53 protein-coding genes (1 of these 53 cut by a window edge) are annotated in these 55,693 nt (G+C 68.8%); 36 read left to right on the forward strand and 17 right to left on the reverse strand.

Translation table 11 applies throughout. The annotated features are described in order from the left end of the window. From AC3WXD_RS32955 to AC3WXD_RS32965, 3 genes are all read left to right on the forward strand, one after another. On the forward strand, window positions 1-120 hold a 120-nt coding region (locus AC3WXD_RS32955; RefSeq protein WP_492325528.1), incomplete at its 5' end, for a phosphate acyltransferase. Window positions 121-549: 429 nt separating this feature from the next. Continuing rightward, entirely contained in the window at window positions 550-936 is a 387-nt protein-coding gene (locus tag AC3WXD_RS32960) for a guanyl-specific ribonuclease (protein WP_369796944.1), read from the forward strand. Further along, window positions 933-1,532 (forward strand): barstar family protein, encoded by a 600-nt coding sequence (locus AC3WXD_RS32965; RefSeq protein ID WP_029044427.1) that lies wholly within the window; start codon window positions 933-935, stop codon window positions 1,530-1,532. The genes AC3WXD_RS32960 and AC3WXD_RS32965 overlap by 4 nt, the downstream gene beginning before the upstream one ends. Window positions 1,533-1,686: 154 nt before the next feature. On the opposite strand, the gene AC3WXD_RS32970 is transcribed toward AC3WXD_RS32965, so the two are convergent. The 3 genes from AC3WXD_RS32970 to AC3WXD_RS32980 are packed head-to-tail and all read right to left on the reverse strand — an operon-like array spanning window position 1,687 to window position 3,527. Next, window positions 1,687-2,295: a YidB family protein gene (locus tag AC3WXD_RS32970; protein ID WP_029044426.1), complete on the reverse strand. Its 609-nt coding sequence runs from the start codon at window positions 2,293-2,295 to the stop codon at window positions 1,687-1,689. A 51-nt stretch (window positions 2,296-2,346) separates the two neighbouring features. After that, window positions 2,347-3,102, reverse strand: coding sequence for a 16S rRNA (uracil(1498)-N(3))-methyltransferase (locus tag AC3WXD_RS32975; protein ID WP_492325515.1), 756 nt, complete (start codon window positions 3,100-3,102; stop codon window positions 2,347-2,349). Then, the gene (locus AC3WXD_RS32980; protein WP_454732212.1) at window positions 3,102-3,527 is read right to left on the reverse strand and encodes a VOC family protein; all 426 of its coding nucleotides are present in this window, start codon (window positions 3,525-3,527) and stop codon (window positions 3,102-3,104) included. Before AC3WXD_RS32980 ends, AC3WXD_RS32975 begins: the two co-directional genes overlap by 1 nt. 196 nt (window positions 3,528-3,723) lie before the next feature. Between AC3WXD_RS32980 and tkt the strand changes: the two genes are divergently transcribed. The 3 genes from tkt to AC3WXD_RS32995 all read left to right on the forward strand — a co-directional run bounded on the left by tkt (window position 3,724) and on the right by AC3WXD_RS32995 (window position 8,081). After that, complete coding sequence (gene tkt, locus AC3WXD_RS32985) at window positions 3,724-5,760, forward strand: transketolase (RefSeq protein WP_492325516.1); 2,037 nt, start codon at window positions 3,724-3,726, stop codon at window positions 5,758-5,760. A gap of 94 nt (window positions 5,761-5,854) precedes the next feature. Continuing rightward, window positions 5,855-6,853 carry a type I glyceraldehyde-3-phosphate dehydrogenase gene (gap, locus tag AC3WXD_RS32990; protein WP_020206871.1) on the forward strand — a complete coding sequence of 333 codons (999 nt, stop codon included), beginning with the start codon at window positions 5,855-5,857 and terminating at the stop codon, window positions 6,851-6,853. A gap of 238 nt (window positions 6,854-7,091) precedes the next feature. Further along, window positions 7,092-8,081: a LysR family transcriptional regulator gene (locus AC3WXD_RS32995; RefSeq protein WP_020206870.1), complete on the forward strand. Its 990-nt coding sequence runs from the start codon at window positions 7,092-7,094 to the stop codon at window positions 8,079-8,081. A gap of 101 nt (window positions 8,082-8,182) precedes the next feature. On the opposite strand, the gene fur is transcribed toward AC3WXD_RS32995, so the two are convergent. After that, a complete protein-coding gene (gene fur / locus AC3WXD_RS33000) occupies window positions 8,183-8,614 on the reverse strand; it encodes a ferric iron uptake transcriptional regulator (RefSeq protein ID WP_020206869.1) in 432 nt (143 codons plus the stop codon). Window positions 8,615-8,812: 198 nt separating this feature from the next. Here fur and AC3WXD_RS33005 point away from each other — a divergent pair, with 198 nt between their 5' ends. The 9 genes from AC3WXD_RS33005 (at window position 8,813) to AC3WXD_RS33045 (ending at window position 18,837) form a co-directional block, all read left to right on the forward strand. After that, window positions 8,813-9,505 (forward strand): outer membrane protein assembly factor BamE, encoded by a 693-nt coding sequence (locus AC3WXD_RS33005; protein ID WP_492325517.1) that lies wholly within the window; start codon window positions 8,813-8,815, stop codon window positions 9,503-9,505. A 75-nt stretch (window positions 9,506-9,580) separates the two neighbouring features. Beyond that, entirely contained in the window at window positions 9,581-10,378 is a 798-nt protein-coding gene (gene dapB / locus AC3WXD_RS33010) for a 4-hydroxy-tetrahydrodipicolinate reductase (RefSeq protein WP_029044384.1), read from the forward strand. 142 nt (window positions 10,379-10,520) lie between these two features. After that, entirely contained in the window at window positions 10,521-13,145 is a 2,625-nt protein-coding gene (gene leuS / locus AC3WXD_RS33015) for a leucine--tRNA ligase (protein ID WP_492325518.1), read from the forward strand. Window positions 13,146-13,208: 63 nt separating this feature from the next. Beyond that, on the forward strand, window positions 13,209-13,754 hold the full coding sequence (locus tag AC3WXD_RS33020) for an LPS-assembly lipoprotein LptE (RefSeq protein ID WP_052166044.1): 546 nt from the start codon (window positions 13,209-13,211) through the stop codon (window positions 13,752-13,754). An 11-nt stretch (window positions 13,755-13,765) separates the two neighbouring features. After that, window positions 13,766-14,806, forward strand: coding sequence for a DNA polymerase III subunit delta (gene holA / locus AC3WXD_RS33025; protein ID WP_020206659.1), 1,041 nt, complete (start codon window positions 13,766-13,768; stop codon window positions 14,804-14,806). 116 nt (window positions 14,807-14,922) lie between these two features. Continuing rightward, complete coding sequence (locus tag AC3WXD_RS33030; RefSeq protein WP_020206660.1) at window positions 14,923-16,203, forward strand: glutamate-5-semialdehyde dehydrogenase; 1,281 nt, start codon at window positions 14,923-14,925, stop codon at window positions 16,201-16,203. Between the two features lie 80 nt (window positions 16,204-16,283). Beyond that, entirely contained in the window at window positions 16,284-16,706 is a 423-nt protein-coding gene (locus AC3WXD_RS33035) for a CopD family protein (RefSeq protein WP_020206661.1), read from the forward strand. A gap of 133 nt (window positions 16,707-16,839) precedes the next feature. Further along, window positions 16,840-17,445, forward strand: coding sequence for a 2-hydroxychromene-2-carboxylate isomerase (locus AC3WXD_RS33040; RefSeq protein ID WP_454732493.1), 606 nt, complete (start codon window positions 16,840-16,842; stop codon window positions 17,443-17,445). A gap of 81 nt (window positions 17,446-17,526) precedes the next feature. Then, window positions 17,527-18,837: a THUMP domain-containing class I SAM-dependent RNA methyltransferase gene (locus AC3WXD_RS33045; RefSeq protein WP_020206663.1), complete on the forward strand. Its 1,311-nt coding sequence runs from the start codon at window positions 17,527-17,529 to the stop codon at window positions 18,835-18,837. A gap of 70 nt (window positions 18,838-18,907) precedes the next feature. Here the strand turns inward: AC3WXD_RS33045 and AC3WXD_RS33050 are convergent, their stop codons facing one another. The 5 genes from AC3WXD_RS33050 to AC3WXD_RS33070 all read right to left on the reverse strand — a co-directional run bounded on the left by AC3WXD_RS33050 (window position 18,908) and on the right by AC3WXD_RS33070 (window position 23,853). Beyond that, window positions 18,908-19,945, reverse strand: coding sequence for a response regulator (locus tag AC3WXD_RS33050; protein ID WP_020206664.1), 1,038 nt, complete (start codon window positions 19,943-19,945; stop codon window positions 18,908-18,910). A 315-nt stretch (window positions 19,946-20,260) separates the two neighbouring features. Then, on the reverse strand, window positions 20,261-21,721 hold the full coding sequence (locus AC3WXD_RS33055) for an NAD(P)(+) transhydrogenase (Re/Si-specific) subunit beta (RefSeq protein WP_020206665.1): 1,461 nt from the start codon (window positions 21,719-21,721) through the stop codon (window positions 20,261-20,263). Further along, window positions 21,718-22,062, reverse strand: coding sequence for an NAD(P) transhydrogenase subunit alpha part 2 (locus AC3WXD_RS33060; protein ID WP_020206666.1), 345 nt, complete (start codon window positions 22,060-22,062; stop codon window positions 21,718-21,720). The genes AC3WXD_RS33055 and AC3WXD_RS33060 overlap by 4 nt, the downstream gene beginning before the upstream one ends. 120 nt (window positions 22,063-22,182) lie before the next feature. Next, complete coding sequence (gene panD, locus AC3WXD_RS33065) at window positions 22,183-22,545, reverse strand: aspartate 1-decarboxylase (protein WP_020206667.1); 363 nt, start codon at window positions 22,543-22,545, stop codon at window positions 22,183-22,185. 186 nt (window positions 22,546-22,731) lie between these two features. Next, complete coding sequence (locus tag AC3WXD_RS33070) at window positions 22,732-23,853, reverse strand: Re/Si-specific NAD(P)(+) transhydrogenase subunit alpha (RefSeq protein WP_492325519.1); 1,122 nt, start codon at window positions 23,851-23,853, stop codon at window positions 22,732-22,734. A gap of 494 nt (window positions 23,854-24,347) precedes the next feature. Between AC3WXD_RS33070 and AC3WXD_RS33075 the strand changes: the two genes are divergently transcribed. From AC3WXD_RS33075 to mnmA, 5 genes are all read left to right on the forward strand, one after another. Next, the gene (locus AC3WXD_RS33075; RefSeq protein ID WP_492325529.1) at window positions 24,348-25,160 is read left to right on the forward strand and encodes a TorF family putative porin; all 813 of its coding nucleotides are present in this window, start codon (window positions 24,348-24,350) and stop codon (window positions 25,158-25,160) included. 122 nt (window positions 25,161-25,282) lie between these two features. After that, window positions 25,283-25,696 (forward strand): hypothetical protein, encoded by a 414-nt coding sequence (locus AC3WXD_RS33080; RefSeq protein WP_492325520.1) that lies wholly within the window; start codon window positions 25,283-25,285, stop codon window positions 25,694-25,696. Then, window positions 25,683-26,621, forward strand: a complete 939-nt coding sequence (locus AC3WXD_RS33085) for a 4-hydroxy-tetrahydrodipicolinate synthase family protein (protein WP_454732203.1) — start codon at window positions 25,683-25,685, stop codon at window positions 26,619-26,621. The genes AC3WXD_RS33080 and AC3WXD_RS33085 overlap by 14 nt, the downstream gene beginning before the upstream one ends. 90 nt (window positions 26,622-26,711) lie before the next feature. Continuing rightward, on the forward strand, window positions 26,712-27,215 hold the full coding sequence (locus AC3WXD_RS33090; protein WP_052165935.1) for an NUDIX hydrolase: 504 nt from the start codon (window positions 26,712-26,714) through the stop codon (window positions 27,213-27,215). Beyond that, window positions 27,212-28,303 carry a tRNA 2-thiouridine(34) synthase MnmA gene (mnmA, locus tag AC3WXD_RS33095; RefSeq protein WP_059413519.1) on the forward strand — a complete coding sequence of 364 codons (1,092 nt, stop codon included), beginning with the start codon at window positions 27,212-27,214 and terminating at the stop codon, window positions 28,301-28,303. Before AC3WXD_RS33090 ends, mnmA begins: the two co-directional genes overlap by 4 nt. 48 nt (window positions 28,304-28,351) lie before the next feature. On the opposite strand, the gene AC3WXD_RS33100 is transcribed toward mnmA, so the two are convergent. Next, complete coding sequence (locus AC3WXD_RS33100) at window positions 28,352-28,966, reverse strand: glutathione S-transferase family protein (RefSeq protein ID WP_492325521.1); 615 nt, start codon at window positions 28,964-28,966, stop codon at window positions 28,352-28,354. 380 nt (window positions 28,967-29,346) lie between these two features. Here AC3WXD_RS33100 and purB point away from each other — a divergent pair, with 380 nt between their 5' ends. The 8 genes from purB (at window position 29,347) to AC3WXD_RS33140 (ending at window position 38,209) form a co-directional block, all read left to right on the forward strand. Beyond that, on the forward strand, window positions 29,347-30,732 hold the full coding sequence (gene purB, locus AC3WXD_RS33105; RefSeq protein ID WP_020204132.1) for an adenylosuccinate lyase: 1,386 nt from the start codon (window positions 29,347-29,349) through the stop codon (window positions 30,730-30,732). A gap of 228 nt (window positions 30,733-30,960) precedes the next feature. Further along, entirely contained in the window at window positions 30,961-31,551 is a 591-nt protein-coding gene (locus AC3WXD_RS33110; protein WP_492325522.1) for a cytochrome b, read from the forward strand. A 71-nt stretch (window positions 31,552-31,622) separates the two neighbouring features. Continuing rightward, window positions 31,623-32,195 carry a YceI family protein gene (locus AC3WXD_RS33115; RefSeq protein WP_020204134.1) on the forward strand — a complete coding sequence of 191 codons (573 nt, stop codon included), beginning with the start codon at window positions 31,623-31,625 and terminating at the stop codon, window positions 32,193-32,195. Window positions 32,196-32,260: 65 nt separating this feature from the next. Then, entirely contained in the window at window positions 32,261-32,851 is a 591-nt protein-coding gene (locus AC3WXD_RS33120; RefSeq protein ID WP_020204135.1) for a YceI family protein, read from the forward strand. Window positions 32,852-33,288: 437 nt separating this feature from the next. Beyond that, a complete protein-coding gene (locus AC3WXD_RS33125) occupies window positions 33,289-34,686 on the forward strand; it encodes a class I SAM-dependent methyltransferase (protein WP_029043845.1) in 1,398 nt (465 codons plus the stop codon). Window positions 34,687-34,732: 46 nt separating this feature from the next. Further along, a complete protein-coding gene (locus AC3WXD_RS33130; protein ID WP_020204137.1) occupies window positions 34,733-36,064 on the forward strand; it encodes a sensor histidine kinase in 1,332 nt (443 codons plus the stop codon). A gap of 7 nt (window positions 36,065-36,071) precedes the next feature. After that, window positions 36,072-37,205, forward strand: coding sequence for a hybrid sensor histidine kinase/response regulator (locus tag AC3WXD_RS33135; protein WP_020204138.1), 1,134 nt, complete (start codon window positions 36,072-36,074; stop codon window positions 37,203-37,205). Continuing rightward, a complete protein-coding gene (locus AC3WXD_RS33140) occupies window positions 37,202-38,209 on the forward strand; it encodes a response regulator (RefSeq protein ID WP_020204139.1) in 1,008 nt (335 codons plus the stop codon). The genes AC3WXD_RS33135 and AC3WXD_RS33140 overlap by 4 nt, the downstream gene beginning before the upstream one ends. 196 nt (window positions 38,210-38,405) lie before the next feature. On the opposite strand, the gene secF is transcribed toward AC3WXD_RS33140, so the two are convergent. The 5 genes from secF to queA form a co-directional block, all read right to left on the reverse strand. Then, the gene (secF, locus tag AC3WXD_RS33145) at window positions 38,406-39,377 is read right to left on the reverse strand and encodes a protein translocase subunit SecF (protein WP_020204140.1); all 972 of its coding nucleotides are present in this window, start codon (window positions 39,375-39,377) and stop codon (window positions 38,406-38,408) included. A 92-nt stretch (window positions 39,378-39,469) separates the two neighbouring features. Continuing rightward, a complete protein-coding gene (gene secD / locus AC3WXD_RS33150) occupies window positions 39,470-41,341 on the reverse strand; it encodes a protein translocase subunit SecD (RefSeq protein ID WP_029043846.1) in 1,872 nt (623 codons plus the stop codon). Window positions 41,342-41,614: 273 nt separating this feature from the next. Continuing rightward, complete coding sequence (gene yajC / locus AC3WXD_RS33155) at window positions 41,615-41,944, reverse strand: preprotein translocase subunit YajC (RefSeq protein ID WP_020204142.1); 330 nt, start codon at window positions 41,942-41,944, stop codon at window positions 41,615-41,617. Between the two features lie 219 nt (window positions 41,945-42,163). Beyond that, window positions 42,164-43,294 (reverse strand): tRNA guanosine(34) transglycosylase Tgt, encoded by a 1,131-nt coding sequence (tgt, locus tag AC3WXD_RS33160; protein WP_492325523.1) that lies wholly within the window; start codon window positions 43,292-43,294, stop codon window positions 42,164-42,166. A 41-nt stretch (window positions 43,295-43,335) separates the two neighbouring features. Beyond that, window positions 43,336-44,385 (reverse strand): tRNA preQ1(34) S-adenosylmethionine ribosyltransferase-isomerase QueA, encoded by a 1,050-nt coding sequence (gene queA / locus AC3WXD_RS33165; RefSeq protein ID WP_454732199.1) that lies wholly within the window; start codon window positions 44,383-44,385, stop codon window positions 43,336-43,338. 226 nt (window positions 44,386-44,611) lie between these two features. Between queA and recG the strand changes: the two genes are divergently transcribed. The 6 genes from recG to ubiA all read left to right on the forward strand — a co-directional run bounded on the left by recG (window position 44,612) and on the right by ubiA (window position 51,708). Continuing rightward, the gene (gene recG / locus AC3WXD_RS33170) at window positions 44,612-46,801 is read left to right on the forward strand and encodes an ATP-dependent DNA helicase RecG (RefSeq protein ID WP_492325524.1); all 2,190 of its coding nucleotides are present in this window, start codon (window positions 44,612-44,614) and stop codon (window positions 46,799-46,801) included. A gap of 161 nt (window positions 46,802-46,962) precedes the next feature. Next, complete coding sequence (locus AC3WXD_RS33175) at window positions 46,963-47,916, forward strand: LysR substrate-binding domain-containing protein (RefSeq protein WP_020204146.1); 954 nt, start codon at window positions 46,963-46,965, stop codon at window positions 47,914-47,916. A 401-nt stretch (window positions 47,917-48,317) separates the two neighbouring features. Beyond that, window positions 48,318-49,766 (forward strand): catalase, encoded by a 1,449-nt coding sequence (locus AC3WXD_RS33180; protein ID WP_020204147.1) that lies wholly within the window; start codon window positions 48,318-48,320, stop codon window positions 49,764-49,766. 71 nt (window positions 49,767-49,837) lie between these two features. Further along, window positions 49,838-50,044 (forward strand): hypothetical protein, encoded by a 207-nt coding sequence (locus AC3WXD_RS33185; RefSeq protein ID WP_020204148.1) that lies wholly within the window; start codon window positions 49,838-49,840, stop codon window positions 50,042-50,044. Window positions 50,045-50,124: 80 nt separating this feature from the next. Continuing rightward, window positions 50,125-50,610: a Dps family protein gene (locus tag AC3WXD_RS33190; RefSeq protein WP_029043847.1), complete on the forward strand. Its 486-nt coding sequence runs from the start codon at window positions 50,125-50,127 to the stop codon at window positions 50,608-50,610. 240 nt (window positions 50,611-50,850) lie between these two features. Further along, a complete protein-coding gene (gene ubiA, locus AC3WXD_RS33195; RefSeq protein WP_020204150.1) occupies window positions 50,851-51,708 on the forward strand; it encodes a 4-hydroxybenzoate octaprenyltransferase in 858 nt (285 codons plus the stop codon). Between the two features lie 120 nt (window positions 51,709-51,828). Here the strand turns inward: ubiA and proC are convergent, their stop codons facing one another. Continuing rightward, complete coding sequence (gene proC, locus AC3WXD_RS33200; RefSeq protein WP_492325525.1) at window positions 51,829-52,653, reverse strand: pyrroline-5-carboxylate reductase; 825 nt, start codon at window positions 52,651-52,653, stop codon at window positions 51,829-51,831. A 58-nt stretch (window positions 52,654-52,711) separates the two neighbouring features. After that, entirely contained in the window at window positions 52,712-53,437 is a 726-nt protein-coding gene (locus tag AC3WXD_RS33205; RefSeq protein WP_492325526.1) for a YggS family pyridoxal phosphate-dependent enzyme, read from the reverse strand. 62 nt (window positions 53,438-53,499) lie between these two features. Between AC3WXD_RS33205 and AC3WXD_RS33210 the strand changes: the two genes are divergently transcribed. Then, the gene (locus AC3WXD_RS33210) at window positions 53,500-54,543 is read left to right on the forward strand and encodes a type IV pilus twitching motility protein PilT (RefSeq protein WP_020204153.1); all 1,044 of its coding nucleotides are present in this window, start codon (window positions 53,500-53,502) and stop codon (window positions 54,541-54,543) included. Window positions 54,544-54,601: 58 nt separating this feature from the next. Further along, a protein-coding gene (locus tag AC3WXD_RS33215; protein WP_059413529.1) for a PilT/PilU family type 4a pilus ATPase crosses the window boundary here: on the forward strand, window positions 54,602-55,693 show its 5' portion. 48 nt of this gene lie beyond the right edge of the window; only the first 1,092 of its 1,140 coding nucleotides appear in the window; its start codon is at window positions 54,602-54,604; its stop codon lies beyond the right edge, outside the window.

Here is a 55,693-nt window from a genome sequence, read left to right on the forward strand (position 1 = left end):
ATCGGGCCGATCCTGCTGGGGGTCAAGGCGCCGGTGCACATCCTCACGCCGTCGGCCACGGTGCGCCGCATCGTCAATATGACGGCGCTGGTGGTGGTCGATGCCGCGGCCAAGCGCTAAGCTGGCTGCCGCACGGAAAAGCCGGGCTTGCCCGGCTTTTTTTATGCCCGGCGCGCGCGCCGCGGCGCGGAGCAAAGCGCAGGGTAAGTGCGCGCACACATGTTAATAACACCTTGAAACAATTGGAGTTTTCCGCTGTTAGCAGGCGCAGGGGATTGATTATTTGGCGGCATGCGCGTAACCTTATGCCCTTAAAGCGCGCGTTGGGTACACCTGCGCGACGATGCCACCGTTTTTGATGCCACCGTTTTTCGCGCACGCTGTCCGGGGCGCAGGCAGGAAGGCAGCCGCGGGGCGGCGCGGGAATCGCGCTGCCGCGCCGGAATCTTCCTGTGGGCGCCTCCAAACAAGACTAGCAACGTGGGTTCCCAGATTCCTTTGACGCAGCGCGCATCGCAATGGATTTCAGCCGCAGGTTCCGCCGCGGGACTGGCACGGGCCGCAGGCCGGGTGCTGGCGGGCGTGGCGGTGTCGTGCGCATTGCTGCAGCCGGTGCAGGCGCGCGAGGCGCCCGCGGCCGGCATGGCGGATGCGGGAACCATCCCGCTGCAGCAGTTGCCCAACGAAGCGCAATTGACGATGGAGCGCATCGAGGCGGGCGGCCCGTTTCCGTATGCGAAGGACGGCTCGAGATTCGGCAACTACGAGCGTGCCCTGCCGCGGAAGCCGCGCGACTATTACCGCGAATATACGGTGAAAACAAACAGCCGGAACCGGGGAGCCAGACGGATCGTATGTGGCGGTGATCGACGCGCCACCAACGACTGCTATTACACGGACGACCACTACAACAGTTTCAAACGGATAGCCAAATGATGACTGACATTTTCGGACTGGGCGACGCCCTTGCCGCCCGCGAAGAGCGCGGCGCCGGAGATGGCTGGCAGCGGGCGCAGACCCAGGCCCGGAATCTTTACGACAATGTGTTGATGATGCCTCGCAACGAGCTCTCGCACCAACCGCCGCTCGCACCTGTTCCCGCAGCCGGCACCGACGGTAGCAAAGAGGGAGCCATGAACCTGTTCAAGACGGTGCGTCCGAACATCGTCCAGTCGATCCGCGCGTTCCGCGTGCCTGAGCTTGCCCAGGCAGCGGCCGAGCTGGGTCAGCATTTCCTGTACGCCAACTGCGCGCATTGCCAGAGCAAGGCCGAGGTGCTGGACACCATCGCCACCAGCTTCCTGTTCCCGAAGCATTTCGGCAAGAACTTCGACGCGCTGGCCGACTGCCTCACCGACCTGATCCACAAGGCCGGCGCGCAGCCCGGTTTCGTGATCGTGCTCGAAGGCCTGCCGATCGCGCAGAAGTTCGACAAGGAAGGGCGCGAGGTCCTGCTCGACGTATTCCGCGACGCCGCCGAGTTCTGGGCCGAGCGCAAGGTGCAGTTCCGCGTGTTCTACTCGTTTGCGTGAATCTCGCGTGAATCATCCCGCGTGAATCGCGCGCAAGTGCCCGCCTGAGGCCGCGCCGGCCGGAAGCCGGGATGCCATGACAAAGGCCCGCCTGAGCGGGCCTTTTGCTTTTGCCTTGGCCGGCCGGTCTGCCGGCCGGCGGTGCGGCCGCCGCCTATGCCGCCGGCGGTACCTGGCCTCCCGGGGTGAGCTTGTCGATCAGTTCCGGCAGGCCCTCGCTCAGGTGCGCGGCCACGTCGTCGGCCGACAGGCCGGTGGAGCTGGCCAGCGATTCGAGCGCGCCGGTGCCGCCGAGCGCGCCGGCCAGTTGCGACGGCGAGACCGGCTGGTTGTCGCCGGTGCCGATCCACGAGCTGACCTGCTCGCCCAGGCCGGCCTGCGCCAGCACTTCCTGCAGGGCGCCGATGCCGCCGGCCGCGGCGCCGAGCGCGGGCGCGCCGCCCTGCTGGCCCTGGCCGCCGAGCAGCCCGCCCAGCAGGCCGCCGAGGTCGATCCCGCCGGACGGGGCGCCGGCGGCAGCGCCACCGCCGCCGAGCAGCCCGCCGAGGAGTCCGCCCAGCCCGCCCAATCCGCCGAGCCCGCCGGCGGCCGCGGGGTCCTGCGGCGCGGCCGCGTCGGCCTCGCCGCCCTTGTGGCGCATCGCCAGCATGGCCAGCAGGCCGAGCGCCATCATCATCTTCGGACTCAGCCCGCCGCCCGCGCCCGCTTCGCCGCTGCCGCGCTGCCCGAGCACACCGCCCAGCACGCTATCGAGTAGTCCCATGATCGACTCCTTCGGTGAAATGCGGCGCGGGGCCCGGATGGCCCGTTGCCGTCAGAATCCGCCCAGCACCGCGTTGAGCGCGGCCAGGCAGGCAAGCCCCGCGGTTTCGGTACGCAAGATGCGCGGCCCGAGTGACACCGCTGTGAAACCGGCGCGCAGCGCCGCCGCCTCTTCCTCCGGCGACAGCCCGCCCTCGGGCCCGATCAGCAGCGTCACGCCGCCGTCCAGCAGGCCCTGCCGGTGCTCCGTGGCAAACGATACCAGCGACTGGCCGGCGCGTGGCGAGACCAGCAGGCGCGCGCCTGGCGCCGCCTCCGGCCCGGCCTGCGCCGCCAGCCAGGCGTCCGGTGTGGCCACCGGCGCCACCGCGGGCAGCCGGTTGCGCCCGCATTGCTCGCAGGCCGCCTCCACCAGCGCCTGCCAGTGCGCCTGGCGCTTGTGCGCGCGCTCGCCCACCAGGCGCACCACCGAGCGGGCCGCCTGCAGCGGCTGGATCGCGCTCACGCCGAGCTCCACCGCCTTCTCGATCAGCCAGTCCATCTTGTCGCCGCCGGCCAGGCCCTGCGCCAGCGTGACGCGGAACGGCAGTTCGGCCTCGGCCGGGTCGTGGCCGCCGATGCGCGCCAGCGCATGGCGCTTGCCGAGTTCCAGCAGCGTGGCGGCGTGGCTGCCGCCGCGGCCGTCGAACAGCGTGATGTCGTCGCCGGGGTTCAGGCGCAGCACCTGCGCGTGGCGCACTACCGCTTCCGGCAGCGCCATCTCGGTCTGCGCGGCCAGCGCCGCGTCGATGAAGAAACGAGGCGGCATCAGGCGGTTCCGTCCTTCTTTTCCAGCGGCTTGCCGAAGCCCCAGCGGTAGCCGTCGGGGTCCTCCACCATGCAATAGCGGTCGCCCCAGAACTGGTCGGCGGGCGCCATCAGGCTGACCGCGCCGGCGGCCACGGCGCGCGCGTGCATGGCGTCCACGTCGTCGCAATAGACATAGAAGGTCTGCGGGCACTCGACGCCGAGCGAGCGCGGCGTGCGCGCCGTGCTGCCCCAGGCGCCCTCGGGCGCGAACATCACGACCAGCTCGCCGCGGTAGTGCATTTCGGCGTGCGTCGGCACGCCGTTCTCGTCGACCACGTTGCCGGCGCTGAAGCCGAACGCGCGGTGGTAGAAGTCGAGCGCGCCGCGCCCGCTGGCCACCGTCAGGTAGGGGGTGAGCCAGGGCGTGTTGGCCGGTCTCGTCATGATCGTCTCCTGTCGTTTCCTGGTTGCGGGAAACCGCGCTGCGCCGGCCTCGGCGGCGCGGCGCGCGGTGCGAACGAGCATCTTACGCGGGTGCGCCGGCGCTGTCGAAAAGCGCCCGCGCGCGGGGGCGGGGCGGGCGGACTCCCCGTTTCGTTCTGGTAAAATTGCGCTTTTCCCGCCGCCAGGTCCCCGCCGCATGTCTCACCTCGCTCATCCCGCCGCCAGTCCGCACGCTTCGCAGCCCGTCCAACTCATGGCCAACGCCATCCGCGTCCTGGCGATGGACGCCGTCCAGCAGGCCAATTCAGGCCATCCCGGCATGCCGATGGGCATGGCGGACATCGCGGTGGCGCTGTGGGGCCGTCATCTGAAGCATAATCCGGCCAACCCCAAGTGGGCCGACCGCGATCGCTTCGTGCTGTCCAACGGCCACGGCTCGATGCTGCTCTACGCGCTGCTGCACCTGACCGGCTACGACCTGCCGATCAGCGAGCTGAAGAACTTCCGCCAGCTGCACAGCAAGACCGCGGGCCATCCCGAATACGGCATCACGCCGGGCGTGGAAACCACCACCGGCCCGCTGGGCCAGGGCCTGACCAACGCGGTCGGCATGGCGCTGGCCGAGCGCCTGCTGGGCGAGGAATTCAACCGCCCCGGCTTCGACATCGTCAACCACCACACCTACGTGTTCCTCGGCGACGGCTGCCTGATGGAAGGCGTCAGCCACGAGGCCTGCTCGCTGGCCGGCACGCTGCGCCTGAACAAGCTGGTGGCGCTGTGGGACGACAACGGCATTTCCATCGACGGCGACGTCGAGCACTGGTTCGCCGACGACACGCCCATGCGCTTCGAAGCCTACGGCTGGAACGTGATCCGCGCGGTGGACGGCCATGACGCCGCCGCCGTCGACGCCGCCATCGCCGAGGCCAAGTCCAGTGACCGCCCGACCCTGATCTGCTGCCGCACGCTGATCGGCAAGGGCGCGCCGAACAAGGAAGGCGGCCACGATGTGCACGGCGCGCCGCTCGGCGGCGCCGAGATCCTGGCCACGCGCGAAGCGCTGGGCTGGACCCATTCCCCGTTCGAGGTGCCCGCCGAAGTCTATGCGGCGTGGGATGCCAAGGCCCGCGGCGGCTCGCTGGAGAAGGCCTGGACCGCGCTGTTCGAGGCTTATGCCGAGCGTTTCCCGTATGAAGCCGGCGAATTCCAGCGCCGCATGCGCGGCGAGCTGCCCGGCGCGTTCGACGCCGCCGTCGACGCCTTCCTCGCCAAGTGCGAGGAAAAGGCCGAGACCATCGCCACGCGCAAGGCCAGCCAGAACACCATCGAGGCGTTCGGCCCGGTGCTGCCCGAGTTCCTCGGCGGCTCGGCCGACCTGACCGGCTCCAACCTGACCAACTGGTCGGGCAGCAAGGCCGTGCGCGTGGATGCCTGGGGCAACCACATCAACTACGGCGTGCGCGAGTTCGGCATGAGCGCGGTGATGAACGGCATCACGCTGCACGGCGGCTACATCCCCTACGGCGGCACCTTCCTGACCTTCTCGGACTACAGCCGCAACGCGCTGCGCATGGCCGCGCTGATGAAGATCCGCACGCTGTTCGTGTTCACCCACGACTCCATCGGCCTGGGCGAGGACGGTCCGACCCACCAGTCGATCGAGCACGTCGCCAGCCTGCGCCTGATCCCCAACATGGACGTCTGGCGCACCGCCGACACCACCGAGACCGCGGTCGCCTGGGCCCAGGCTGTGCGCCGCGAGAACGGCCCGAGCTGCCTGATCTTCAGCCGCCAGAACCTGCCGTTCCAGAAGCGCAGCGACGCCACCCGCGCCAACATCGCGCGCGGCGGCTACGTGCTGCGCGAAGGCAACAATCCCAAGACCGGCCTGCCCGACGCCGTGATCGTCGCCACCGGCTCGGAAGTCGGCCTGGCCGTGGGCGCGGCCGAGCAGCTGGCCGTCGACGGCGTGCACGTGCGCGTGGTCTCGGTGCCGGCGACCACCGTGTTCGACAAGCAGGACGCCGCCTACAAGGCCTCGGTGCTGCCGGCGGGCGTGCCGCGCGTGGCGGTCGAGGCGGGCGTCACCGATTTCTGGTGGAAGTACCAGGTCCAGGCCGTGGTCGGCATCGACACCTTCGGCGAGTCGGCGCCGGCCGGCGTATTGTTCAAGCATTTCGGCTTCACGGTGGAGAACGTCGTGCGCACGGTGCGCGACACGCTGGCACAGTGATCCGCCCGCCGGACCCGCGCGGCCGGCATGGCCGCCCCGGTCCGGCAAACGCTTTCTTGCATTCATCGATCGTCAGGCTACCCAGGAGATAAACATGACCATCAAGATCGGCATCAACGGCTTCGGCCGCATCGGGCGCATGGTGTTCCGCGCCGCCATCGCCAACTTCAAGGACCTCGAAGTGGTCGCCATCAACGACCTGCTCGAGCCCGACTACCTGGCGTACATGCTGAAGTACGACTCGGTGCACGGCCGCTTCGACGGTGAAGTGTCGGTCGACGGCAACACGCTGGTGGTCAACGGCAAGAAGATCCGCCTGACCGCCGTCAAGGACCCTGCCGAGCTCAAGTGGGGCGAGGTCGGCGCCGACGTGGTGGTCGAGTCCACCGGCATCTTCCTGACCAAGGAAGGCGCGCAGAAGCACATCGACGCGGGCGCGAAGAAGGTCATCATGTCGGCCCCGTCCAAGGACGACACCCCGATGTTCGTGTACGGCGTGAACCACGAGACGTACAAGGGCGAGGCGATCATCTCCAACGCCAGCTGCACCACCAACTGCCTGGCCCCGGTGGCCAAGGTGCTCAACGACAAGTGGGGCATCAAGCGCGGCCTGATGACCACCGTGCACGCCGCCACCGCCACGCAGAAGACCGTCGACGGCCCGTCCAACAAGGACTGGCGCGGCGGTCGCGGCATCCTGGAAAACATCATCCCGTCGTCGACCGGCGCCGCCAAGGCCGTGGGCGTGGTGATCCCCGAGCTGAACAAGAAGCTGACCGGCATGTCGTTCCGCGTGCCGACCTCCGACGTGTCGGTGGTCGACCTGACCGTCGAGCTGGACAAGCCCGCCAGCTACGCCGAGATCTGCGCCGAGATGAAGGCGCAAAGCCAGGGCGCGCTCAAGGGCGTGCTGGGCTACACCGAGGACAAGGTCGTCGCCACGGACTTCCGCGGCGATGCGCGCACCTCGATCTTCGACGCCGAAGCCGGCATCGCGCTGGACTCGACCTTCATCAAGGTCGTGAGCTGGTACGACAACGAATGGGGCTATTCCAACAAGGTGCTGGAAATGGCGCGCGTGGTGGCCAGGTAAGGCCGTCCAGGCTGCCCGCGCCGGCCGGGGCGCGCCGGGGGTCCCGTTGGCGGGATCTCGCGCCATCCCGCCGGCAATTCCAGCGATCGGCCGCCTGCGGGCGGGGCCGGGCCCGTGGAAATCCTGTTCCACGCCCGGCTTTGCTCTTACACTGATAAAGTGCTGGAAATACTGATGTGCAGCCTATGCAAGTGACGCCAATGTCATTCGCAACCTCCAATCTAACCTGGGCGAGATCATGGTGAACGTGGATACCAAGCTTCTCGTGATTTTTACCGAGTTGCTTAGCAAGCGGAACGCGACCTACGTCGCGGAAAAGATGCACATGACCGCGCCCGCGGTATCGCATTCGCTGGGCCGCCTGCGCGAGATCTTCGACGACCCGCTCTTCATCCGCGTGCCGCACGGCCTCACGCCGACGCCGCGAGCCCTGGAACTGGGCCCCAAGATCCGCGACATGCTCGACCTGTGGTCCTCGATCAACGAGGGCGACGCCGACAATTTCGATCCCGCCACCGCCACCGGCACGCTCAACATCGGTTTCGCCGCCGAACTCGGCGATACGGTGTTCAACCGCTTCATCCTGCGCATCAAGCAGCTGGCGCCGGAGCTGCACATCAAGCTGGTCGAGTCGCACTCGTGGGAGTCCGACGTGGCCGCGATGCGCGGCAACGAGCTGGACCTGGCGTTCTCGCCGTTCCCGACCCGGCACCCCGAGATCGTGGAGGAGATGGTCACTTCGCTGAACCTCTGGGTGTGCGCGCGCAAGAACCATCCGGTGCTCAAGGGCACCTGCACGCTCGAGCAGTATCTCGACTGCGGCCACATCTTCATGGCGCACTCGGGCGGCACCAGCCGCCCGGCGCCGTCGCTGATCCCGCTGGACTACGCGCTGCAGCAGCGCGGGCTCAAGCGCAACGCCACGCTGACCGTGCATTCGTGGCGCGCGCAGTCCGAGCTGGCGGCGCAGACCGACCTGATCTTCACGGTCAACGCGCTGACCAAGGACATGGCCTGCGAGACCTACGGCCTCAACGCGTTCCCGCTGCCGGCCGAGATCAACACCACGCTGGGCCTGAACATGTTCTGGCACCGCAGCCGCAACACCCACCCGATGCTGGTGTGGGCGCGCGGGCTGTTCCGCCAGGTGGTGGGCGAATTCGTCGGCGTGCCGGCCGCCGCGCGCGGCCTGCACATCGTCGCCGAGCAGGACGAGCGGCAGTCCTGAGCGCCGCCGCGGCGCGGCTCGCCCAGAAGAAGAAACCGGCGCATCGCGCCGGTTTTTTTTCGTGGTCGCCGAGAGGATCCCGCCTGCCGCGGGCGGGGCGGTCAGCGCTTGGGGCGGAACTGGCAGTCCTGCTTGATGCAGTTGCCGTACAGCGACAGCGCATGCTCCTGCAGCGCGAAGCCGCGTTCGCTGGCGATGCTCTGCTGGCGCCGCTCGATCTCGGAATCGTAGAATTCCTCGACGCGGCCGCAGTCGATGCAGACCAGGTGGTCGTGGTGCCTGCCTTCGTTGAGCTCGAAGATGGCCTTGCCGGATTCGAAGTTGTTGCGCGAGAGCAGGCCCGCCTGCTCGAACTGGGTCAGCACGCGATAGACGGTTGCAAGGCCGATGTCCATCTGTTCGTTGAGCAGGATGCGATAAACGTCCTCCGCGCTCAGGTGGCGCTGCTCGCTGGTCTGGAAGATCTCGAGGATCTTCAGACGGGGTACGGTCGCTTTGAGACCGATATTTTTGAGGTCCGCCGGACTCGGCATGGGCGTGACTCCCTAGAGTACAATGTCTGGATTATTGAATCATAAGGGTTTTGGCGGCAAAAGTCGCCTCGGCGGTTGCCTGGGCGCCGCCGGCTGCCCCAGGCTGCGCCCGCGATGATGCATCGCCCCAGCCGTCCCGTGGCAATGGCCGCGGGGGCCGGAACCGGCACTTTCCTCTCCCTTCTAGAAGCGAGATACATGCGTTCATTTCGTTCGTCCGCCATGCGTCCGACGCTGGTTACTTCTGTGCTGGCCGCTGCCGTGCTGATGGCAGCGTGCTCCACTTATGACAATACGTCGCGCAAGCTCGCCAACGCGATCACGCCGTACCGTATCAACATCGTGCAAGGCAACTTCGTCTCGCGCGAGGCCGCGTCCCAGCTGCGCGAAGGGATGACGCGCGACCAGGTCAAGTTCCTGCTCGGCACGCCGCTGCTGACCGACGTCTTCCACGGCAACCGCTGGGACTACTTCTTCTCGTTCCGCCGCGGCAACACCCCGGTGGTGCAGCAGCGCCACTACACGGTCTTCTTTGACGGCGACAAGCTGGTCAAGTTCGGCGGCGACGAGCTGCCGTCCGAATACGAGCTGATCGCCGAGATCGACGGCATGAAGGCCCTGCAGGCCAACCAGCGTCCGCTGCGCCGGGACATCGACGCGGCCGCGGCGGCTTCGGCGGTCGGCGCGACGCCGCCCGCGCAGCCCGCCGCCACCGCGGCGGCCGATGCCGCCGCGCCGGCTGCTCCGGCCGCTCCGGCCGCCCCAACGGATGCAGCGGCGTCCAGCCCCGCCGGCAGCGCCGCCCCGGCCCCCGCCGCCAGCCCGATCTCCGGCAAGCTGACCGAGGATTCCGCCTCGGCGCCGGTCGGCGGCCAGCCGCCCGCGAACTGAATGTCCCGCCGGGCCGCCGCGCCCGGACACCGGCCGGCCGCGTGGCCGGCCTTTTTTTCCGCTAGCTGACACGCCATGAATATCGCCATCGCAGGTGCCTCCGGCCGCATGGGCCGCATGCTGATCGAACACGTTCTCGCCACCGCAGGCGTGACCCTGACCGGCGCGCTGGACGTGCCGGGCGCGCCGGCCCTGGGCCAGGACGCCGGGCTGGTGCTGGGCCGCGCCACCGGCGTGACGATCACGTCCGACATCGAGGCGGCGCTGGCCGGCGCCGACTGCCTGATCGACTTCACCCGCCCCGAAGGCACGCTGGCGCACCTCGCCGTGGCCGAGCGCCTCGGCGTCAAGATGGTGATCGGCACCACCGGCTTCGACGACGCCGGCCGCGCCGCGCTGGCCGCGGCCGCCGGGCGCATCGGCGTGGTCTTCGCCGCCAACATGAGCGTGGGCGTGAACGCCACCTTCAAGCTGCTGGAGATGGCGGCGAAGCTGCTGTCCTCGGGCTACGACATCGAGGTGATCGAGGCCCACCACCGCCACAAGGTGGACGCGCCGTCCGGCACCGCGCTGGCGATGGGCGAGGTGGTGGCCAAGGCGCTCGGCCGCGACCTCAAGACCTGCGGCGTGTTCGCGCGCGAAGGCCACACCGGCCCGCGCGACCCGCAGTCGATCGGCTTCGCCACCGTGCGCGGCGGCGACATCGTGGGCGACCACACCGTGATGTTCGCCGGCATCGGCGAGCGCATCGAGATCACGCACAAGTCGTCGAGCCGCCAGTCCTACGCCGACGGCGCGGTGCGCGCGGCGCTGTTCCTGGCCGACAAGCCCGCCGGCCTGTTCGACATGCAGGACGTGCTGGGCCTCAAGTAAGGGGGCCGTGCCGCGCCGTCTGTCCCGACGGTTATAATCGGCACTTTCGGCATTCCAGCGCAGGCGGGCGCCGCAAGGCAGCCCGCCGCTTTTCTTTTCCACGCTTTTCCGCCCGTCAACGCGCCTCGCCGTTGTCCTGAACATGCACGACAAATACCTTCCCTCCGCCGTTGAACAAGCCGCCCAGCAACACTGGCAAGCCATCGATGCCTACCGCGTGACGGAACAGGCAACGCTGGCCGACGGCAGCGAGAAGCCGAAGTTCTATGCCTGCTCGATGCTGCCGTACCCGTCGGGCAAGCTGCACATGGGACACGTGCGCAACTACACCATCAACGACGTGATGGCGCGCCACCTGCGCATGACGGGACACAACGTGCTGATGCCGATGGGCTGGGACGCGTTCGGCATGCCCGCCGAGAACGCCGCGCTCAACAACGGCGTGGCGCCGGCGGCCTGGACCTACGACAACATCGCGTACATGAAGAAGCAGATGCAGTCGATGGGCCTGGCCATCGACTGGTCGCGCGAGGTCGCCACCTGCAGCCCGGACTACTACCGCTGGAACCAGTGGCTGTTCCTCAAGATGCTGGAAAAGGGCATCGCCTACCGCAAGACCGGCACCGTGAACTGGGACCCGGTCGACCAGACCGTGCTGGCCAACGAGCAGGTCATCGACGGGCGCGGCTGGCGCTCGGGCGCGCTGGTGGAAAAGCGCGAGATCCCGATGTACTACCTGCGCATCACCGAGTACGCCGAGGAACTGCTGGGCGACCTCGACGGCCTCGGCTGGCCCGAGCGCGTCAAGATCATGCAGCAGAACTGGATCGGCAAGAGCGTGGGCGTGCGCTTCGCGTTCCCGCACGACATCGCCGGCGACGACGGCAAGCCGATCGGCGATGGCAAGCTGTACGTGTTCACCACGCGCGCCGACACCATCATGGGCGTGACCTTCTGCGCGGTCGCCGCCGAGCACCCGCTGGCCGCGCACGCGGCCGCCGCCAACCCGGCGCTGGCCGCCTTCATCGACGAGTGCAAGCACGGCTCGGTGATGGAAGCCGACATGGCCACGATGGAAAAGAAGGGCATGCCCACCGGCCTGAAGGTGACGCATCCGCTCACCGGCGAGCAGGTCGAGGTGTGGGTCGGCAACTACGTGCTGATGAGCTACGGCGACGGCGCCGTGATGGGCGTGCCCGCGCACGACGAGCGCGACTTCGCCTTCGCCAACAAGTACGGCCTGCCGATCCGGCAGGTGGTCGACGTGAAGGGCCAGCCGTTCTCCACCGAAGCGTGGCAGGAATGGTACGGCGACAAGGAGCACGGCACCTGCATCCACAGCGGCAGGTACGACGGCCTCGGCTACCAGGCGGCGGTCGAGGCGATTGCCGCCGACCTCGGCGCGAAGGGCCTCGGCGAGAAGAAGACCACCTGGCGCCTGCGCGACTGGGGCATCTCGCGCCAGCGCTACTGGGGCACGCCGATCCCGCTGATCCACTGCGAGGACTGCGGCGTGGTGCCGGTGCCCGAGCAGGACCTGCCGGTGGTGCTGCCCGAAGACCTGGTGCCGGACGGCACCGGCAACCCGCTGGCCAAGGACGCGCGCTTCCTCGCGTGCGCGTGCCCGTCGTGCGGCAAGCCGGCGCGGCGCGAGACCGACACGATGGACACCTTCATCGACTCGTGCTGGTACTACATGCGCTACACCAGCCCGGACGCCGCCGCGATGGTCGACGGCCGCAACGATTACTGGATGCCGATGGACCAGTACATCGGCGGCATCGAGCATGCCATCCTGCACCTGCTGTACGCGCGCTTCTGGACCAAGGTCATGCGCGACATGGGCCTGGTCGGGTTCGGCGAGCCGTTCACCAACCTGCTCACTCAGGGCATGGTGCTCAACGACACCTACTACCGCGAGGACGCGGCCGGCAAGAAGACCTGGTACAACCCGGCCGAGGTCGAGGTCAGCACCGACGAGCGCGGCCGCCCGCTGGGCGCCGTGCTCAAGGCCGACGGCCAGCCGGTGGTGATCGGCGGCGTGGAGAAGATGTCGAAGTCCAAGAACAACGGCATCGACCCGCAGGCCCTGATCGACCAGTACGGCGCCGACACCGCGCGCCTGTTCGTCATGTTCGCCGCGCCGCCCGAGCAGCAGCTCGAATGGAGCGGCTCCGGCGTGGAAGGCGCGTCGCGCTTCCTGCGCCGCGTGTGGAACTACGGCCATGCCAACGCCGGGGCGATCGCCGCGGCCGGCGCCGGCGCGCAGTACGGCGACGGCGACGCGGCGCTGCGCCGCGAGCTGCACGGCGTGCTCAAGCAGGCCAACTACGACTACCAGCGCATCCAGTACAACACCGTGGTGTCCGCCACCATGAAGATGCTCAACGCGCTCGAAGGCGCCAAGGCCGCCACCCCGGCCGCGCGCCGCGAGGGCTTCGGCATCCTGCTGCGCGTGCTGTACCCGGTGGTGCCGCACATCACCCACGGCCTGTGGCAGGAACTCGGCTACGCCACGCAGTACGGCGACCTGCTCGACGCGCCGTGGCCGCAGGTGGACGAATCCGCGTTGGTGCAGAGCGAGCTCGAACTGGTGCTGCAGATCAACGGCAAGGTGCGCGGCAGCCTGACGGTGCCGGCCGATGCCGACCGCGCCGCCATCGAGGCCGTGGCCGCCGCCAGCGAGACCGTCGCCAAGTTCGCCAACGGCGCCGCGCCCAAGAAGATCGTGGTGGTGCCGGGGCGCCTCGTCAACGTGGTGCTGTAAAGCGCCGACGCCCAGCGCCAATAAGCCAAGCCCGTGACCAAGCCAAGGAGGGAGTTGCCCGGTATGGATCGACAGACCGACCGACACGCGGACCGACCAGCGCAGGACCGCCCCGCGCGGGGCCGGCGCATGGTCCTGGCGGCGCTGCTGGCGGCCGGCCTGGTGGCCGGCTGCGGCTTTCACATGCGCGGCAACGCGGACTTCGCGTTCAAGAAGCTGTACCTGAGCATCCCCGCCAACTCGCTGATGGGCTCGGACCTGCGCCGCGCCATCCGCAACGGCTCGGATACCGTGATCGTGGCCGACCCCAAGGAGGCCGACGCGCTGCTCGACGTGCTGCAGGACACGCGGACCAAGACCATCCTGTCGCTGACCACCACCGGCGTGGTGCGCGAATATCGGCTGACCCAGCGCTTCACCTTCCGCCTGCGCGATGCCGGCGGCCAGGAACTGATCGCGCCGTCGCAGCTGGTGCTCACGCGCGACCTGACCTACAACGAAGCCAACACGCTGGCCAAGGACTACGAAGAGCAGCAGCTCTACCGCGACATGCAGCGCGACATCGTGCAGCAGCTGATCCGCCGGCTGGCCTCGGTCAAGGCGATCTGAGCCGCGCCGGCATGCAGCTCAAGCTCGACGGACTCGACGCCCACCTGCGCCAGGCCAAGGCACGCGGGCTGGCCCCGCTCTACGTGGTGCACGGCGACGAGCACCTGCTGGTGCTGGAGGCGGTCGACCGGCTGCGCCAGGCCGCGCGCGAGGCCGGCTTCAGCGAGCGCGAGGTGCTCTCCGCCGAGCGCGGCTTCAACTGGGGCCAGGTGGTCCAGGCGCAGCAGTCCATGTCGCTGTTCGGCGACCGCAAGATCGTCGAGCTGCGCATTCCCTCCGGCAAGCCCGGCAAGGACGGCGGCGAGGCGCTGCGCGCGGTGGCGGCCCAGCCCTCGCCCGACGTGCTGATGCTGGTCACGTTGCCGCGCCTGGATTTCGCCACGGCCAAGTCGGCGTGGTTCCAGGCGCTCGAAGGCGCCGGCGTCTCGCTCAAGATCGACGCGGTCGACCGCACCCGCCTGCCGGCCTGGGTGGGCGAGCGCCTCGCGCTGCAGCAGCAGCGCGTGGAGCCCGGCGAGCCGGGCCGGCGCGCGCTGCAGTTCGTCGCCGACAAGGTCGAGGGCAACCTGCTCGCCGCCCACCAGGAAATCCAGAAGCTCGGCCTGCTCTACCCGGCCGGCGTGCTGACCTTCGAGCAGGTGCACGACGCCGTGCTCAACGTGGCCCGCTACGACGTCTTCAAGCTCTCCGAAGCCATGCTCGGCGGCGACGTGCCGCGGCTGGTGCGCATGCTCGAAGGGCTGCGCGGCGAAGGCCAGGCCACGGTGCTGGTGCTGTGGGCGCTGACCGAGGAAATTCGCGTATTATCCAAGGTCCGGCAAGGGCTGGCCGCCGGCAAGCCGGCCGGCGTCCTGACGCGCGAGCTGCGCATCTGGGGGCCGCGCGAGAAGCTGGTGCCGCAGGCCGCGCAGCGCCTCTCGCTGGCGCAGCTCGAAGCCGCGCTGGCGATGGCCGCGAAGCTGGACCGGCAGGTCAAGGGCCTGCGCGCCGAGGGCATGCCGGCCGAGCCGTGGGACGGCCTGCTGCAACTGGCGCTGCTTGTTGCTAGGTAGATTCGGCCAGGTAGACCCGGCCAGGTAGACCCGGCCCGCCGCGGGCCTGCCACGATCCTTTCACGCCACGCCGGCAAGATACACGCATTGAGGGCCGCGCTTTGCCGGCCAGGACTATGAACGAGCTCGATCTCAAGCAATACATGGAACGCGTCGGCCAGCAGGCCCGCGCCGCCTCGCGCGCGATGGCGCGCGCCTCCACCGCCGACAAGAACCGCGCGCTGCTGACCATCGCCGCGGCGATCCGCCGCGACGCCGCGCGCCTCAAGGCGGTCAACGCGCGCGACGTCGAGCGCGCCCGCGCCAACGGCCAGGACGCCGCCTTCATCGACCGCCTGACGCTGTCGGACAAGGCCATCGACGTGATGGCCGCCGGCCTCGAGCAGATCGCCGCGCTGGCCGACCCGATCGGCGAGATCAGCAACATGAAATACCGCCCGACCGGCATCCAGGTCGGCCAGATGCGCGTGCCGCTGGGCGTGATCGGCATCATCTACGAGTCGCGCCCCAACGTGACCATCGACGCGGCGGCACTGTGCTTGAAGTCCGGCAACGCCACCATCCTGCGCGGCGGCTCCGAGGCGATCGAGTCCAACACCGCGCTGGCCGCGCTGGTGGCCGAGGGCCTGGCCGCGGCCGGCCTGCCGCAGCAGGCCGTGCAGGTGATCGAGACCACCGACCGCGCCGCCGTCGGCCGGCTCGTCACCATGACCGAATACGTCGACGTGATCGTGCCGCGCGGCGGCAAGAGCCTGATCGCGCGCCTGATGGAAGAAGCGCGCGTGCCGATGATCAAGCACCTCGACGGCATCTGCCACGTCTACATCGACGACGGCGCCGATCTCGACAAGGCCGTGCGCGTCTGCGACAACGCCAAGACCCAGCGCTACGCGCCGTGCAACACGATGGAGACGCTGCTGGTCGCCGCCGGCGTCGCCGCCGCGGCGCTGCCGCCGCTGTGCCGCATCTACCAGGAAAAGGGCGTGGAGCTGCGCGTGTGCGCCGCCACCCGCGCCACGCTGGAAGCCGCCGGCTTCACCGGCCTGGTCGACGCCACCGAACAGGACTGGCGCCTGGAATACCTGGCGCCGGTGCTGGCGATCCGCACCGTGGCCGGGCTCGACGAAGCCATCGCGCACATCAATACCTACGGCTCGGCGCACACCGATTCCATCATCACCGAGAACTACACCGCCGGCATGCGCTTCCTGCGCGAGGTGGATTCGGCCAGCGTGATGATCAATGCCTCGACGCGCTTCGCCGACGGCTTCGAGTACGGCCTGGGCGCCGAGATCGGCATCTCCAACGACAAGCTCCACGCGCGCGGCCCGGTCGGGCTGGAAGGCCTGACCTCGCTCAAGTACGTGGTGTTCGGGCACGGCGAGATCCGCACCTGAGCCGGGGCGGGGCGGGGCGCCGCCACCGCGTTTGCCGCAGGCCAACCAGTCCACCAGTCCACCACCACAAAAGAAGCCAGATGCTCTGGGTCAAAGCGCTGCACATCGTCTTCGTCGTTTCCTGGTTCGCCGGCCTGTTCTACCTGCCGCGCATCTTCGTCAACCTCGCGCTCGAGACCGATCCGGCCGGGGTGCGGCGGCTGCTGCTGATGGCGCGCAAGCTGTACCGCTTCATGACCATGCTGGCGGTGCCGGCGCTGGCGTTCGGCCTGTGGCTCTATCTCGGCTACGGCATCGGGCGCGGCCCGGGGCAGGGCTGGATGCACGCCAAGCTGGCGCTGGTGCTGGTGCTGATCGGCTATCACCACGGCTGCGGCGTGCTGCTCAGGAAGTTCGAGGGCGGGCGCAACGCGCGCTCGCACACCTTCTACCGCTGGTTCAACGAGTTGCCGGTGCTGGTGCTGCTGGCGGTGGTGATCCTGGTGGTGGTCAAGCCGTTCTGAGGCCCGCGGCGGCCGCGTGGCGGCGCCAGCGCGCCGCGGCGTTTTCCCGTATCGTTTCCGGCTGGTTCCGTTTTCCCGTTTCCCCACCGTCCCAAGCGCCGTTGTCTCGCGCCACCCCCGTCCAGAGGACATGATGAGCAAGCAGGTCGACTACTATCTTTCCCCGCAATCGCCTTTCGTCTACCTAGGGCATGCACGCTTTGCCGCGCTGGCGGCGAAGCACGGCGTGCAGGTCAACCTCAAGCCCTGCGACCTGGGCAAGGTGTTCTCGGTGTCCGGCGGCCTGCCGCTGGCGCAGCGCCCGCCGCAGCGCCAGGCCTACCGGCTGGTGGAGCTGGCGCGCTGGAGCGAGTTCCTGGGCGTGCCGCTCAATCCGCACCCGACCTACTTCCCGGTCTCCGGCGACCCCGCCGCCCGGCTGATCATCGCCGTGCAGCTGGCCCAGGGCACCGCCCGCGCGATGGAGCTGGTCGGCGTGATCGGCCGCGCGCTGTGGGCCGAGCAGCGCAACATCGCCGACGCCGCCACGCTGGTCCAGCTCGCCGACGGCATCGGCCTGGACGGCGCCGCCATGCTCAAGGCCAGCGAGGCCCAGGCGGTGCAGGCGGACTACGCCCGCCACACCCAGGACGCGATCTCCGCCGGCGCCTTCGGCGCGCCGTGGTTCGTCTACGAGGGCCAGCCTTACTGGGGCCAGGACCGGCTGGACTTCCTCGAGCGCGCCTTCGCGGCCGGCTGACGCCCCGCGGCGCGGTACACTGCGCGCTATCCGACCCCGTCCGCCGCGGCGGACGTTTTTGTTTGCAGGAAACCCCAAGCCATGTCCCAAGCCTTCTTTGCCCCTTGCCCGCGCGGCCTCGAAAGCGCGCTCGCCGAAGAGCTGCGTGAAATCGCGGCCCGGCCCGGCATGGCCACGCTCGCGCCGTTCCAGGTCCATCGCGAGATGCCGGGCGGCGTCACGTTCTCGGGCGAGATGGTGGCGGCCTACGCGGTCAACCTGCATTCGCGCATCGCCAGCCGCGTGCTGATGCGCGTGGCCGCGCGCGGCTACCGCCGCGAGGACGACATCTACGACCTCGCGCGCGGCCAGCGCTGGGAACAGTGGTTCTCGCCGGACGAAACGCTGCGGGTGGACGTGACGGCACACCGCTCGCCGCTGCAGAGCCTGAATTTCATCGGCCTGCGCGTGAAGGACGGCGTCTGCGACGCCATGCGCGAGCGCCTCGGCGCGCGGCCCAGCGTGGACACCGTCAGTCCCGACGTGCGCATTTATGCGCACCTGACCGAGCATGACGTCACGCTCTACCTCGACACCTCGGGCGAGCCGCTGTTCAAGCGCGGCTGGCGCATGGAGAAGGGCGAGGCGCCGCTCAAGGAAAACCTGGCCGCCGGCATCCTGCGCCTGGCCGGCTGGGTGCCGGGCCAGACCGAGCAGCCGTTCTACGACCCGATGTGCGGCAGCGGCACCTTCCTGGTGGAAGCCACCCAGGTGGCGCTGGGCCTGGCGCCGGGCGCGGGCCGCAGCTTCGCCTTCGAATGGCTCAAGGGCGCCGACACGCGCGGCTGGCAGGCACTCAAGGCCGCCGCGCAGGCCGACGCCGACGCCGCGCGCAAGCGCGCCGCGGCCGATCCGCTGGAAATCGCCGGCAGCGACATTTCCACCGACCTGCTGTCGATGACCGAGGCCAACTGGCAGCGCGCCGGCCTGCCCGGCGAGCCGCGCCTGAAGCAGGTGGACGCGCGCTTCGCGCAGCCGCCGTTCGCCGCGCCCGGCATGCTGCTGATGAACCCGCCCTACGGCGAGCGCATCGCGGTGCGCGGCGAGCGCCGCCGCCCGCTCGACGAGGCGCCCGACGATGGCGTCGAGGACGAGGCCGCCAACCAGTTCGCCAGCGCCTTCGCCACCACGCTGAAGCAGAACTTCGCCGGCTGGCAGGTCTGGATCTTCACCGGCGACCTCGGCCTGCCGCGCCGGCTGCGCCTCAAGGAGTCGCGCCGCACGCCGCTCTACAACGGCAACATCGAGTGCCGGCTGTTCCGTTTCGACATGGTGCGCGGCGGCAATCGCGGCAATGGCGGTAGCGCCGGCAATGCCGGCAATGCCGGCAACGGCGACGCGGCGCCGGCCTGACGCCGGGCGGGAAGCAAGCGCGGAAGGAAAGGGCAGGCGGGCCGGCTCTTGGCCGCGCGCCGCCGGCCGGCTAGCGGCGGCCGGTGATGCGCTCGGGCTGGCGGCCGAAGTCCTGCAGGAAGTCGTGGAAGCTGACGATGGGCTCCTGCAGCAGGTGGCGCGGCAGGTCGAACAGCGCGTAGAAATAATCCTCGCGGCCCGCGCAGTGCTCGGCGGGCAGGCAGTATTGCTCCCAGTCGACGCAGGCCGGCGTGTACATGCCGTTGCCGGGCCAGAAGAAGGGCACGATGCGGCCCTCGCGCAGGCCCTCGATCAGCGCCGCCGGCGCATCGTAGGCCTCGGCGGACTCCACCTGGCTCATCAGCCCGGCGCGCGTCTCGATCACCATCAGCGTGGCGTGGCCCTGCGCGGTCAGCATCAGGATGCCGGCCGGGTTGGGGAACAGGTAATACTCGACGAAGCCGTAGCGCGCGGTGATCTGGCGCACCCGGTCGCAGATCACCGGGTCCGACAGGAAGGAAAATGAGTGGCGCGTGAGCAGCTCGCGCAGCGTGCGCGACAGCGTGGTGAAGTACTGCTGCTGGAGCGCGTCGATCTCCTGGTCCAGCCGCTCCACCATGTTGCTGTCGTGCTTCTTGACGTAGCGGTCGATCAGGCCGTGGTTGAAGCCCTGCACGGCGATGCCCTCGTCGGCGGTGCCGGTCAGCAGGATGGTCTTGCACGGCAGGTCCTGCAGCGCCTGGCAGAATTCCAGCCCGTTCATCTGCGGCATCGAATAGTCCACCACGATCACGCCCGGCTGCACATAGCGGTTGATGTCGTGGATCTGCCGGTAGATGCGGTCGATGTCGAGCTGCACCGTGCGCCGCTCGGTCAGGAAGGTCAGGTCGTCGTGCGTCACGCGCACCGGCAGGAAGCCGGTGAAGCGCGTGTAGGTGTCGCGCACCCATTGCAGCGCCTCGCGCGGGTCGGTGAACGTCACCACCGGGCGCGCCGGGTCCATCTGGAACGCCAGGCTGTCGATGAATGATTTGCTGTCGTCGACGAGCACCGTCAGGATCGGGTGATGGAAGACCGACAGATTCCTGTCCTGGGGGTTGAATGTCATGTTGCGTTCGGCTTGGGCGTCTCTCGGACACCTCGGACGGGTGGATCGGCGTGGCCGGGACCGATGCGGCAGAGCGCTGGCGGCGGATCGGAGTCGGGGCGGGTCCGCCGCGCCGGCCGCACGCGGCACGGGTCGGACCGGTCCGCGGGCACACCGTGGCCGAAGACCGGAACCAGTATAGCGCGCCCGCGCCCCCGCGCAACCGGCGCGCGGCGGGGTCGAAGTAGGGGGTGGCCAGGCCCCGGAGCGGGGCCCGGCAATGGCGGCGGACACGGGAATACGGGCGCGCCCCGCGCCGGCCGCCCCGCGGCGCGCCTAGTCGATGGCCTTGCCCATGTCCTCGACCACCTTCTTGGCGTCGCCGAACACCATCATGGTCTTGTCCATGTAGAACAGCTCGTTGTCCAGCCCGGCATAACCGGCCGCCATCGAGCGCTTGTTCACGATGATGGTCTTGGCCTTGTAGGCCTCCAGGATCGGCATGCCGGCGATCGGCGAGCCGGGGTCGGTCTTGGCGGCCGGGTTGACCACGTCGTTGGCGCCCAGCACCAGCACCACGTCGGCCTGGCCGAACTCGCTGTTGATGTCCTCCATCTCGAAGACCTGATCGTAGGGCACCTCGGCCTCGGCCAGCAGCACGTTCATGTGGCCCGGCATGCGGCCGGCCACCGGGTGGATGGCGTATTTCACCGTCACGCCCTTCTCGGTCAGCTTCTCGGTCAGTTCCTTGAGCGCGTGCTGCGCGCGCGCCACCGCCAGGCCGTAGCCGGGCACGATGATCACGGTCTCGGCATTGCCCATCAGGAAGGCCGCGTCGTCGGCCGAGCCGGACTTGACGTTGCGCTGCTGCTGCGCGCCCGCCGCGCTGCTCGCGGCCGCGCCGCCGAAGCCGCCCAGCAGCACGTTGAAGAACGAGCGGTTCATGGCGCGGCACATGATGTACGAGAGGATCGCGCCGCTCGAGCCCACCAGCGAGCCGGCGATGATCAGCATCGGGTTGTTCAGCGAGAAGCCGATGCCCGCCGCCGCCCAGCCCGAGTACGAGTTCAGCATCGACACCACCACCGGCATGTCGGCGCCGCCGATCGGGATGATGATGAGCACGCCCAGCACGAAGGCGAGCGCCAGCATCACCAGGAACGGCAGCCAGCTCTGCGACAGGAAGAAGATCACGCCGAAGCCGATCATCGCCACCGCCAGCAGCAGGTTCAGCCAGTGCTGGCCGGCGAACGACACCGGCGCGCCCTGGAACAGGCGGAACTTGTAGCGCCCGGCCAGCTTGCCGAACGCGATCACCGAGCCGGAGAACGTGATGGCGCCGACGAAGCAGCCGATGAACAGCTCGATGCGGTTGCCCAGCGGGATCTCGTGCGAGCCGGCCGGCGTGATGCCGAAGGCGGCCGGCTCGGCCACCGCCGCCACCGCGATGAACACCGCCGCGAGGCCGATCAGCGAGTGCATCGCCGCGACCAGCTCGGGCATCTTGGTCATCTCGACCTTCCTGGCCACGTAGGCGCCGATGCCGCCGCCCACCACCAGCGCGCCGAGGATCAGCGCCAGCCCTTCGCCCACCGGCGACTGGCCCGCGCCGAGCGCGAGGAATTCGTTCTTGAGCTTGACGATGAGCGCCAGCGTGGTCAGCGCCGCGATCAGCATGCCGGCCATGCCGAAGGCATTGCCGCGGCGCGCGCTGCTCGGGTGCGACAGGCCCTTGAGCGCCTGGATGAAGCACACCGAGGCGACCAGGTAGAGCAGGGTGACGAGGTTCATGCTCATTTGCCGTGCTCCTTGTCCGCGCCGCCGTCCTTCGCGCCGTTCTTCGCCCTGGGTTCCTTCTTCTTGAACATCTCCAGCATGCGCTGGGTCACCAGGAAGCCCCCGAACACGTTGACCGCGGCCAGCGCCACCGCCAGCGTGCCCATGGTGCGGCCGACCAGGCCCTCGGTCAGGCCGGCGGCCAGCATGGCGCCGACGATGATGATGGCCGAGATCGCGTTGGTCACGGCCATCAGCGGGGTGTGCAGGGCCGGCGTCACCGTCCAGACCACGTGGTAGCCCACGTAGATCGCCAGCACGAAGATGATCAGGTTGATCACCGTGTGGTTCACCATTTCCATCGTCTTCTCCTCCGTTGCCTGAATGCCTTGCCTGCCTGCGATGCCGCGCGCGCGGTTGTCCGCGTTCTCGTGCGCGGCCCGGCGCGGCGCCCGGCTGGCTCGCCGGGCGCCGCGTGCCGCCTACACCTTCTTGATTTCCTTGATGCCGTTGTGGTCGTCCACCAGGATGACCTTCGGCTTGTAGGTGGCGATTTCCTCGTCGCTCATCGGCGCGTAGGTGCAGATGATCAGGTGGTCGCCCAGGTGCGCGCGCCGCGCGGCCGCGCCGTTGAGCGAGATCTCGCCGGTGCCGCGCGCGCCCTTGATGATGTAGGTGGAGAAACGCTCGCCGTTGTTGACGTTGTACAGCTCGATCTTCTCGAACTCCTTCATGTCGGCCGCGTCGAGCAGGTCCTCGTCGATGCCGCACGAGCCCTCGTAGTGGAGATCCGCCTGTGTCACGGTGACACGATGGAGCTTGGCGCGGAGCATGATGCGTTGCATGGGTGATACGTCCTTGGTTTGTTGCCGTGTGAGCCCGCGGGCAAGCCCGGCGGGCCGCTGGGAAAGGTCCCGGCGCGCGTGTGCGCCGGCTGTGCCGGCGGATGCCGCGGCGGCGCGAAGGCGCCCGGCCGCAACCGCCTGGCGCCATTCTAAGGCGCGCGGGCCGCGGCGGGCCCGCGCGCGCCTTCAGCTGGCGCCGCGGATCACCTGGCCGTCCTTGCACATCAGGCAGGCCGCCACGATGTCGTCTTCCAGGTTCAGCACGAACTGGCCGTCCTTGTCGATGACGAGCTTGAGGAAGTCGAGCACGTTGCGCGCGTAGAGCGCCGAGGCGTCGGCCGCCACCATGCTGGCCAGGTTGGTGTGGCCGACCAGCGTGACGCCGTGGCGCTCCACCACTTCGTCGGCCACCGTGAGCGGGCAGTTGCCGCCCTGCGCCGCGGCCAGGTCGACCACCACCGAGCCCGGCTTCATGGCCTGCACGGTCTCTTCCCTGAGCAGCACCGGCGCCTGGCGGCCCGGGATCAGCGCGGTGGTGATGACGATGTCGGCCTGCCTGGCGCGCTCGTGCACCAGCTCGGCCTGGCGGCGCATCCAGTCCGGCGGCATGGGCCGCGCGTAGCCGCCCACGCCCTGCGCGATCTCGCGCTCCTCGTCGGTGACGAACGGCACGTCGAGGAATTTGGCGCCCAGCGATTCGATCTGCTCCTTCACCGCGGGCCGCACGTCGGAGGCCTCGATCACGGCGCCGAGCCGCCTGGCGGTGGCGATGGCCTGCAGCCCGGCCACGCCCGCGCCGAGGATCAGCACGCGCGCGGCCTTGACGGTGCCGGCGGCGGTCATCAGCATCGGCATGAAGCGCTGGTAGTGATAGGCGGCGACCAGCACGGCCTTGTAGCCGGCGATATTGGCCTGCGAGGACAGCACGTCCATGCTCTGCGCGCGCGTGGTGCGCGGCGCGGCTTCGAGCGCGAAGGCGGTGAGCGTGGCGCGCGCCATGCGCGCGTTGTTGTCGGCATCGAACGGGTTGAGCATGCCGACCAGCGCGGCGCCCGGCGTCATCAGCGCGAGCTCGGCATCGTCCGGCGCGCGCACCTTGAGCACCAGTTGCGCGCCCAGCGCCTGGGCGGCGGTGCCGATGGTGGCGCCGGCCGCCTCGTAGGCCGCGTCGGGCTGGCTGGCGCGCACGCCGGCGCCCGACTGCACGATGACCTGATGGCCCTGCGCGACGTACTTCTTGACCGTCTCGGGGGTGGCGGCGACGCGGGTCTCACCTGCCCGCGTCTCCTGCGGGATGCCGATGTGCATCGTCAATTTCTCCTTTTGATGGCGTCTTCGAGGCGCTGTCAAAATGATCCTGGCGATGCGGCGCGGCAAGGCGGTGCGCCCGACCAGAACCGCTTCGCTTCATTCTGACAATGCCGCTGCTCTGCTTTGTGGGCGGACGTCCCGGACCCTGTGCCGGGTCCTCGTATTTCTGCGCCGCGTGCTCGCGCCGCATGTCTGCGCCGCGGTTCGTGCCGCATGTTCGCACCGCGATTCGCACACGCGGCCGGAGCCGGGCCCGGCGCACAATTTTTCCGCAGCTTACAGGAAACTGACGATCAATGGTGACTGGCCGTTCGGCTTTTGCGCAACAGGGCCGCGGCCGCGTCTTTATGCGCCCGCTCGGCGCGCCGCCGCTTTCTTGACACCGATTTGAGATGCGCTCCCGTACTGTGGCGCTCGCCGTGCGGCCGGTGCCGCGCGGCAGCGCCGACGGCGCTTTCCCGTCGATGTCCCTGTTTTCCGCAAGCCATCCAATGACTGTCTTTCGCTTCGCTGCTCCGCGCGCCTGCGCCGCTTTCCTGTCCGGCGCCGCGCTCCTGTTCGCCATGTCCTGCGCCCATGCCGACACCGCGCCCGACACCGCTCCCGATGCCGCCGCAGAAGCCTCGCCGCATACGTTCTCGGCCAACGTGACGCTGGCCAGCGAATACCGCTACCGCGGCCTGATGCAGACCAACCGCCGCCCGGCCATCCAGGGCGGGTTCGACTACGCGCATTCGAGCGGCTTCTACATCGGCAACTGGAACTCGAGCATCAGCTGGCTCGACGACAGCAACCCGGACGTGTCGGCGCCGATCGAGATGGATTTCTACGCCGGCTTCAAGAACACGGTGACGATCGCCGGGCTGGAGTGGAACTACGACGCCGGCGTGCTGCAGTACTACTACCCGGGCGACTACCCGGCCGGCTTCACGAGCCCGAACACCACGGAGCTCTATGTTGGCGCCGGCTACGGCCCGGTGTTCCTGAAGTACTCGCAGTCGATGACCAACCTGTTCGGCTTCGCCGACAGCCGCTACAGCTACTACGTGGACCTGAGCGCGAACGTGCCACTGGATTTCTGGGGCCTGACGGCCAACGCGCACGTCGGCTACCAGGGCGTGAAGCACGTCGACAACGCCTCGTACACGGACTGGAAGCTGGGCCTGACCAAGGACCTGGGCAAGGGCTTCGCGCTGGCGGTCGCGTATATCGACACCAATGCGCGCCGCTCGGTCTACACCAATGCGCCGGGCCGCTACATCGGGCGCGCGACCGCGTTCGCGTCGCTGACCAAGACCTTCTGAGCGCGGCCGTTTTGATGCCTTCTTGATGGCGCCGGCGGCAATCCTTGCATCAACTTGAGGCGGCCCTGCATAGCATGATTCCATCTACCACAGACGATCCGCCGCGCGCGGATCCCGTCCTCATGCGACAGTCGAGTCTTGCCGTGGCCTTCGTTTCCGTGCCGCGCCGCCGTGCCGGCGCCAGTGCCCGCACAGTCCGTGCCGCCCACGCCGCCCATGCCGAAGCGGCGCGCGGCGCCACGCCTTCCGCGTTGCCCACGCGGCCCGCCGCCGACACGGCGTGCGCCTGGATCCGCCTGCGCCTGGCGGTGGCGTCCAGCCAGGTCTTCGCGCTGCGCCAGTCGCTGCATGCCGCGATCGGCAAGCTGGCGCGCATCTACGTGGTCGAGGTGGACCACCGCCACGGCGAGACCACGGTGCACGTGGAAGTCGAGCGCGGCGGCCGCGACGCCGCCATGCACGCCATCATGACGGCGCTGCCGGCCGCGGAGTTCGGCGTGACCACGCCGCTGGGGCAAGACCATGCCGCGCACTGAGCCCGCGGCGCCGGCGAGCGGCCTGCGCCGGCCGGGCGGCAGCGGGCTGTGGCTGCCGATGGTGACGCCGCTCAAGGGCGGCGAGCCGGACCTGGCGTGCGCCCAGCGCCTGGCCGCGCACTACGCGGCCAGCGGCATGGACGGCCTCGTCATCCTCGGCACCACGGGCGAGGGCGGCCTGCTCTCGCCGGCGGAGCGGCTGATGTTTACCGCCGCGGTGCTGGAGGCGGTCAACGGCGCGCTGCCGGTGATGGCCGGCGTGGGCGGCGTGGATACCCGCGCGGTGTGCGCGCAGGTGCGCCAGCTCGACCGCTTCGACCTGGCCGGCTACCTGGTGCCGCCGCCGTACTACCTGCGCCCCGGCGACGACGGCATCGCCTGGCATTTCGAATGCGTGGCGCAGGCCACCTGGCGCCCGCTGATGCTCTACAACGTGCCGCGCCGCACCGGCTGCGCGCTGTCGCCGGCGCTGGTGCGGCGCCTGGCCGCCCATCCGCGCATCGTGGCGGTCAAGGAGTGCGACGCGGCCGGGCTGCGCGCGCTGGCCGGCTGCGAGGCGCTGTCGGTGTTCTGCGGCGAGGACGAGGCGATGCTCGGCCACCTGCTGGCCGGCGGCGACGGCGTGGTGCCGGCCAGCGCGCACATCCGCCCCGACCTGTTCGTGCGGCTGGCGCGGCTGGCCGAGGCGGGCCGGCACGAGGCCGCGCGCGCGCTGTTCGCGCACCTGGCGCCCTTGATCGCGCTGCTGTTCTCCGAGCCCAATCCGGGCCCGGTCAAGGCGGCGCTGGCCCTGTGCGGGCTGGCCGACGCCGAGGTGCGCCGGCCGCTGATGCCGGCCAGCCGGGCGCTGTGCGCGCGGCTCGAGCAGGTGATCGGCCTGCTGCCGTCGGCGCGGGACCTGGAAGGCACTTTGCTGCCGGCCTGAAGCGCGGCCGGGCGCGCCGGACGCGCCCGGCGCCGGTGCACGAAAGGGCGGCAACCGGTAGAATGCCGGATTGCCTAAATTTTGTGCATCATGTCACACGACTGGAAAGCCAGCGTCACCGTCGCCGCGGTCATCGAACGCGGCGGCCGTTTCCTGCTGGTGGAAGAAGAAACGCCCGCCGGCCTGCGGCTGAACCAGCCCGCCGGCCACCTCGATCCCGGCGAGAGCCTGGTGCACGCGGTCATCCGCGAAACGCTGGAAGAGACCGCGCACACCTTCGAGCCGCGCGCGCTGCTGGGCTGCTACATGGCCCGCGCCGCGTCGGCCGGCAGCGCCACGCGGCCCGGCGGCGACATCACCTACGTGCGCTTCGCCTTCACCGGCGAGCTGGGCGCGCTCGACGCCGGGCGCCAGCTCGACGTGGGCATCGTGCGCACCGTGTGGATGAGCGCGGACGAGATCCGCGCGTGCCCGGAGCGCCACCGCACGCCGCTGCTGCTGGCGTGCATCGAGGACTACCTGGCGGGCAAGCGCTTCGCGCTCGACGCGCTCTACACCCATGTCTCGGTGCAGGGCGGCGGGAGCCTGGCATGAGCGGCGGCACAAGCGGCAAGCGCGTGGTGGTCGGCATGTCGGGCGGGGTGGATTCCTCCGTGACCGCGTGGCTGCTCAAGCAGCAGGGCTACGAGGTGATCGGCCTGTTCATGAAGAACTGGGAGGACGACGACGACGGCGAATACTGCTCGACCCGGCAGGACTGGCTCGACGTGGTCTCGGTGGCCGACCTGATCGGCGTGGACGTGGAGGCGGTCAACTTCGCCGCCGAGTACAAGGACCGCGTGTTCGCCGATTTCCTGCGCGAGTATTCGGCCGGCCGCACCCCCAATCCCGACGTGCTGTGCAACGCCGAGATCAAGTTCAAGGCCTTCCTCGACCATGCCATGTCGCTGGGCGCGGACACCATCGCCACCGGCCACTATGCGCGCGTGCGGCAGGCGCAGAGCGGCCGCTTCGAGCTGCTCAAGGCGTTCGACCACACCAAGGACCAGAGCTACTTCCTGCACCGGCTGAACCAGGCGCAGCTGTCGCGCACGCTGTTCCCGCTCGGCGAGATGCCCAAGACGCGCGTGCGCGAGATCGCCGCCGAGATCGGCCTGCCCAACGCGAAGAAGAAGGATTCCACCGGCATCTGCTTCATCGGCGAGCGGCCGTTCCGCGATTTCCTCAACCGCTACCTGCCGACCAGCCCGGGGCCGATGAAGACGCCCGACGGCAGGGAAGTCGGCCAGCACATCGGCCTGGCGTTCTACACGCTGGGCCAGCGCAAGGGCATCGGCCTGGGCGGCAGCCGCGAAGGCAGCGGCGACGCCTGGTACGTGGCGCGCAAGGACATGGCGAGCAATACGCTGTACGTGGTGCAGGGCCACGACCATCCGTGGCTGCTGACGCCGGTGCTCGACGCCGCCGACCTGTCGTGGGTGGCGGGCGAGGGCCCGGCGGCGGGCACGGCGCTGTCGGCCAAGACGCGCTACCGGCAGAGCGACGCGCCCTGCGTGGTGGCCGCGCTGGCCGGCGACGCGCTGCGGCTGGCGTTCGCCGAGCCGCAGTGGGCGGTGACGCCGGGCCAGTCGGCCGTGCTGTACCAGGGCGATGTCTGCCTGGGCGGCGGCATCATCCGGTAGCGCGGCGCGCGGCCCGGGGCGCCGTGCATGCCCCGGCGGCTCGCGCGCCTAGGCGCGCGGCGGTTCGGTGTCGATGAACGACTGGCGCTTGGCCAGCTTGTCCTGGTAGGCCGCCAGGCGCGGGTGGCGCTCGCGCCAGGGGATGTCCGCGAAGCGGAAGTCCAGGTACGACAGCGCGCAGCCCACCGCCACGTCGGCCAGCGAGTAGTGGTTGTCGCAGCACCACGGGCGGTCGGCCAGGCCGTCGGCGATGGCCGTCACCGCCGAGTCGATCTTGCCGAGCTGGCGCTTGACCCAGCGCTCGCTGCGCTGGGCGGGCTCGCGCTGGGTGTGCTCCAGGCGCGCCAGCAGCGCGGCGTCGAGCAGGCCGTCGGCGAGCGCTTCCCAGCAGCGCACTTCCACGCGCTCGCGGGCGCCCTGCGGGATCAGCCGGCTGACCGGCGTGAGCGTGTCGACGTACTCGACGATCACGCGCGAGTCGAAGATCGCGCCGCCGTCTTCCATCACCAGGCACGGCACCTTGCCGAGCGGGTTGAACTGGCTGATGGTGGTGTCGGGCGACCACACATCCACTTCCACCATCTGGTAGTCGATCTTCTTTTCCGCCATCACCACGCGCACCTTGCGCGCGTAAGGACTGGTCTGCGATGCATACAGCTTCATGGACTCCCCTCGAGCTTGTTATGAAGTGCATCGGCGCTCTCTGGCACGACGGGCCGCGCGCGGGGGCGTCCGGCCGGCATGCCCGATGCACTTCATAACAGGCTAGTGGATTGGCGAGCGGGAGTATACCCGTGCCACGTGCCCGGCACGTGGCGGCGGCACGCCAACGCCGCGCCGGTGTCGTGGTGCCGATACGCGCGGGCGCGCCATGCCCGCGGCGGCGGCCACAGAACGGCTGCCACGATGGTAAAATGCCCGCTTTCCACCGCGCCGCCGGTCGGTTGGCGCGCCTGATTGGTCTCTTTCGATCTGTTGACGGGCGCTCTCGACGCCAGATCGCGGCAGGCCGCCGTCCTTTCCCTTCCTTCCGGTCTTCCAGCATGTCCACGTCCTCGCTCTCTCCGCTCACCGCCCTGTCTCCCATCGACGGCCGCTATGCCTCCAAGGCCGACGCGCTGCGCGAGTGGCTCTCGGAAGCCGCCTTCATGCGCAACCGCGTCAAGGTGGAGGTGCACTGGCTGATCGCGCTGTCGCAGGCCGGCCTGCCCGACATGCCGAAGTTCTCGCCGGCGTCCGAGGCCGCGCTGCTGGCGCTGGTGGACAACTTCACCGAGGCGCACGCCGCGCGCATCAAGGAAATCGAGGCCGTCACCAACCATGACGTCAAGGCCGTCGAGTACTGGCTCAAGGAGCAGGTCAAGGGCAACGCCGAGCTGGAAGCCGCCAGCGAGTTCATCCACTTCGCCTGCACCTCGGAAGACATCAACAACACCTCGCACGGCATGATGCTCAAGGGCGCGCGCGACGTGGTGGTGGTGCCGGCGCTGCAGCGCGTGCACGCGCGCCTGGTGGAGCTGGCGCGCGCCAACGCGCGCCAGCCGATGCTGTCGCGCACGCACGGCCAGCCGGCCAGCCCGACCACGCTGGGCAAGGAAATGGCCAACGTGGCGGCGCGCCTGGGCCGCGCCATCGAGCGCATCCAGCGCGTGGAGCTGCTGGGCAAGATGAACGGCGCGGTGGGCAACTACAACGCGCACCTGTCGGCCTACCCGTCGTTCGACTGGGAGGCGTTCTCGAAGCAGGTGATCGAGTCGCGCCTGGGCCTGACCTTCAACCCGTACACCATCCAGATCGAGCCGCACGACTACATGGCCGAGCTGTTCGACGCCATCGCGCGCGCCAACACCATCCTGATCGACCTGAACCGCGACGTGTGGGGCTACATCTCGGTGGGCTACTTCAAGCAGAAGACCAAGGCCGGCGAGATCGGCTCGTCGACCATGCCGCACAAGGTCAACCCGATCGACTTCGAGAACTCGGAGGGCAACCTGGGCCTGGGCAACGCGGTGCTGCGCCACCTGTCGGAGAAGCTGCCGCTGTCGCGCTGGCAGCGCGACCTGACCGACTCCACCGTGCTGCGCAACATGGGCGTGGCGCTGGGCTACAGCCTGCTGGCCTACGAGGCCTGCCTGCGCGGCCTGGGCAAGCTCGAAACCAACCCCGAGCGCCTGCACGAAGACCTCGACAACTGCTGGGAAGTGCTGGCCGAGCCGGTGCAGACCGTGATGCGCCGCTTCGGCGTGCCCAATCCGTACGAACAGCTCAAGGAGCTCACGCGCGGCAAGGGCATCTCGCGCGAGGCGCTGCGGACCTTCATCGGCGGCCTGGCGATTCCCGACGACGCCAAGCAGTTGCTGCTGGAAATGACCCCGGCCAGCTACATCGGGCGCGCCATCAGCCTGGCCGAGTCGGTTTCGGCTTCCTGACGCGGCCCGGTGCCACGAAAAACCACCCCGCGGGGTGGTTTTTTTTCGTCCGGCGGCGGGCGCGGCGGAATGTCACTTCAAATGGTTTGAATGAATCCATGAATTTCAGACCATTCGCTGGGCTGCCCGCCGCACAATAATGCGAGAATTCAACGGCGGGCGGCCCGTCCGCCGCCGTTGTCTTTTTGCAGAAGTCGATGAAACGCCCGTCACGGGCAGGGGTCTCCCATGCATTCGCAAGTCAAGACCGGCGCGCGCGCCGGGGCTGCCTCGCCACAATCGTCCGCCGCCGGCTACGGCGCGACCGCGATCGGCCTGCACTGGATCATCGCGCTGATGATCTTCGCCGCCTTCGCGCTCGGCCTCTACATGACCGGCATTCCGGGCCTGTCGATGCTCAAGCTCAAGCTGTTCTCGTGGCACAAGTGGCTGGGCGTGACGGTGTTCGCCGTCGCCGTGCTGCGCGTGCTGTGGCGCGCCACTCACCGCGCGCCGGCGCCGGCCGCCGGCACGCCGGCCTGGCAGGCCGCCGCCGCGCACGGCGCCCACATGCTGCTGTACATGCTGATCCTGGTGGTGCCCGTGACCGGCTACCTGTATAGCTGCGCCGCCGGCGTGCCGGTGGTCTACCTGGGCATCGTGCCGCTGCCGTCGCTGATCGGGCCGGACGACGCGCTCAAGGAGATCCTCAAGCAGACGCACATCTGGCTGAACTACCTGATGGCCGCCATCGTCGTAATCCATGCGGCCGCGGCGATCAAGCACCAGTTCATCGAGCGCGACGGCACGCTGGCCCGCATGCTGCCGTTCCTGAAGTAATCCGCAACCGCCGGAATCAGCGGAATATCCGACCCCGAGGGCGCAGGCCCTCTCAGCGACAGGAGTTTTTGATGAAACGCATTCCCCGCCCGAGCGCGCTCCTGATGGCCGCTACGCTGGCCAGCGCCGGTATCGCCGCCAATCTCGCCTGGGCCCAGGTCGACGCCGGCAAGAGCTCGGTCACCGCCACCGCCCGCCAGATCGGCGTGCCGATGGAAGGCAAGTTCAAGAAGTTCGACGCCGCCGTCTCGTTCGACCCGGCCAAGCTGGCCACCTCCTCGGCCAAGGTCGAGATCGACGTCGCCAGCTTCGAGATCGGCGACGCCGAGACCACCAAGGAGGTCAAGGGCGGCGAGTGGTTCGACGCGGCCAAGTACCCCAAGGCGGTGTTCCAGTCCACCAGCATCAAGGCTGGCGCCGCCGGCAAGTTCGAGGTGGCGGGCAAGCTCACCATCAAGGGCAAGACCGTGGACGTGGTGGTGCCCGCGACCTACCGCCAGGACGCCGCCAGCCAGGTGTTCGACGGCGTGCTGCCGATCAAGCGCACCGCGTTCAACATCGGCGACGGCGAATGGAAGGACACTTCCGTGGTCGCCGACGACGTCCAGATCAAGTTCCACATCGTGACCTTGGCCAGGAAGTGAGCGCGCCGCGCCCGCTGCCATTCTCGTTTTATCGCTGTCCGTTCCATTTTTCCGCCGGAGAACTCATGAAACTGCGTACCATCCTCGCCGCCGCCGCGGCCATCACCGCCAGCGCCGCGTTCGGCGTGGCCTCCGCCAACTCGGTGACCTACAACCTCGATCCGACCCATACCTACCCGAGCTTCGAGGCCGACCACCTGGGCGGCCTGTCCGTCTGGCGCGGCAAGTTCGAGAAGTCGAGCGGCACGGTGACGCTGGATCGCGCGGCCAAGACCGGCTCGCTCGACGTCAAGATCGATCCCGCCTCGGTCGACTTCGGCAACGCCAAGCTGAACCAGCACGTCAAGGGCCCGGACATGTTCGACGTCGATGCCTTCCCGGACGCCTCCTACAAGGGCAAGTTCTCCAAGTTCAACGGCGACGTGCCGACCGAGGTCGACGGCGTGCTGACGCTGCACGGCGTGTCCAAGCCGGTCAAGCTGGAGATCCGCGAGTTCAAGTGCATCCAGCACCCGATGCTCAAGCGCGAAGCCTGCGGCGCCGACGCCGTCGGCACTCTCAACCGCGCCGACTTCGGCATCGACTACGGCGTGAAGATGGGCTTCAAGCCCCAGGTCAAGCTGGCCATCCAGGTCGAAGGCGTGAAGGTGGACTGAACGCGCGGCATGCCGGGGCGGCGCCCCCGGCACGCGGCACGGCAAGGGCCGGGGAGCGATCCCCGGCCCTTTTTTTGTTGGCGCGGCCCGGCGCGGCGGACACCGCGCGCGGCGCCGCCGCGTTATGTTGTCCGCACCTGGCGGCCACAGTACAATGAATCGTTAGGAATCAGTTACAGTCTCATCCAGTCGACGATTCCGCTCGGTTCAGCCATTTCCCGCTCACAGTCACCAGGGTGTAGTCGCGTGCGTGCCTGCCATCAGACGAGGACGCCCATGCCCGCAACCGATTACCGACATGTATCCCAGCAGTACCCCTTGATGCCGGCCTAGCATAGCGATCGCAGCGATCCCCTCGCCGTACGAGCTGTACCCGGCCAAGTCAGGCAAGGACTGGCCGGCCGGCAGCGTTTCTCGGATTTCTCTGGCGCCATACCGTGTACTCCCAAACGCAAATCGATCCGGTGGTCAGCTTCCGCAACTCGCAGGGCGAGCAGGTGCGGGGCACAATTATCAATCTCCAGAGAAAATCTCTGGTGATGGAAATCTACAACCCGTACTCGATCGTTCAGGTCAGCGAGGTGCTGAGCGAGCTGAGTGTGCGCATGGGCAGCAAGAACGCCTACCTGGGCAAGGCGGTGGTGATGAGCCTGGTGAACACCGGCCTCACCGCGGTGGTCTCCCTCACGCTCATCGACGAATGGCGCGAGCTGAGCGACCTCACCAACGAGCCCAAGTCGGTCGGCCGCGAAGCGCAGTTGTTCATCAACGACTGGGACGCGCGCTTCAACATCCGGCGCGACTACCAGATCGTGGTCAACGAGATGCGCGCCTTCCTCTCCGAAGTCTCGCGCTGGGTCGAGCAGGTGGACCTGACCGAGAACCTGCCCAAGGTCGACGGGCGGCTGCGCGAGGACGTGTTCTACGAGCTGGCCACGCCGATCATGCTCAAGACCAAGACCTACCTGGACCGCCTGGAAGGCGAGGCCGAGCAGGTCGACGCGGAGATCGCGCCGGTGCACCGCACCTACGCGCAGTCCGCGCTGCACCCGCTGCTGCTGCGCGCGCCGTTCGTCTACCGCACCTTCACCAAGCCGCTCGGCTATGCCGGCGACTACGAGATGGTCAACCAGATCCTGAGCGATCCGCAGCAAGGCCCGACCACCTACTTCCAGATCGTCAACACGGCCTTCCTCAAGGCCGCCGTGGCCACCGCCCACCGCAACCGCATCGACCTGCTGGTCGATTTCCTGTCGCGCCAGGCCGACGCCGCGCGCGCGGCCGGGCGCCCGTTCCGCGTGCTCAACGTGGGCTGCGGGCCGGCCTTCGAGATCCAGCGCTTCGTGCGCGAGTATCCGCAGCCCGAGCTGCTGTCGTTCCAGCTGGTCGACTTCAGCGAGGAGACGCTGGCCTATACCAAGGCCTCGATCGAGCGCTCGGCCGCCGCGGCCGGCCACAAGGACAAGGTGGCGGTGGAGATGGTGCACCAGTCGGTGCACGAGCTGCTCAAGCGCAAGATCGCGCCCGACGACGCCAGCCTGCGCGAGTTCGACGCGGTGTACTGCGCCGGCCTGTTCGACTATCTCTCGGACAAGGTGTGCGCGCGCCTGCTCAGCTATTTCGCCGCGCGCACGCGGCCCGGCGGACAGTTGCTGGTGACCAACGTCCATTCGGCCAATCCCGAGAAATTCGGCATGGAACACCTGCTGGAGTGGTACCTGATCTACCGCGACGAGGCCAGGATGAGTATGCTGCTGCCCGAACAGTCGAGCGGGCACAGACTCTACGTCGACCAGACCGGCGTCAACGTGTTCGCGGAAGCGACCATATCCTGAACCCCCGTTCCGCCATACCAGCGACACACCAGCAGCCGGCCCAGCCATGAGCACCAATCAACTTTACGCGGGTTACCAGACCGAGCTGGCGGACTTCCGCCTGGCCTTCAGCCGCGGCGGCGCCTATACCGCCATCGTGCTGGTGCTGCTCGGCGTGGGACTGGACTACGGCCAGTACCCGCAGCTGCAGGCGCCGTTCGCGGTGGCGCGGGTGCTGGTGTCGCTGCTGATCGCCGGCATCGTCGTGGTGCTGTACAGCTCGGCCGGGCGGCGCTTCGCGCCGTGGCTGACGCTGTCGTGGCTGCTGCTGCCGCAGATCATGATCTCGTGGATGATCTGGCACACCGACGGGGTGGAGTCGCCGTACTACGTGGGGCTGAACCTGGCCATCTTCGCCTCCGGCATCGCGCTGCCGTTCGGCCTGTGGCAGAACCTGGTGTTCGGCCTGCTCTCCTACCTGTTCTACCTGCTGGCCTGCCTGTTCCATCCCGGCGGAATCGAGCCGGTCGGCACCTTCATCGTCAATTCGCTGTTCCTGCTGTTCGCCGCGGCGGCCAGCGCGGTCTACACCTTCTTCAACGAGCGCGCGCGCTTCATGCTGTTCCGCCTCAAGGCCGAGGTGGCGCAGAAGAACGCCGAGCTGGAAGTCATCAACCGCAAGCTGGTCGACATCAAGGGCCAGATGCTGCAGCAGGAAAAGATGGCCGCCATCGGCACGCTGGCCGCGGGCCTGCTGCACGAGGTCAACAACCCGGTGAACTTCTGCCTGATGGCGATCGAGGTGGCGATGGAGGAGCCGGTGGCCAAGAACGAGCCGATGCTGCAGGAATGCCTGGTCGACGCCAAGCAGGGCATGCAGCGCATCCAGCATATCGTCTCGGACCTCAAGACCTTCGCCTACCGCAAGCCGGGCGCCGAGGCCGAGGGCACGCCGTTCCTGTTCGAGAAGGCGCTGGACTCGTCCATCCGCCTCACCGCGCACGAGCTGCGCGGCGTCGCGGTCACGCGCGAGCTGCCCGCCGACACGCTGGTGCTGGGCGACGAGGCCGCCGTGATCGGCGTGCTGATCAACCTGTTCTCCAACGCCGCGCTGGCCATGCGCAAGGCCGGCACGCAGAACCCGGCGATCCACACCACCGTGAAGTGGGTCGAGCGCCGCCTGCACGTGACCGTGAAGGACAACGGCCCCGGCATCGCGCCCGAGAACCTCGCGCGCGTGTTCGAGCCGTTCTTCACCACGCGCGAAGTCGGCCAGGGCCTCGGCCTCGGCCTGTCCATCAGCTATGCGGTGATCGAGCGCCACGGCGGCGTGCTGTTCGCCGAGAGCGAGCAGGGCCAGTGGGCCTCGTTCAGCTTCGACCTGCCGCGCGCCGACTGAGGACGCCATGAGCGACGCCAGGCAACCCCGGCTTACCGTGCTCTACGTCGACGACGAGGAGATGGCATGCAAGTACTTCGCCCGCGCGGTCGGCGCGGAGTACGAGGTGCTGGTGGCCGGCGGCGCGGACGAGGCGGTCGGCATCCTGCGCCGCGAGGGCGCGCGCGTGGCGGTGCTGGTGACGGACTTCCGCATGCCGGGCCGCGACGGCGGCGACCTGCTGCGCCAGATCGCGCTCGAGTACCCGCAGATCGTGCGCGTGCTGGTGACGGCCTACGCCGACAAGGACATGCTGCTGCAGACGGTCAACACCGGCGAGGTGTTCCGCATCCTGGAAAAGCCGCTCGGGCTCGGCCAGGTGCGCGACGCGCTGCGCATGGCGGCGGAGCGCTACCGCGAGCGCTCGATGCGCCACCAGCGCCTGATGGCCATCGACGAGACGCTGGCCTTCCTCGCGCACGAGCTCAACACGCCGCTGGCCGCGATCGCCAATTTCGCGCGCGGCATCGAAAGCCGGATCGCGGCGGAATACAATCCGCAGCGCCAGGGCGAAATCGGCCAGGCGGCCAGCGCGATGCACGACAACGCGCAGTATTGCCTGGCGGTGATCTCGTCGTTCCTGCAGTCGGTGCGCAGCACCGGCAGCCGGCCCAGCACGCAGGCCGGCGCCAGCCGCGAAGTGACCGCCGGCGGGCTGATCGCCGCGCTGCTCGACACCTACCCGTTCGCGGGGCAGCAGCGCGGCTGGGTGGCGGTCGAGATGCAGGACGATTTCGCCGTGCGCACGCTGCCCAACTGCGTGGCGCTGGTGCTGTCGTCGCTGCTGTCCAACGCGCTGCGCGCGCTCGACGGCGTGGCCGCCCCCTCGCTGCGCTTCGTGGTGGCGACCGAGCCAGAGGCGGCGATCCGCATCTGCGACAACGGCCCGGGCATTCCGCCGGAAGTGATGGGACGCCTGCTGGTGGACCCGGTCACGACTCACGCCAGCACCGGCGGCAACGGCCTGGGCATGATTTTCTGCAACCGTGTGATGCAGTCTTTCGGTGGCGGCATCCGGATCGAGTCAATGGCCGGCGCGGGCACCACCGTCACGCTGGATTTCCCCAATACCAAGAGTCGAATGCATAGGAGTGATCGATGAACGAACCGAATGCCACGCAGGCACTTTCACCGGCGATTCTGTTCGTCGATGACGAAGCCACGGCGGTCAAGTATTTCCAGCGTGCCATCGGCGCCCTGGCGCCAGTGGTGACAGGCGGCTCGGTCGAAGAGGGCAAGGCGCTGCTCGATGCTCACGCCGACAGCCTCGCCGTGCTGGTTTCCGACCAGCGCATGCCGGGCGAGTACGGCAACGAGCTGCTGCGCTACGCGCGCGAGCGCTACCCGCACATCGTGCGCATCCTGACCACCGCCTACTCGGAGATCGAGCATACCGTCGCGGCCGTCAACGAAGGCCAGATCCACCGCTACATCAAGAAGCCGTGGGACATCACCGCGCTGCGCATGGAGCTTAAGCAGGCGCTGGAGATGGCCGGCCTGCGCAAGGAGCGCGACCAGCTCGTGCGCGAGAAGCTGAGCGTGCTGCAGAAGCAGACCATCGCCACGCGCGTCGGGCTGGTGCGCGCGCTGGCCGCCAGCCTGAGCGCGCCGGAGCGCTTCCAGCCGGTGGAGACCTACCTGGCCTCGGCCGCGCTGGCCGGCGTGCAGAACCCCGAGCCGGACTGGCTGCTGATGGACTACGCCGACCTCGTGGCGGCGGAGAGCAAGCGCGGCGGCGGCTTCGGCCACGCGGTGGCGGCGCAGCTCGCCGCGCTGCGCGCGCGCTACGCGGGCCGCGGCGCGGGCGACGCGGTGGCGGTGCTGGCCGAGGTGCTGGCCGAAGGCGAGGGCGCGGCCACGGTGCGCCGCGACGGCGACGCGCTGGTCTGGACCCGCCCCGCCGCGCTGGCCGAATACCTCGGCGAGCCGGTCAAGCAGGACGTCTCGGCGCAGCACGCGGCCTGGCTGGCCGGCCTGCTGTGGCTCGACGAGGCCGGCGGCGCGCTCAAGGCCACGCGCGAAGGCGATGTCATCGTCTTCCGCGCGGCCGAGCGCAGCGTGGAATTCCCGGCGGACCGCCTGGCGGTGTGGATCGAGCAGTTCTGATTGGCAACCCCGGGGCGATTGACGAAGCCCGCGAATGGGCCCAAGCCGCCAGAGCTAACCCAAGCAAGGTGTTCTCCCTCTCCCCTCACGGGGAGAGGGGCGCAAACCTTCGGCAAGCGGCGGCGCGCAGCGCATCGGCAAGACAAACGAAAATGGGCACCCGAAGGTGCCCATTTTCATTGCGGCGTCAGTCCGGTCAGGCCTGCGCGCCGTAGTTCGGGTCGTTGCGGTCGATCTCGCCCGGCTTCTTGTCGCCCTTGACGAGGTCCTCGCGCTTGACGCCCAGCCACATGGCCAGCGCCGCGGCGACGAACACCGACGAGTAGATGCCGAACAGGATGCCGACGGTCAGCGCCAGCGCGAAGTAGTGCAGCGTGGGGCCGCCGAAGAAGAACATCGACAGCACCATCATTTCGGTCGAGCCGTGGGTGATGATGGTGCGCGAGATGGTGCTGGTGATCGCGTTGTCGATGATCTCGTGCGTGGTCATCTTGCGGTACTTGCGGAAGTTCTCGCGGATCCGGTCGAAGATCACCACCGATTCGTTGACCGAGTAGCCGAGCACCGCCAGGATCGCCGCCAGCACCGACAGCGAGAATTCCCACTGGAAGAAGGCGAAGAAGCCGAGGATGATCACCACGTCGTGCAGGTTGGCGATCACGCCGGCCACCGCGAACTTCCATTCGAAGCGGAACGACAGGTAGATCACGATGCCGGCCACCACGCACAGCAGCGCCAGCAGGCCGTCGGTGGCCAGCTCCTTGCCCACCTGCGGGCCGACGAACTCGACGCGCTGGAGCTTGACGTCGGGCGTGGCGGCCTGCAGCGCGCCCATGACCTGCTCGCTCTGCTGGGCCGAGGTGACGGGCTTGCCGTCCGCGCCCTTCTGGATCGGCAGGCGGATCATCACGTCGCGCGAGGTGCCGAAGTTCTGCACCTGCACGTCGCTGTAGCCGAGCTTGCCGACCTGGCCGCGGATCTTCTCGAGATCGGCGGTCTGCTGGTAGTTGACCTCCATCACCGTGCCGCCGGTGAACTCGATCGACAGGTGCAGGCCCTTGTGCCAGAGGAAGAATACGGCCGCGGCAAACGTCAGGAAGGAAATCACGTTGAAGACCAACGCGTGCTTCATGAACGGAATGTCGCGCCGGATGCGGAAGAATTCCATGTTGAATCCTGTTCTGTACGGCGGCCCTTGCCGCCGTGCTTATGCTGTTTGGCCGCCGCGCCCGGCGCGGCGGCCTTGTGCTGTCCCGATGCCTACTTGGCGACGGTGCCCTGGTTGTCCGAACCCGGCTTCCAGATCTGGCCGATCGCCACGCCCTGCAGCTTCTTCTTGCGGCCGTACCAGAGGTTGACCAGGCCGCGGTTGAAGAACACCGCCGAGAACATCGAGGTCAGGATGCCCAGGCAGTGCACCACCGCGAAGCCGCGCACCGGGCCCGAGCCGAAGGCCAGCAGCGCCAGGCCGGCGATCAGCGTGGTCACGTTGGAGTCGAGGATGGTGGCCCAGGCGCGGTCGAAGCCGGTGGCGATGGCCATCTGCGGCGAGGCGCCCGCGCGCAGTTCCTCGCGGATGCGCTCGTTGATCAGCACGTTGGCGTCGATGGCCATGCCCAGCACCAGCGCGATGGCGGCGATGCCCGGCAGCGTCAGCGTGGCCTGCAGCATCGACAGCACCGCTACCAGCAGCAGCAGGTTGATGGCCAGCGCGGCCACCGAGAACACGCCGAACAGCATGTAGTACAGCACCATGAAGACGGCGATGGCGCTGAAGCCGTAGGCCACCGAGTCGAAGCCCTTCTGGATGTTGTCGGCGCCCAGCGACGGGCCGATGGTGCGTTCCTCGATGATTTCCATCGGCGCGGCCAGCGAGCCGGCGCGCAGCAGCAGCGCCAGGTCGTTGGCGGCCTCGGTGGAGTACGAGCCGGTGATCTGGAAGCTCGAGCCCAGCTCGGACTGGATGGTCGCCACCGTCAGCACTTCGCCCTTGCCCTTCTCGAACAGCACGATGCCCATCGGCTTGCCGATGTTCTCGCGCGAGACGTCGCGCAGCACGCGCCCGCCCTGGGCGTCGAGCTTGATGTTGACCGAGGGGCGCTGGTTCTGGTCGAAGCCGGCCGAGGCGCTTTCGATGCGGTCGCCGGTGAAGATGACCTGCTTCTTGAGCACCACCGGCGCGCCGTTGCCCTGCGTGAACAGTTCGCTGCCGAACGGGATCGGGTCGCCCGGGCGCGGGTTGCGCGGCGCTTCCGGATCGGCCAGGCGCGCCTCCAGCGTGGCGGTGCGGCCGATGATGTCCTTGGCCTTGGCGGTGTCCTGCACGCCCGGCAACTGGACCACGATGCGGTCCGAGCCCTGCTGCTGGATCACCGGCTCGGCCACGCCGAGCTCGTTCACGCGGTTGTGCAGCGTGGTGATGTTCTGCTTGACCGCCGCGTCCTGCACCGCCCGGCGGGCGGCGTCGGTGAACACGCCGGTGAGGTTGTTGCCGTCGGCCTCGAAGGCCAGCTCGCGCAGGCTGTCGGCGAGGATGCCGCGCGCCTTGCCAGCGTCCTCGGCGTTGTTGAAGCGCACCGTCAGGCGCTCGCCGTCGCGGTCGATGCCGCCGTGGCGGATGCCCTTGTCGCGCAGCAGCGTGCGCGCGTCGCCGGCCAGGCTGTCGAGCTTCTTGTCGACCGCGCCCTTCATGTCCACCTGCAGCAGGAAGTGCACGCCGCCGCGCAGGTCCAGGCCCAGGTACATCGGCAGCGCGTGCAGCGCGGTCAGCCAGCGCGGCGAACCCGACAGCAGATTGAGCGCGACCACGTAGGTGGCGTCATTGGGGTCGGGGTTGAGCGCGCGCGTCAGCACGTCCTTGGCCTTGAGCTGCTCGTCGGTGGTGCGAAAGCGCGCCTTGACCGAGCCGGTCTGGCCGTTGACGTCGAAGAACATGCCGTCGGGCTGCAGGCTGTTCTGCGCCAGCACCTGCTCGACCTGCTTCTGCGTGGCCAGGTCGACCTTGACCGTGGCCTTGGCCGAGGAGACCTGCACGGCGGGCGCCTCGCCGAAGAAGTTCGGCAGCGTGTAGATGATGCCGATGGCCAGCGCCACCAGGATCACGAGGTATTTCCAAAGCGGATAACGATTCATCTTTGGCCAGTCGTTCTGCGGTTGGCGGGGCCGGGCATACCGTCGGACGGTGTGGTCGGCGGGAGGTCGGGCACCCGCACCGGTTGGCAAACAGCCGCCTGGCATCCACGGACAACCCGGGCTGGATCAGGCGGCTGCAGGGGCACGCGCGCTAATGGCGTGCCGGGAAGGGCGAAAAAGCCGGCGAAAAAACAGTAAAAGCGGCAGCAAGAGCAGCGGCTGCAGCGGACCGCGGGACGTCGCGCATGCGGCGCGCCACCCGCGGCGCCATGCTCAGAGGGCCTTCAGCGAGCCCTTGGGCAGCACCGTGGTCACGGCGTTCTTCTGCACCGTGATTTCGGTGCCGGCTGCGATCTCGAGGGTCACGTACTGCTCGTTCACCTTGGTCACGCGGCCCAGGATGCCGCCGGCGGTGACGACTTCGTCGTTCTTGGCCAGCGCTTCCAGCATTGCCTTCGATTCCTTCTGGCGCTTCATCTGCGGGCGGATCATGATGAACCACAATACCGCGAACATCAGGATGATGGGCAGGAAACTCATCAGGCCACCCGCCGCGCCGCCGGTGATGCCGGCGGTCTGGGCAAATGCGTTAGAAATCAGCACGTCGCTTCTCCGTCACAAAGTCAGTCAGTTAGTCGGTCATTCTACCACCCGCTTGCAATCGCCTTCCATGTCCGATCCGGGCATTTGCGGGGATTTACGGGTTTGTTCGGGGCCCCTTGCGCGCCGCCCCGTAGCGCGCCGGACCCGGCTGTTCGACCGGCGCGTGGCGGAAAGTTCCGGCGGCCGCGCCGGCGCGCCGGCCGGCGTGGAAAGTGGCGCCTATTGCACCCCGCGCGCACGGTCCGCGGCGAAGCGCGTGTGGAACGCCGTGAAGCGGTGCTGTCCGATGGCCTCGCGCATCTCGGCCATCAGCTGCAGGTAGTAGTGCAGGTTGTGGATGGTGTTCAGGCGCGCGCCGAGGATTTCGCCGACGCGGTGCAGGTGGTGCAGGTAGGCGCGCGAGAAGTTGCGGCAGGTATAGCAGCCGCAGCTCTCGTCCAGGGGGCGCGTGTCGTTGCGGTGCACGGCGTTCTTGATCTTGACGTCGCCGAAGCGCGTGAACAGCCAGCCGTTGCGCGCGTTGCGGGTCGGCATCACGCAGTCGAACATGTCCACGCCGGCGGCCACGCCGGCCACCAGGTCCTCGGGCGTGCCCACGCCCATCAGGTAGTGCGGCTTGTGCGCGGGCAGGCGCGGCGCCACGTGCTCGAGCACCCGCATCATGTCTTCCTTGGGCTCGCCCACCGACAGCCCGCCGATGGCGTAGCCGTGGAAGTCGAGCTCGGACAGGCCCGCCAGCGACTCATCGCGCAGGTCCTCGAACATGCCGCCCTGGACGATGCCGAACAGCGCGTTGGGGTTGGCCAGGCGGTTGAACTCGTCGATCGAGCGCCGGGCCCAGCGCAGGCTCATGCGCATCGACGCGGCCGCCTCCTCGTGCGTGGCCGGGCGGCCCTCGATCTCGTAGGGCGTGCATTCGTCGAACTGCATCACGATGTCGGAGTTCAGCGTGCGCTGGATCTGCATCGAGATCTCGGGCGAGAGGAACAGCTTGTCGCCGTTGACCGGCGAGGCGAAGGTCACGCCGTCCTCGGTGATCTTGCGCAGCGCGCCCAGCGAAAACACCTGGAAGCCGCCCGAATCGGTCAGGATCGGCTTGTCCCAGCCCATGAAGCGGTGCAGGCCGCCGTGGCTCTCCACCACCTCCAGCCCCGGGCGCAGCCACAGGTGGAAGGTATTGCCGAGGATGATCTGCGAGCCGATTTCGTTGAGTTCGAGCGGCGACATCGCCTTGACCGAGCCGTAGGTGCCGACCGGCATGAAGATCGGGGTCTCGACCACGCCGTGGTTGAGGGTGACGCGGCCGCGGCGGGCGTTGCCGTCGGTGGTGAGCAGTTCGAAGTCGAGCATGGCGAATATCCTGGATGCGGGGTCGGGCTGGCGCGGCGCGCTCAGGGCTGCGGCTGGCGGGTCAGGAGCATGGCGTCGCCGTAGCTGAAGAAGCGGTAGCGCTGCGCCACCGCGTGGCGGTACGCGGCGCGGATGGGCTCCACGCCGGCCAGCGCCGAGACCAGCATCAGCAGCGTCGACTTGGGCAGGTGGAAGTTGGTGATGAGCGCGTCGACCACGCGGAAACGGTAGCCGGGCGTGATGAAGATGTCGGTATCGCCCCGGCCCGCGGCCAGCGTGCCGTCGGCCGCGCCGGCCGATTCCAGCGCGCGCAGCGAGGTGGTGCCGACCGCGATCACGCGCCCGCCGGCGGCGCGGGTCTCGCGCACGGCCCGGGCCAGGTCTGCGGAGATCTCGTACCACTCGGCGTGCATCTTGTGCTCGGCCAGGTTCTCGGTGCGCACCGGCTGGAAGGTGCCGGCGCCCACGTGCAGGGTCAGGAAGCCGCGCCGCACGCCGAGCGCGTCGAGCCGCGCGAACAGCGCTTCGTCGAAATGCAGGCCGGCGGTGGGCGCGGCCACCGCGCCGGGCGCGCGCGCGTAGACGGTCTGGTAGCGCGTCTCGTCGTAGGCGTCCGGGTCGTGGGTGATGTAGGGCGGCAGCGGCAGGCGGCCGTGCTGCTCGATCAGGTCCAGCGCCGGCGCGGGGAAGCGCAGCGTGAAGAACTGGTCCACGCGCGGGCCCACGGTGACGTCGAAGGCATCCGCGAGGCGCAGCCGGCTGCCCTCGGGCGGGGTCTTGGACGCGCGCACCTGGGCCAGCACGGTATGCGTGTCCAGCACGCGCTCGACCAGCACCTCGACCTTGCCGCCGCTGCCCTTGTGGCCGAAGAAGCGCGCCTTGATCACGCGCGTGTCGTTGAACACCAGCAGGTCCGACGGGCGCAGGTAGTCCACCACGTCGGCGAAACCGCGGTCCGCCATGCGCGTGGCGCCGGTCTGGGCGTCGGTTTCCACCACCAGCAGCCGGCTGGCGCCGCGGTCGGGCAGGGCGGTCTGCGCGATCAGTTCGGGCGGCAGCGGGAAATCGAAATCGGACAACGTCAGCGTCATGGGGGCAAAAGCGGGCAAAAACGGCGGCGGGCCGCGCAGTGGCGCGGCCGGCATAGGTACAATCGGCGAATCCGATATTGTAAGGCTTGGGGCGGCAGCGCCGCCCGGGCGCGCATGATATCGCCTATTTGCCGGCCGGTTGCGGCGCCTTGCGCGCCCGACGCCGCCGGCGCCAACCCGGACCGGCCTGCCGCCGCCTTCCTTTCGCCACCCCCAAGCCCGCCCGATGCCAGGAACCGCTCCCGACCCGACCCAGGAAACCACCGACAGCCCCGCGCCCGCCGCGGGCAAGCCGGGGCGGCCGGGCAAGGCCGGGGCGGCCAAGGGCGCGGCCGGCAAGCCGTCCTCGGCGATGGCGCGCCTGCACAAGCTCGGCCTGCGGCGCGACGTCGACCTCGTGCTGCACCTGCCGATGCGCTACGAGGACGAGACCACGCTGCTGCCGATCGCCGAGGCGATCCGGCGCGCCGGGCTGGGCCTGACGGCGCAGGTCGAGGGCGTGGTCACGTCCAACGAGGTCACGTTCCGCCCGCGCCGCCAGATGGTGGTGAAGATCGCCGACGACAGCGGCGAGCTGACGCTGCGCTTCCTCAATTTCTACGGCAACCAGGCCCAGCAGATGGCCGAAGGCGCCAGCCTGCGCGTGCGCGGCGAGGTGCGCGGCGGTTTCTTCGGCGCCGAGATGGTCCATCCCACGGTGCGCGCGGTGGCGCCCGGCGAGGCGCTGCCGGACCGCCTCACGCCGGTCTACCCGAGCACCGCCGGCATCCCGCAGGCCTACCTGCGCAAGGCCATCGGCGGCGCGCTGGGGCGCACGCCGCTGCCCGAGACGCTGCCGCAGCCGGTGTTGCAGGGCCCGCTGGCGCCGCTCAGGCTGCGGCCGCTGCCGGAATGCCTGCGCCTGCTGCACGCGCCGCCGCAGGAGGTGGACGAGCACGCGCTGACTGAGCGCTCGCACCCGGCCTGGCAGCGCATCAAGTTCGACGAGCTGCTGGCCCAGCAGCTTTCGCTCAAGCGCTCGCAGGCCGCGCGCCGCGACAAGAGCGCGCCGCCCATGCCGCGCCGCGCCGGCGGCCTGCTCGGCGCCTTCCTCGACGCGCTGCCGTTCCGGCTCACCGGCGCGCAGCAGCGCGTGGTGGAGGAGATCGCCGCCGACATGGGCGCGCCGCACCCGATGCACCGCCTGCTGCAGGGCGACGTCGGCAGCGGCAAGACCATCGTCGCCGCGCTGGCCGCCTGCCAGGCCATCGACGCCGGCTACCAGGCCGCGCTGATGGCGCCCACCGAGATCCTGGCCGAGCAGCACTTCCGCAAGCTCTCGGCGTGGCTGGAGCCGCTCGGCGTGACGGTGGTGTGGCTGGCCGGCAGCCTCAAGGCGCGCGCCAAGCGCGAGGCCGCGGCGCGGGTGGAGTCGGGCGAGGCCCGGCTGGTCATCGGCACCCACGCGCTGATCCAGGACAGCGTGAAGTTCGCGCGGCTGGGCCTGTCGGTGGTGGACGAGCAGCACCGCTTCGGCGTGGCCCAGCGCCTGGCGCTGCGCGGCAAGGCCGAGGCGGACGCCGGCGAGGTCGCGCCGGCCGCGCGCGCCGAGACCGTGCCGCACCAGTTGATGATGTCGGCCACGCCGATCCCGCGCACGCTGGCCATGACCTACTACGCCGATCTCGACGTCTCCGTGATTGACGAGCTGCCGCCCGGGCGCAGCCCGGTGGTCACGCGCCTGGTCAACGACGCGCGCCGCGACGAGGTGATCGAGCGCGTGCACCACGCCGCCGCCGACGGCCGCCAGATCTACTGGGTCTGCCCGCTGATCGAGGAAAGCGAGGCGCTGCAGCTGCAGACCGCGGTGGAAACCTACGAAACCCTGGTGGCGGCGCTGCCCGAGCTCAAGGTGGGCCTCGTGCACGGCCGCCTGCCGCCGGCCGAGAAGGCCGCGGTGATGGGCGACTTCATCGCCAACCGCCTGCAGGTGCTGGTCGCCACCACGGTGATCGAGGTCGGCGTGGACGTGCCCAACGCCTCGCTGATGGTGATCGAGCATGCCGAGCGCTTCGGCCTGGCCCAGCTGCACCAGCTGCGCGGCCGGGTCGGGCGCGGCAGCGCCGAGTCGGTCTGCCTGCTGATGTACCAGGCGCCGCTGTCGCCCACCGCGAAGGAGCGCCTGGCCACCATGCGCGAGACCACCGACGGCTTCGAGATCGCCCGGCGCGACCTGCAGATCCGCGGCCCCGGCGAATTCCTCGGCGCGCGCCAGTCCGGCGAGGCGATGCTGCGCTTCGCCGACCTGGAAACCGACGCCTGGCTGGTCGACTACGCCCAGGAAGCCGCCGAGCTGATGCTGGCGCATTACCCCGAGGCGGTGGACGCGCACCTGCTGCGCTGGCTCGGCGGGCGCGAGCATTTCCTCAAGGCCTGACCCCGGGGACCGGGGCGTCCGGCGGCACCGAAGACGCCCAATGGTCACATATGACGGCAGTGAGACAGCCATGAAGCACCGCATGCGCCGCATCGACGGCGACCTCTGACAGAACCGTGATTCGAAGGTAAAATCTATCGCATAACGGGAATTGATAAGTCATGACGCTCACCGAACTCAAGTACATCGTCGCCGTGGCGCGCGAGCGCCATTTCGGCCGGGCCGCCGAAGCCTGCTTCGTGTCGCAGCCGACCCTGTCGGTTGCCATCAAGAAGCTGGAAGACGAGCTCAATGTGCAGATTTTCGAGCGCGGCACCTCCGAGGTGTCGGTGACGCCGATCGGCGAGCAGATCGTGGCGCAGGCCCAGCGCGTGCTGGAGCAGACGATGGCCATCCGCGAGATCGCCAAGCAGGGCAAGGATCCGCTGGCCGGGCCGCTGCGCCTGGGGGTGATCTACACCATCGGGCCCTACCTGCTGCCCTCGCTGGTCAAGGAGATGATCCAGACCGTGCCGCAGATGCCGCTGATGCTGCAGGAGAACTACACGGTCAAGCTGATCGAGCTGCTCAAGCAGGGCGAGATCGACTGCGCCATCATGGCCGAGCCGTTCGCCGACTCCGGCCTCACGGTGCAGCCGCTCTACGACGAGCCCTTCGTGGTGGCGGTGCCGCGCGGCCACCAGCTCGAGAAGGCCAGCCACGTCGATCCCGACGAGCTCAAGCAGCAGACCATGCTGCTGCTGGGCAGCGGCCACTGCTTCCGCGACCAGGTGCTGGGCGTGTGCCCGGAACTGTCGCGCTTCTCGCAGGCCGCCGACGGCATCCAGAAGACCTTCGAGGGCTCCTCGCTGGAAACCATCCGCCACATGGTGGCCAGCGGCGTCGGCATCACGGTGCTGCCGCGCACCTCGGTGCCCGATCTCAAGCCGAACAAGAACGACCTGCTGGCCTACGTGCCGTTCACCGACCCGGTGCCCGACCGGCGCGTGGTGCTGGCCTGGCGCAAGAGCTTCACCCGCCTGCCGGCGATGGAAGCGCTGCGCCGCGCGGTGGCCGCGTGCGACCTGCCCGGCGTGAGCAAGCTGGCCGCCAAGGAACTGGCCGAGGCCGCCTGAGCGGGGCCCCGCGTTGCCTGTTCCGGGACGGGCTTCCCGCCCGTCCCGCCGCGCTCTCCCGTCCCCCGTTTTCCGCCGATTTTTTGCTGATTTTTCGCCGATTCCGCGGCTCCGCCCGGAGGACATAGGTGACGTCTATTTCATAGTTAGAAATTATTGAATTTCAAATTTAATAGATTGTCCGTAGACTGCCTCCATCGACACATTGCGTGCCGATCATCCAGGGGAGCCACAGATGAACAGCATCGAATTCACCGACCGGGGCAACCTCCTGCGCACGCTGGCGGGCGCGGTGGCCGATTGCCTTGCCTGTTACGCCCGGGTGTACTGAAATTACCCGGCGGCTTGCCAAACCGGTTCCCCCAGCCAGAACTTCCCGATCACCCACAAAAGAGGTCATGATGAGCAAGGACAAGGACATTCTCACCACCGGCGCGGGCGCGCCGGTCGCCGACAACCAGAATTCCCAGACCGCCGGCCCGCGCGGCCCCATGCTGCTGCAGGACGTGTGGTTCCTCGAAAAGCTCGCTCACTTCGACCGCGAGGTGATTCCCGAGCGGCGCGTGCACGCCAAGGGCTCCGGCGCCCACGGCACCTTCACCGTCACGCATGACATCAGCAAGTACAGCAAGGCCTCGGTGTTCGGCCAGGTCGGCAAGCAGACGCCGATCTTCATGCGCTTCTCCACCGTGGCCGGCGAGCGCGGCGCGGCCGATGCCGAGCGCGACGTGCGCGGCTTCTCGATCAAGTTCTACACCGACGAAGGCAACTGGGACGTGGTCGGCAACAACACGCCGGTGTTCTTCGTGCGCGACCCGCTCAAGTTCCCCGACTTCATCCACACCCAGAAGCGCAACCCGCGCACCAACCTGCGCGACGCCGTCGCCGTGTGGGATTTCTGGTCGCGCCATCCCGAATCGCTGCACCAGGTCACCATCCTGATGAGCGACCGCGGCCTGCCGCAGAACTACCGCCAGATCCACGGCTTCGGCTCGCACACGTATTCGCTCATCAACGCGGCCAACGAGCGCTTCTGGGTCAAGTTCCACTTCAAGTCGGCGCAGGGCATCGCCAACTGGACCAACGAGGAAGCCGCCAAGGTGGTGGCAGGCGACCGCGAGAGCGCCCAGCGCGACCTGTTCGAGAACATCGAGAAAGGCAACTTCCCGCGCTGGAACGTGCGCGTGCAGATCATGCCCGAGGCCGAGGCGGCCAGGTACCACATCAACCCGTTCGACCTCACCAAGGTGTGGCCGCACAAGGACTACCCGCTGATCGACGTGGGCGTGCTGGAGCTCAACCGCAACCCGGACAACTACTTCGCCGAGGTCGAGCAGGTGGCGATGAACCCGGCCAACGTGGTGCCCGGCATCGGCTTCTCGCCCGACAAGATGCTGCAGGGCCGGCTGTTCTCGTATGGCGACACGCAGCGCTACCGCCTGGGCGTGAACCACAACCAGATCCCGGTGAACGCGCCCAAGGTGCCGGTGCCCAACAGCTACCACCGCGACGGCGCGATGCGGGTGGACGGCAACCAGGGCGGCAAGCTGAACTACGAGCCCAACCGCCTGGGCGCCTACGCCGCCAGCGAGCGCGCCGCGGAACCGCCGCTGGCGCTGGACGGGCAGGCCGCCGACCACTGGGACCACCGCGTCGACGGCGACTACTACAGCCAGCCCGGCGCGCTGTTCCGCCTGTTCGACGAGGCGCAGCGCCAGCGCCTGTACGCGAACATCGCGGCGGCCATGCAGGGCGTGCCCGAAGACATCGTGCGCGTGCAGATCGAGCATTTCACCAAGGCCGACCCGGCCTACGGCGAGGGCGTCAAGCGCGCGCTCAACCTGAAGTAACCGAAGTCATACCCCGGCCCGGCCGGCGCCCCGGGGGGCGCCGGCCGGACGGCAACGCAAGGAGAACCATCATGGCCATGATCGACCTGTTCGTCAGCGAGTTGCAGCAACTGCGCCACGACGCGCACGACCGCGCCGGCCATGCCGATGCGGCGCGCCTGCAGCGCAAGCTGTGGCGCAAGGAAATCGGCATGGCGGTGATCGCGCTGGGCGCCGCCGCGATGTTCCTGGACGCCGCGCGGACTTTCACCGGCGGTTTGTCCGTCTTCGGTGGGTGATGCCATAATGTGCGGGTTGTGCCGCGTCCGAGTCGCGCGGCAGTTTTCGTGGCCACCCCCAGATCTGGAGCGTACCTATCATGGCAAAGAAAAATGAGATGAGCGTCAACATCGGTATTTCCGACAAAGAACGCAAGAAGATCGCAGAAGGTCTCTCGAAGCTGCTGGCGGATACCTACACGCTCTATCTCAAGACCCACAACTTCCACTGGAACGTCACGGGTCCGATGTTCAACACGCTGCACCTGATGTTCGAGACCCAGTACAACGAGCTGGCGCTGGCGGTGGACTCCATCGCCGAGCGCATCCGCGCGCTGGGCTACCCGGCGCCGGGCACCTACAAGGAATACGCCCGCCTGTCGTCGATCGCCGAGGAAGAGGGCGTGCCCGAAGCCACCGAGATGATCCGCAAGCTGGTCGAAGGCCAGGAAGCCGTGGTGCGCACCGCGCGCTCGCTGTTCCCGGTGATCGACGCCGCCGGCGACGAACCCTCGGCCGACCTGCTGACCCAGCGCATGCAGACGCACGAAAAGACCGCGTGGATGCTGCGCTCGATGCTGGCCTGAGTTGCCGGTCGGCGCCGGCCGGCGCCGCTGACGGGGGCGCCGGAAGGCCGGCCGCCCCTTCGCCGACTGCCGGCGAGCGTCAATCGCGTGTCACGCGCCTGTCATCCGGGCGCGTTCCCCGCGCCGCCTGACCGCCTGACCATCAGCCGCCTCGCGCGCCGCGCCTCGACCGGGCCGCGGCGCGTTTTTCGTTCAACGTCCCAGCTTTTCCGTCCGCCCTCCGCATCGCGGACCCCTGCCATGCTCGAACGCCTCGCCCTGTACGCGCGCCTGGTGCGCATCGACAAGCCCATCGGCACGCTGCTGCTGCTGTGGCCCACGCTGTGGGCGCTGTGGATGGCCGCAGGCGGGCCGCCCGCCTGGGGCCTGTTCTGGATCTTCTTCGCCGGCACCTTCCTGATGCGCTCGGCCGGCTGCGCCATGAACGACTGGGCCGACCGCGACTTCGACAAGCACGTCAAGCGCACGAAGGAACGCCCGCTCACGGCCGGCAAGATCGCCGCGTGGGAAGCCATCGCGGTGGCGGCGGTGCTGGCGCTGCTGGCCTTCGTGCTGATCCTGCCGCTCAACGCGCTGACCAAATGGCTGGCGGTGGCGGCGGCCATCATCGCGGCCACCTATCCGTTCTTCAAGCGCTTCTTCGCCATTCCGCAGGCCTATCTCGGCATCGCCTTCGGCTTCGGCATCCCGATGGCCTTCGCCGCCGTGCGCGGCGAGGTGCCCGCGGTGGCGTGGATCATGCTGCTGGCCAACGTGTTCTGGGCGGTGGCCTACGACACCGCCTACGCGATGGTCGACCGCGACGACGACCTGCTGATCGGCATGAAGACCTCGGCCATCACCTTCGGCCGCTTCGACGTGGCGGCCATCATGCTGTGCTACGCCGCCTTCCTCGGCCTGATGGCGTGGGCCGGCGCCCGGCTCGGACTGGGCTGGCCCTACTGGGCCGGGCTGGCGGCCGCGGCCGTCTGCGTGGCCTATCACTACACGCTGATCCGCGGCCGCGACCGCATGCAATGCTTCGCCGCGTTCCGCCACAACAACTGGCTCGGCGCGTTCGTGTTCGCGGGGACGGCGGCGGCCTACGCGCTGCGCTGATTCCTGGGGAGGACACCTTGCCTGGGCCCGCCCGCACGGTGTCGGCCCATCCGCCGGCTTCGGCTGGTGCCCCGGAATCGCGGGTTTGCGCCGCGTCTTCCTGCGCTTTGCTTTCCCGGCTCAGTCCTTGCCGAATTCCGCGCCCATCTCCGCCGCGCGCGCGGCGGCCGCGTGCATGGCTTTCACGAAAGCGTCACCGATGCCCGAGGCCTGCATCGACATCAGCGCCGCGTAAGTGGTGCCGCCCTTCGACGTCACGCGCTCGCGCAGCACGCTGACCGGCTCCGCCGACTGCGCGGCCAGCGCGGCGGCGCCGCGGAAGGTCTCCACCGCCAGCGCGCGTCCCTGCGCGGCGCTCAGGCCGAGTTCGGCGGCGGCCTTTTCCATCGCCTCGACAAAGTAGAAGACATAGGCCGGGCCGCTGCCGGAGATCGCGGTGACGGCGTCGATCTGCGCGTCGCCTTCCACCCATTCGCACTTGCCGACCGCTTCGGCCAGCGCGCCGGCGATCGCGCGGTCGCGCTCGCCGAGGCCGGGCGCGGCGGCCAGGCCCGTCATGCCGATGCCGGCCAGCGCCGGGGTGTTGGGCATGGCGCGCACCAGGCGCGCGTGGCCGCCGAACCAGCGCTGCATGTCGGACAGGCGGATGCCGGCGGCCACGCTGACGATCAGGTTGTCGGCGAGATACGGCGCCAGCGACGCGGCGGCGTCGCGGAACTGCTGCGGCTTGACCGCCAGCACCAGCACGTCGCTGGCGCCGAAGGCGGCGTCGGGCGCGGCGGCGGCATGCACGCCGTGGTCGCGCCGCAGGCGCGCCCGGGCGTCCTCGAACGGGTCGACCACGCGGATCGAGGTGGCGGGCACGCCGCGGGCGATCAGGCCGCCGATCAGGGCGGTGGCCATGTTGCCGCCGCCGAGGAAGCCGAAGGTGAGGGTGTCGAGCATCGCTTGTCTTTGTCTCTGGCTGGAATTCGGAAAGGGGCCGCCGGCGGGCGGGTGGCAATCAGCCGTGCGTGGCGCTGGCCTGGGGCGCGCGGCCGTGGTCGCGGCCGCCGAAGATCGCGGTGCCGATGCGCACCAGGGTGGCGCCTTCGGCGATGGCGGCCTCCATGTCCGCGGACATGCCCATCGACAGCGTGTCCACGTCCAGGCCCTGCGCGCGCAGGGTTTCGAGCAGCGCGCGCATGGCCGCGAACGGCCGGCGCTGCGCGGCGGCATCGGCGGCCGGCTCGGGAATCGCCATCAGCCCGCGCAGCCGCAGCCCGGGCAGCGCCGCCACGGCGCGCGCCAGCGCGGGCACTTCCGCCGGGGCCACGCCGCTCTTGCTGGCTTCGCCGCTGATATTGACCTGGAGGCAGACCTGCAGCGGCGGCAGTCCCGCCGGGCGCTGCGCCGACAGCCGCTCGGCGATGCGCAGGCGGTCCACCGCGTGGACCCAGTCGAAGCGCTCGGCCACCACGCGCGTCTTGTTGCTTTGCAGGGGGCCGATGAAATGCCAGCTGATGGCATCGCGCAGGTCGGCCAGTTGCCCGATCTTGTCGGCGCCTTCCTGCACGTAGTTTTCGCCGAAGGCGCGCTGGCCGGCGTCGAAGGCGGCCCGCACGGCATCCGCCGGGAAGGTCTTGGAAACCGCCAGCAGGGTGACGTCGGCGGCCACCCGTCCGGCCTGTTGTGCGGCTGCCGCGATGCGCCGGTGCACGGCTTGCAAGTTGGCGGCGATTACAGACATAATCCGGCGAACATATCAAGAAGTACAACAAAGTACGACAAAAAAGGGTGGGGTCATTATAGATGGACATCGCGCAGCTATTGGCTTTCGCCGTCAAGAACAAGGCGTCCGATCTTCATCTGTCCGCGGACATGCCGCCGATGGTCCGCATCCACGGCGACATGCGCCGCATCAACGTGGCCGCGATGGCGCACAAGGACGTCCACGCCATGGTGTACGACATCATGAGCGACACCCAGCGCAAACAGTATGAAGAACGCCTGGAGATCGACTTCTCGTTCGAGATCGCCGGGCTTTCGCGCTTCCGCGTCAACGCATTCAACACGCAGCGCGGCGCGGCCGCGGTGTTCCGGACCATTCCCTCCAAGGTGCTGACGCTGGAAGACCTGCGCGCGCCGGCGGTGTTCGCCGACCTGTGCATGAAGCCGCGCGGCCTGGTGCTGGTGACGGGGCCCACCGGCTCGGGCAAGTCGACCACGCTGGCGGCGATGGTGGACCACCGCAACGACCACGACATGGGCCACATCCTGACCGTGGAAGACCCGATCGAGTTCGTGCATACCTCGAAGAAGAGCCTGATCAACCAGCGCGAGCTGGGGCCGCACACGCATTCGTTCGCCAACGCGCTGCGCTCGGCGCTGCGCGAGGACCCGGACGTGGTGCTGGTGGGCGAGCTGCGCGACCTGGAAACCATCCGCCTGGCGCTGACCGCCGCGGAAACCGGCCACCTGGTGTTCGCCACGCTGCACACCAGCTCGGCGGCCAAGACCATCGACCGGATCGTCGACGTGTTCCCGCCCGAGGAAAAGGACATGGTGCGCACCATGCTGTCCGAATCGCTCGAGGCGGTGATCTCGCAGACGCTGCTCAAGACGCGCGACGGCAACGGCCGCACCGCGGCGCATGAGATCATGATCGCCACGCCGGCCATCCGCCACCTGATCCGCGAGAACAAGATCGCGCAGATGTACTCGATGATGCAGACCAGCAGCGGCATGGGCATGCAGACGCTGGACCAGTGCCTGTCGGACCTGATCAAGCGCGGGCTGATCGGCTACACCGACGCGCGCGCCATCGCCAAGAACCCCGACTCCTTCACGGGCTGAGGCGCGGCCGCGCCGCCGATCCCACACCCGACCGCCGTACCCGAAACAGGTAACTGCCATGCTGGACCGCGAATCCGCCGCCAAGTACATCAACGACCTGCTCGAGCTGATGGTGAACAACCGCGGCTCGGACCTGTTCATCACCGCCGAATTCCCGCCCGCGATCAAGGTCGACGGCAAGATCACGCCGGTCTCGCAGCAGCCGCTGATTCCGGCGCAGGCGCTCGACCTGGTGCATTCCATCATGAACGAGCGCCAGATCGCGGAGTTCGACCACAGCCACGAATGCAACTTCGCGATCTCGGTGCAGGGCGCCGGGCGCTTCCGCGTCTCCGCCTTCATCCAGCAGGGCAAGGCCGGCATGGTGGTGCGGACCATCAACACGCGCATCCCGTCGGTCGACGAGCTCGACCTGCCGCCGACGCTGCACGACATCGTGATGGCCAAGCGCGGCCTGGTGATCGTCACCGGCGCCACCGGCTCGGGCAAGTCCACCTCGCTGGCGGCCATGCTCGACCACCGCAACGCGCATTCCTACGGGCACATCATCACCATCGAGGACCCGATCGAATACGTGCACGCGCACCAGAACTGCATCGTCACGCAGCGCGAGGTGGGCATCGACACCGAGTCCTGGCACATCGCGCTGAAGAACACGCTGCGCCAGGCGCCCGACGTGATCCTGATCGGCGAAATCCGCGACCGCGAGACCATGGAATACGCGATGCAGTACGCCGAGACCGGCCACCTGTGCCTGGCCACGCTGCACGCCAACAACGCCAACCAGGCCATCGACCGCATCGTCAACTTCTTCCCCGAGGAAAAGCGCCAGCAACTGCTGATCGACCTGTCGCTCAACCTCAAGGCGATGATTTCGCAGCGGCTGCTGCCGCGCAAGGGGCAGAAGGGCCGCGTGCCGGCGGTGGAGATCATGATCGGCACGCCGCTGGTGGCCGACCTGATCTTCAAGGGCGAGATCCACGCGCTCAAGGAAGTCATCAAGAAATCGCGCGAGCAGGGCATGGTGTCGTTCGACCAGGCGCTGTTCGACCTCTACGAGTCCGGCAAGATCAGCTATGAAGACGCGCTGAAGAACGCCGACTCGCTCAACGACCTGCGCCTGATGATCAAGCTGCATGGTTCGCGCGAC

The organism is Cupriavidus sp. FW216-B1, from assembly GCF_058789195.1.

Bases quoted from the DNA above. Each gene is read 5' to 3' on its own strand.
- AC3WXD_RS32975 (WP_492325515.1), bottom strand. From the start codon at position 3,102: ATGCCGCCTCGTTTCTTCATCGACGCGGCGCTGGCCGCGCAGACCGAG.
- AC3WXD_RS33205 (WP_492325526.1), bottom strand. From the start codon at position 53,437: ATGTCTGTAATCGCCGCCAACTTGCAAGCCGTGCACCGGCGCATCGCG.
- fur (WP_020206869.1), bottom strand. From the start codon at position 8,614: ATGCCGAGTCCGGCGGACCTCAAAAATATCGGTCTCAAAGCGACCGTA.
- AC3WXD_RS33090 (WP_052165935.1), top strand. From the start codon at position 26,712: ATGTCACACGACTGGAAAGCCAGCGTCACCGTCGCCGCGGTCATCGAA.
- AC3WXD_RS33075 (WP_492325529.1), top strand. From the start codon at position 24,348: ATGACTGTCTTTCGCTTCGCTGCTCCGCGCGCCTGCGCCGCTTTCCTG.
- panD (WP_020206667.1), bottom strand. From the start codon at position 22,545: ATGCAACGCATCATGCTCCGCGCCAAGCTCCATCGTGTCACCGTGACA.
- gap (WP_020206871.1), top strand. From the start codon at position 5,855: ATGACCATCAAGATCGGCATCAACGGCTTCGGCCGCATCGGGCGCATG.
- queA (WP_454732199.1), bottom strand. From the start codon at position 44,385: ATGACGCTGACGTTGTCCGATTTCGATTTCCCGCTGCCGCCCGAACTG.
- leuS (WP_492325518.1), top strand. From the start codon at position 10,521: ATGCACGACAAATACCTTCCCTCCGCCGTTGAACAAGCCGCCCAGCAA.
- AC3WXD_RS33180 (WP_020204147.1), top strand. From the start codon at position 48,318: ATGAGCAAGGACAAGGACATTCTCACCACCGGCGCGGGCGCGCCGGTC.
- tkt (WP_492325516.1), top strand. From the start codon at position 3,724: ATGTCTCACCTCGCTCATCCCGCCGCCAGTCCGCACGCTTCGCAGCCC.
- holA (WP_020206659.1), top strand. From the start codon at position 13,766: ATGCAGCTCAAGCTCGACGGACTCGACGCCCACCTGCGCCAGGCCAAG.
- AC3WXD_RS32965 (WP_029044427.1), top strand. From the start codon at position 933: ATGATGACTGACATTTTCGGACTGGGCGACGCCCTTGCCGCCCGCGAA.
- AC3WXD_RS32980 (WP_454732212.1), bottom strand. From the start codon at position 3,527: ATGACGAGACCGGCCAACACGCCCTGGCTCACCCCCTACCTGACGGTG.
- tgt (WP_492325523.1), bottom strand. From the start codon at position 43,294: ATGCTCGACTTCGAACTGCTCACCACCGACGGCAACGCCCGCCGCGGC.
- AC3WXD_RS33210 (WP_020204153.1), top strand. From the start codon at position 53,500: ATGGACATCGCGCAGCTATTGGCTTTCGCCGTCAAGAACAAGGCGTCC.
- AC3WXD_RS33005 (WP_492325517.1), top strand. From the start codon at position 8,813: ATGCGTTCATTTCGTTCGTCCGCCATGCGTCCGACGCTGGTTACTTCT.
- AC3WXD_RS33070 (WP_492325519.1), bottom strand. From the start codon at position 23,853: ATGCACATCGGCATCCCGCAGGAGACGCGGGCAGGTGAGACCCGCGTC.
- AC3WXD_RS33185 (WP_020204148.1), top strand. From the start codon at position 49,838: ATGGCCATGATCGACCTGTTCGTCAGCGAGTTGCAGCAACTGCGCCAC.
- AC3WXD_RS33085 (WP_454732203.1), top strand. From the start codon at position 25,683: ATGCCGCGCACTGAGCCCGCGGCGCCGGCGAGCGGCCTGCGCCGGCCG.
- AC3WXD_RS32970 (WP_029044426.1), bottom strand. From the start codon at position 2,295: ATGGGACTACTCGATAGCGTGCTGGGCGGTGTGCTCGGGCAGCGCGGC.
- AC3WXD_RS33175 (WP_020204146.1), top strand. From the start codon at position 46,963: ATGACGCTCACCGAACTCAAGTACATCGTCGCCGTGGCGCGCGAGCGC.
- purB (WP_020204132.1), top strand. From the start codon at position 29,347: ATGTCCACGTCCTCGCTCTCTCCGCTCACCGCCCTGTCTCCCATCGAC.
- AC3WXD_RS33055 (WP_020206665.1), bottom strand. From the start codon at position 21,721: ATGAGCATGAACCTCGTCACCCTGCTCTACCTGGTCGCCTCGGTGTGC.
- AC3WXD_RS33080 (WP_492325520.1), top strand. From the start codon at position 25,283: ATGCGACAGTCGAGTCTTGCCGTGGCCTTCGTTTCCGTGCCGCGCCGC.
- AC3WXD_RS33110 (WP_492325522.1), top strand. From the start codon at position 30,961: ATGCATTCGCAAGTCAAGACCGGCGCGCGCGCCGGGGCTGCCTCGCCA.
- secD (WP_029043846.1), bottom strand. From the start codon at position 41,341: ATGAATCGTTATCCGCTTTGGAAATACCTCGTGATCCTGGTGGCGCTG.
- AC3WXD_RS33060 (WP_020206666.1), bottom strand. From the start codon at position 22,062: ATGGAAATGGTGAACCACACGGTGATCAACCTGATCATCTTCGTGCTG.
- AC3WXD_RS33140 (WP_020204139.1), top strand. From the start codon at position 37,202: ATGAACGAACCGAATGCCACGCAGGCACTTTCACCGGCGATTCTGTTC.
- AC3WXD_RS33040 (WP_454732493.1), top strand. From the start codon at position 16,840: ATGAGCAAGCAGGTCGACTACTATCTTTCCCCGCAATCGCCTTTCGTC.
- recG (WP_492325524.1), top strand. From the start codon at position 44,612: ATGCCAGGAACCGCTCCCGACCCGACCCAGGAAACCACCGACAGCCCC.
- AC3WXD_RS33100 (WP_492325521.1), bottom strand. From the start codon at position 28,966: ATGAAGCTGTATGCATCGCAGACCAGTCCTTACGCGCGCAAGGTGCGC.
- AC3WXD_RS32995 (WP_020206870.1), top strand. From the start codon at position 7,092: ATGGTGAACGTGGATACCAAGCTTCTCGTGATTTTTACCGAGTTGCTT.
- dapB (WP_029044384.1), top strand. From the start codon at position 9,581: ATGAATATCGCCATCGCAGGTGCCTCCGGCCGCATGGGCCGCATGCTG.
- AC3WXD_RS33045 (WP_020206663.1), top strand. From the start codon at position 17,527: ATGTCCCAAGCCTTCTTTGCCCCTTGCCCGCGCGGCCTCGAAAGCGCG.
- proC (WP_492325525.1), bottom strand. From the start codon at position 52,653: ATGCTCGACACCCTCACCTTCGGCTTCCTCGGCGGCGGCAACATGGCC.
- AC3WXD_RS33050 (WP_020206664.1), bottom strand. From the start codon at position 19,945: ATGACATTCAACCCCCAGGACAGGAATCTGTCGGTCTTCCATCACCCG.
- AC3WXD_RS33130 (WP_020204137.1), top strand. From the start codon at position 34,733: ATGAGCACCAATCAACTTTACGCGGGTTACCAGACCGAGCTGGCGGAC.
- AC3WXD_RS33115 (WP_020204134.1), top strand. From the start codon at position 31,623: ATGAAACGCATTCCCCGCCCGAGCGCGCTCCTGATGGCCGCTACGCTG.
- AC3WXD_RS33190 (WP_029043847.1), top strand. From the start codon at position 50,125: ATGGCAAAGAAAAATGAGATGAGCGTCAACATCGGTATTTCCGACAAA.
- ubiA (WP_020204150.1), top strand. From the start codon at position 50,851: ATGCTCGAACGCCTCGCCCTGTACGCGCGCCTGGTGCGCATCGACAAG.
- AC3WXD_RS33020 (WP_052166044.1), top strand. From the start codon at position 13,209: ATGGATCGACAGACCGACCGACACGCGGACCGACCAGCGCAGGACCGC.
- AC3WXD_RS33135 (WP_020204138.1), top strand. From the start codon at position 36,072: ATGAGCGACGCCAGGCAACCCCGGCTTACCGTGCTCTACGTCGACGAC.
- secF (WP_020204140.1), bottom strand. From the start codon at position 39,377: ATGGAATTCTTCCGCATCCGGCGCGACATTCCGTTCATGAAGCACGCG.
- mnmA (WP_059413519.1), top strand. From the start codon at position 27,212: ATGAGCGGCGGCACAAGCGGCAAGCGCGTGGTGGTCGGCATGTCGGGC.
- AC3WXD_RS33035 (WP_020206661.1), top strand. From the start codon at position 16,284: ATGCTCTGGGTCAAAGCGCTGCACATCGTCTTCGTCGTTTCCTGGTTC.
- AC3WXD_RS33120 (WP_020204135.1), top strand. From the start codon at position 32,261: ATGAAACTGCGTACCATCCTCGCCGCCGCCGCGGCCATCACCGCCAGC.
- AC3WXD_RS33030 (WP_020206660.1), top strand. From the start codon at position 14,923: ATGAACGAGCTCGATCTCAAGCAATACATGGAACGCGTCGGCCAGCAG.